General features: G+C 70.0%; 51 protein-coding genes and 1 pseudogene (2 of these 52 only partly in view). 27 read left to right on the top strand and 25 right to left on the bottom strand.

The window, feature by feature from the left end; all coding sequences use genetic code 11:
* Both EJC51_RS03805 and EJC51_RS03800 read right to left on the bottom strand, forming a co-directional pair.
* A protein-coding gene (locus EJC51_RS03805) for an alpha/beta hydrolase (protein ID WP_126269682.1) crosses the window boundary here: on the bottom strand, nt 1-368 show its start. 481 nt of this gene lie to the left of the window's left edge; 368 of the gene's 849 nt are visible here — the first part of the coding sequence; it begins with the start codon at nt 366-368; the stop codon falls past the left edge of the window.
* 84 nt (nt 369-452) lie between these two features.
* The gene (locus EJC51_RS03800) at nt 453-2759 is read right to left on the bottom strand and encodes an FdhF/YdeP family oxidoreductase (RefSeq protein WP_126269681.1); all 2307 of its coding nucleotides are present in this window, start codon (nt 2757-2759) and stop codon (nt 453-455) included.
* Nucleotides 2760-2920: 161 nt separating this feature from the next.
* Between EJC51_RS03800 and EJC51_RS03795 the strand changes: the two genes are divergently transcribed.
* A complete protein-coding gene (locus EJC51_RS03795) occupies nt 2921-3835 on the top strand; it encodes a LysR family transcriptional regulator (RefSeq protein ID WP_126269680.1) in 915 nt (304 codons plus the stop codon).
* Nucleotides 3836-3878: 43 nt separating this feature from the next.
* Here the strand turns inward: EJC51_RS03795 and vanX are convergent, their stop codons facing one another.
* Genes vanX through EJC51_RS03780 form a run of 3 tightly spaced genes read right to left on the bottom strand, consistent with a single transcriptional unit; the run spans nt 3879 to nt 6551 of the window.
* Entirely contained in the window at nt 3879-4487 is a 609-nt protein-coding gene (gene vanX / locus EJC51_RS03790) for a D-Ala-D-Ala dipeptidase VanX (protein WP_126276796.1), read from the bottom strand.
* 41 nt (nt 4488-4528) lie between these two features.
* Nucleotides 4529-5569 (bottom strand): D-alanine--(R)-lactate ligase, encoded by a 1041-nt coding sequence (vanA, locus tag EJC51_RS03785; RefSeq protein ID WP_126269679.1) that lies wholly within the window; start codon nt 5567-5569, stop codon nt 4529-4531.
* Nucleotides 5562-6551: a D-isomer specific 2-hydroxyacid dehydrogenase family protein gene (locus EJC51_RS03780; RefSeq protein WP_126276795.1), complete on the bottom strand. Its 990-nt coding sequence runs from the start codon at nt 6549-6551 to the stop codon at nt 5562-5564. Before EJC51_RS03780 ends, vanA begins: the two co-directional genes overlap by 8 nt.
* 127 nt (nt 6552-6678) lie before the next feature.
* Here EJC51_RS03780 and EJC51_RS03775 point away from each other — a divergent pair, with 127 nt between their 5' ends.
* Nucleotides 6679-8019, top strand: coding sequence for a UDP-N-acetylmuramoyl-tripeptide--D-alanyl-D-alanine ligase (locus tag EJC51_RS03775; protein WP_126269678.1), 1341 nt, complete (start codon nt 6679-6681; stop codon nt 8017-8019).
* A gap of 1 nt (nt 8020) precedes the next feature.
* Here the strand turns inward: EJC51_RS03775 and EJC51_RS03770 are convergent, their stop codons facing one another.
* Nucleotides 8021-9178, bottom strand: coding sequence for a lipid II:glycine glycyltransferase FemX (locus EJC51_RS03770; protein WP_126269677.1), 1158 nt, complete (start codon nt 9176-9178; stop codon nt 8021-8023).
* Nucleotides 9179-9336: 158 nt separating this feature from the next.
* Here EJC51_RS03770 and EJC51_RS03765 point away from each other — a divergent pair, with 158 nt between their 5' ends.
* Nucleotides 9337-10467, top strand: a complete 1131-nt coding sequence (locus EJC51_RS03765) for a sensor histidine kinase (RefSeq protein WP_126269676.1) — start codon at nt 9337-9339, stop codon at nt 10465-10467.
* A 19-nt stretch (nt 10468-10486) separates the two neighbouring features.
* Here the strand turns inward: EJC51_RS03765 and EJC51_RS03760 are convergent, their stop codons facing one another.
* The 3 genes from EJC51_RS03760 to EJC51_RS03750 all read right to left on the bottom strand — a co-directional run bounded on the left by EJC51_RS03760 (nt 10487) and on the right by EJC51_RS03750 (nt 13458).
* Entirely contained in the window at nt 10487-11233 is a 747-nt protein-coding gene (locus EJC51_RS03760; protein ID WP_126269675.1) for an SDR family oxidoreductase, read from the bottom strand.
* A gap of 157 nt (nt 11234-11390) precedes the next feature.
* A complete protein-coding gene (locus EJC51_RS03755; RefSeq protein ID WP_126269674.1) occupies nt 11391-12554 on the bottom strand; it encodes a cytochrome P450 family protein in 1164 nt (387 codons plus the stop codon).
* Nucleotides 12555-12624: 70 nt separating this feature from the next.
* A complete protein-coding gene (locus tag EJC51_RS03750; RefSeq protein ID WP_126269673.1) occupies nt 12625-13458 on the bottom strand; it encodes a patatin-like phospholipase family protein in 834 nt (277 codons plus the stop codon).
* 100 nt (nt 13459-13558) lie between these two features.
* Between EJC51_RS03750 and EJC51_RS03745 the strand changes: the two genes are divergently transcribed.
* Nucleotides 13559-14206 (top strand): TetR/AcrR family transcriptional regulator, encoded by a 648-nt coding sequence (locus tag EJC51_RS03745; protein ID WP_126269672.1) that lies wholly within the window; start codon nt 13559-13561, stop codon nt 14204-14206.
* A 182-nt stretch (nt 14207-14388) separates the two neighbouring features.
* The gene (locus tag EJC51_RS03740) at nt 14389-15114 is read left to right on the top strand and encodes a serine hydrolase domain-containing protein (protein WP_244362465.1); all 726 of its coding nucleotides are present in this window, start codon (nt 14389-14391) and stop codon (nt 15112-15114) included.
* 23 nt (nt 15115-15137) lie between these two features.
* Here EJC51_RS03740 and EJC51_RS03735 read toward each other — a convergent pair whose 3' ends face one another.
* On the bottom strand, nt 15138-15986 hold the full coding sequence (locus EJC51_RS03735) for a class I SAM-dependent methyltransferase (protein WP_126269671.1): 849 nt from the start codon (nt 15984-15986) through the stop codon (nt 15138-15140).
* A 414-nt stretch (nt 15987-16400) separates the two neighbouring features.
* Between EJC51_RS03735 and EJC51_RS03730 the strand changes: the two genes are divergently transcribed.
* From EJC51_RS03730 to EJC51_RS03710, 5 genes are all read left to right on the top strand, one after another.
* Nucleotides 16401-16850 carry a nitroreductase family deazaflavin-dependent oxidoreductase gene (locus EJC51_RS03730; protein WP_126269670.1) on the top strand — a complete coding sequence of 150 codons (450 nt, stop codon included), beginning with the start codon at nt 16401-16403 and terminating at the stop codon, nt 16848-16850.
* Between the two features lie 57 nt (nt 16851-16907).
* Nucleotides 16908-17309, top strand: coding sequence for a nuclear transport factor 2 family protein (locus EJC51_RS03725; protein WP_126276794.1), 402 nt, complete (start codon nt 16908-16910; stop codon nt 17307-17309).
* A 25-nt stretch (nt 17310-17334) separates the two neighbouring features.
* Entirely contained in the window at nt 17335-17781 is a 447-nt protein-coding gene (locus EJC51_RS03720) for a GrpB family protein (RefSeq protein ID WP_126269669.1), read from the top strand.
* Between the two features lie 135 nt (nt 17782-17916).
* A complete protein-coding gene (locus EJC51_RS03715; RefSeq protein ID WP_126269668.1) occupies nt 17917-18807 on the top strand; it encodes an aminoglycoside phosphotransferase family protein in 891 nt (296 codons plus the stop codon).
* A 149-nt stretch (nt 18808-18956) separates the two neighbouring features.
* Complete coding sequence (locus EJC51_RS03710; RefSeq protein WP_126269667.1) at nt 18957-19232, top strand: hypothetical protein; 276 nt, start codon at nt 18957-18959, stop codon at nt 19230-19232.
* Between the two features lie 57 nt (nt 19233-19289).
* Here the strand turns inward: EJC51_RS03710 and EJC51_RS03705 are convergent, their stop codons facing one another.
* Nucleotides 19290-19952 (bottom strand): response regulator transcription factor, encoded by a 663-nt coding sequence (locus EJC51_RS03705; protein ID WP_126269666.1) that lies wholly within the window; start codon nt 19950-19952, stop codon nt 19290-19292.
* The gene (locus EJC51_RS03700; RefSeq protein ID WP_126269665.1) at nt 19949-21130 is read right to left on the bottom strand and encodes a sensor histidine kinase; all 1182 of its coding nucleotides are present in this window, start codon (nt 21128-21130) and stop codon (nt 19949-19951) included. The genes EJC51_RS03705 and EJC51_RS03700 overlap by 4 nt, the downstream gene beginning before the upstream one ends.
* Nucleotides 21131-21292: 162 nt before the next feature.
* Here EJC51_RS03700 and EJC51_RS03695 point away from each other — a divergent pair, with 162 nt between their 5' ends.
* From EJC51_RS03695 to EJC51_RS03680, 4 genes are all read left to right on the top strand, one after another.
* Nucleotides 21293-21856 carry a DUF308 domain-containing protein gene (locus EJC51_RS03695; RefSeq protein ID WP_244362463.1) on the top strand — a complete coding sequence of 188 codons (564 nt, stop codon included), beginning with the start codon at nt 21293-21295 and terminating at the stop codon, nt 21854-21856.
* A 62-nt stretch (nt 21857-21918) separates the two neighbouring features.
* Nucleotides 21919-22647, top strand: coding sequence for a DUF2625 domain-containing protein (locus EJC51_RS03690; RefSeq protein ID WP_126269663.1), 729 nt, complete (start codon nt 21919-21921; stop codon nt 22645-22647).
* A 111-nt stretch (nt 22648-22758) separates the two neighbouring features.
* Complete coding sequence (locus EJC51_RS03685) at nt 22759-24678, top strand: hypothetical protein (protein ID WP_126269662.1); 1920 nt, start codon at nt 22759-22761, stop codon at nt 24676-24678.
* A 126-nt stretch (nt 24679-24804) separates the two neighbouring features.
* Nucleotides 24805-26637, top strand: coding sequence for a TerD family protein (locus tag EJC51_RS03680; RefSeq protein ID WP_126269661.1), 1833 nt, complete (start codon nt 24805-24807; stop codon nt 26635-26637).
* A gap of 132 nt (nt 26638-26769) precedes the next feature.
* Here EJC51_RS03680 and EJC51_RS03675 read toward each other — a convergent pair whose 3' ends face one another.
* Nucleotides 26770-27300, bottom strand: a complete 531-nt coding sequence (locus EJC51_RS03675; protein WP_244362460.1) for a GNAT family N-acetyltransferase — start codon at nt 27298-27300, stop codon at nt 26770-26772.
* Between the two features lie 8 nt (nt 27301-27308).
* A complete protein-coding gene (locus tag EJC51_RS03670; RefSeq protein ID WP_126269659.1) occupies nt 27309-27659 on the bottom strand; it encodes a winged helix-turn-helix transcriptional regulator in 351 nt (116 codons plus the stop codon).
* A gap of 74 nt (nt 27660-27733) precedes the next feature.
* Between EJC51_RS03670 and EJC51_RS03665 the strand changes: the two genes are divergently transcribed.
* The 5 genes from EJC51_RS03665 (at nt 27734) to EJC51_RS03645 (ending at nt 31528) form a co-directional block, all read left to right on the top strand.
* Nucleotides 27734-28417, top strand: coding sequence for an NADPH-dependent F420 reductase (locus EJC51_RS03665; protein WP_126269658.1), 684 nt, complete (start codon nt 27734-27736; stop codon nt 28415-28417).
* Between the two features lie 101 nt (nt 28418-28518).
* A complete protein-coding gene (locus EJC51_RS03660) occupies nt 28519-29004 on the top strand; it encodes a hemerythrin domain-containing protein (protein ID WP_126269657.1) in 486 nt (161 codons plus the stop codon).
* Between the two features lie 106 nt (nt 29005-29110).
* Nucleotides 29111-30370, top strand: a complete 1260-nt coding sequence (locus tag EJC51_RS03655; RefSeq protein ID WP_126269656.1) for an arsenic transporter — start codon at nt 29111-29113, stop codon at nt 30368-30370.
* A gap of 9 nt (nt 30371-30379) precedes the next feature.
* On the top strand, nt 30380-30868 hold the full coding sequence (locus EJC51_RS03650) for a universal stress protein (protein ID WP_126276793.1): 489 nt from the start codon (nt 30380-30382) through the stop codon (nt 30866-30868).
* Nucleotides 30869-30940: 72 nt separating this feature from the next.
* A complete protein-coding gene (locus EJC51_RS03645; RefSeq protein ID WP_126269655.1) occupies nt 30941-31528 on the top strand; it encodes a 3'-5' exonuclease in 588 nt (195 codons plus the stop codon).
* Here EJC51_RS03645 and EJC51_RS03640 read toward each other — a convergent pair.
* Entirely contained in the window at nt 31509-32405 is an 897-nt protein-coding gene (locus tag EJC51_RS03640; RefSeq protein WP_126269654.1) for an aldo/keto reductase family oxidoreductase, read from the bottom strand. The two genes, EJC51_RS03645 and EJC51_RS03640, sit on opposite strands and share 20 nt — an antisense overlap.
* A 134-nt stretch (nt 32406-32539) precedes the next feature.
* Between EJC51_RS03640 and EJC51_RS03635 the strand changes: the two genes are divergently transcribed.
* Together EJC51_RS03635 and EJC51_RS03630 are read left to right on the top strand one after the other, a co-directional pair.
* Nucleotides 32540-32986: a winged helix-turn-helix transcriptional regulator gene (locus EJC51_RS03635; RefSeq protein WP_126269653.1), complete on the top strand. Its 447-nt coding sequence runs from the start codon at nt 32540-32542 to the stop codon at nt 32984-32986.
* Between the two features lie 41 nt (nt 32987-33027).
* Nucleotides 33028-33381, top strand: a complete 354-nt coding sequence (locus EJC51_RS03630) for a hypothetical protein (protein WP_126269652.1) — start codon at nt 33028-33030, stop codon at nt 33379-33381.
* Between the two features lie 101 nt (nt 33382-33482).
* Here EJC51_RS03630 and EJC51_RS03625 read toward each other — a convergent pair whose 3' ends face one another.
* Together EJC51_RS03625 and EJC51_RS03620 are read right to left on the bottom strand one after the other, a co-directional pair.
* Complete coding sequence (locus tag EJC51_RS03625; protein WP_166682997.1) at nt 33483-34730, bottom strand: CE1 family esterase; 1248 nt, start codon at nt 34728-34730, stop codon at nt 33483-33485.
* A gap of 70 nt (nt 34731-34800) precedes the next feature.
* Nucleotides 34801-36447 carry a glycoside hydrolase family 27 protein gene (locus EJC51_RS03620; RefSeq protein ID WP_126269650.1) on the bottom strand — a complete coding sequence of 549 codons (1647 nt, stop codon included), beginning with the start codon at nt 36445-36447 and terminating at the stop codon, nt 34801-34803.
* 342 nt (nt 36448-36789) lie between these two features.
* On the opposite strand from EJC51_RS03620, the gene EJC51_RS03615 reads away from it, so the two are divergent.
* Together EJC51_RS03615 and EJC51_RS03610 are read left to right on the top strand one after the other, a co-directional pair.
* Complete coding sequence (locus EJC51_RS03615) at nt 36790-38355, top strand: glycoside hydrolase family 43 protein (RefSeq protein ID WP_126269649.1); 1566 nt, start codon at nt 36790-36792, stop codon at nt 38353-38355.
* 53 nt (nt 38356-38408) lie between these two features.
* The gene (locus EJC51_RS03610) at nt 38409-40424 is read left to right on the top strand and encodes a glycoside hydrolase (protein WP_126269648.1); all 2016 of its coding nucleotides are present in this window, start codon (nt 38409-38411) and stop codon (nt 40422-40424) included.
* A 42-nt stretch (nt 40425-40466) separates the two neighbouring features.
* On the opposite strand, the gene EJC51_RS03605 is transcribed toward EJC51_RS03610, so the two are convergent.
* Nucleotides 40467-41480: a LacI family DNA-binding transcriptional regulator gene (locus tag EJC51_RS03605; RefSeq protein ID WP_165951321.1), complete on the bottom strand. Its 1014-nt coding sequence runs from the start codon at nt 41478-41480 to the stop codon at nt 40467-40469.
* Nucleotides 41481-41682: 202 nt separating this feature from the next.
* Between EJC51_RS03605 and EJC51_RS03600 the strand changes: the two genes are divergently transcribed.
* Nucleotides 41683-42648 carry a glycoside hydrolase family 6 protein gene (locus EJC51_RS03600; protein ID WP_126269647.1) on the top strand — a complete coding sequence of 322 codons (966 nt, stop codon included), beginning with the start codon at nt 41683-41685 and terminating at the stop codon, nt 42646-42648.
* A gap of 162 nt (nt 42649-42810) precedes the next feature.
* On the opposite strand, the pseudogene EJC51_RS48570 reads toward EJC51_RS03600, so the two are convergent.
* The 3 genes and pseudogenes from EJC51_RS48570 to EJC51_RS03585 all read right to left on the bottom strand — a co-directional run.
* A pseudogene (locus tag EJC51_RS48570) lies at nt 42811-42997 on the bottom strand (DNA-binding response regulator); the annotation flags it as partial.
* Nucleotides 42998-43048: 51 nt separating this feature from the next.
* Nucleotides 43049-44302 carry an SLC13 family permease gene (locus EJC51_RS03590; RefSeq protein WP_244362458.1) on the bottom strand — a complete coding sequence of 418 codons (1254 nt, stop codon included), beginning with the start codon at nt 44300-44302 and terminating at the stop codon, nt 43049-43051.
* Nucleotides 44303-44422: 120 nt separating this feature from the next.
* On the bottom strand, nt 44423-45541 hold the full coding sequence (locus EJC51_RS03585; RefSeq protein ID WP_126269646.1) for a PrpF domain-containing protein: 1119 nt from the start codon (nt 45539-45541) through the stop codon (nt 44423-44425).
* Between the two features lie 170 nt (nt 45542-45711).
* Between EJC51_RS03585 and EJC51_RS03580 the strand changes: the two genes are divergently transcribed.
* Nucleotides 45712-46665: a LysR family transcriptional regulator gene (locus EJC51_RS03580; protein WP_097259626.1), complete on the top strand. Its 954-nt coding sequence runs from the start codon at nt 45712-45714 to the stop codon at nt 46663-46665.
* Here EJC51_RS03580 and EJC51_RS03575 read toward each other — a convergent pair.
* Both EJC51_RS03575 and EJC51_RS03570 read right to left on the bottom strand, forming a co-directional pair.
* A complete protein-coding gene (locus tag EJC51_RS03575; protein WP_126269645.1) occupies nt 46613-47329 on the bottom strand; it encodes a class I SAM-dependent methyltransferase in 717 nt (238 codons plus the stop codon). The two genes, EJC51_RS03580 and EJC51_RS03575, sit on opposite strands and share 53 nt — an antisense overlap.
* A gap of 142 nt (nt 47330-47471) precedes the next feature.
* A complete protein-coding gene (locus tag EJC51_RS03570) occupies nt 47472-48938 on the bottom strand; it encodes a non-reducing end alpha-L-arabinofuranosidase family hydrolase (protein ID WP_126269644.1) in 1467 nt (488 codons plus the stop codon).
* A 606-nt stretch (nt 48939-49544) separates the two neighbouring features.
* Here EJC51_RS03570 and EJC51_RS03565 point away from each other — a divergent pair.
* On the top strand, nt 49545-50978 hold the full coding sequence (locus EJC51_RS03565) for an endo-1,4-beta-xylanase (RefSeq protein WP_126269643.1): 1434 nt from the start codon (nt 49545-49547) through the stop codon (nt 50976-50978).
* A 118-nt stretch (nt 50979-51096) separates the two neighbouring features.
* Here EJC51_RS03565 and EJC51_RS03560 read toward each other — a convergent pair whose 3' ends face one another.
* Complete coding sequence (locus tag EJC51_RS03560) at nt 51097-53556, bottom strand: SpoIIE family protein phosphatase (RefSeq protein WP_126269642.1); 2460 nt, start codon at nt 53554-53556, stop codon at nt 51097-51099.
* Nucleotides 53557-53728: 172 nt separating this feature from the next.
* Nucleotides 53729-55960 (bottom strand): alpha-L-fucosidase, encoded by a 2232-nt coding sequence (locus EJC51_RS03555; protein WP_126269641.1) that lies wholly within the window; start codon nt 55958-55960, stop codon nt 53729-53731.
* A gap of 454 nt (nt 55961-56414) precedes the next feature.
* Between EJC51_RS03555 and EJC51_RS03550 the strand changes: the two genes are divergently transcribed.
* On the top strand, nt 56415-56540 hold the 5' end (the start) of the coding sequence (locus EJC51_RS03550; RefSeq protein ID WP_126269640.1) for a sugar ABC transporter substrate-binding protein. The gene runs 936 nt beyond the window's last position; 126 of the gene's 1062 nt are visible here — the first part of the coding sequence; the start codon lies at nt 56415-56417; its stop codon lies off the right edge, out of view.

Here is a 56540-nt window from a genome sequence, read left to right as displayed (position 1 = left end):
CGGTTCTTCGGGTTCTCGCGGTCGGGGGCGACGCCGGGGTCGACGAACACGCCGATGGTGACCGGGATGTCGCCGCGGTCCACGAGGTTGTCCAGGACGATCCCGCCGCGGACCTCGCCCTCGGGGTCCAGGTACCACCAGCCGTCCTGGAACACCATCAGCGACGCCGGCTGTGCGGGGTCGTACGCGGCGGGCACGTGGACCCAGAACTTCCGGGAGGTGCCCGGGTAGATCGCGCTGTCGTTCCAGTCGAACCCGAGTGTCTCGCCGGCCGGTACGCCGGGCTGGACGGCCGAGTCGGGGCCGTGGGCGTAGCGGACGTCCGACTGGTCGACCGGAAGCGGCTGGAAGGGCACCTCGATGCTCACGCGGGCCAACGTAGGAGAGATCACGGGCTCTCTCAAACGGGTTGTTCGTCGTCGAGCGCCCCGCCGGACTCCGCGAGCGCGGGGTCAGGCCGGTGCCGTTGCCGCGGTGTGTTCCAGGCGGACGATGACGCTCTTCGACGTAGGTGTGTTGCTGATGTCGGCGACGCTGTCGAGCGGCACCAGGACGTTGGTCTCCGGGTAGTAGGCGGCGGCCGAGCCCGGGGGAGTGGGGTAGCCGACGGCCCGGAAGGCTTCCGCGCGGCGTTCGACGCCGTCGGACCAGACGCTGACCAGGTCGACGAGGCTGCCGTCCGCGAGGCCGAGGTCGGCGAGGTCGGCCGGGTTGACGAGGACCACGCGCCGGCCGCCCTTGATGCCGCGGTAGCGGTCGTCCATGGCGTAGGGGACGGTGTTCCACTGGTCGTGCGAGCGCAGGGTCTGGAGGACGAGGTGGCCCTCGGGCGCCCGCAGCAGGGTGAAGTCGTTGACGCTGAAGACGGCCTTGCCGCTGGGGGTGCGGAACTCCCGGGAGTTGACCGGGTTGGGCAGGCGGAATCCGCCGGGGCGGCGCACCCGCTCGTTGAAGTCCTCGAAGCCGTCGACGACCCGGGCGATGCGGTCGCGGACGAGGTCGTAGTCGGTCTCGAAGTCCGCCCAGGGGACGTCCGGCGAGGAGCCCAGCACCTTGCGGGCGAGGCGGGTGATGATAGAGACCTCGCTCAGCAGGTGCGCGGACGCGGGGGCGAGGCGGCCACGGGTGGCGTGGACCTCGCTCATGGAGTCCTCGACCGTCATGAACTGCTCGCCGCCCGCCTGGCGGTCGCGGTCGCTGCGGCCCAGCGTGGGCAGGATCAGCGCGGTGCGCCCGCACACCGCGTGCGAGCGGTTGAGCTTGGTCGAGATGTGCGCGGTCAACCGGCAGGTGCGCAGGGCCTGTTCGGTGACGTCGCTGTCCGGTGTGGCCCGGACGAAATTGCCCGCCACACCGAGGAAGACCTTCGCGTGTCCGTCGCGCATGGCCCGGATCGAGTCCACGGAGTCCAGGCCGTGGCGGGTGGGCGGAGTGAAGCCGAACTCGCGTTCCAGGGAGTCCAGGAAGGCCTGCGGCATCCGCTCCCAGATCCCCATCGTGCGGTCCCCCTGGACGTTGCTGTGCCCGCGCACCGGGCACACGCCCGCGCCCGGGCGGCCGATGTTGCCGCGCAGCAGAAGGAAGTTGACGACCTCGCGGATGGTGGGCACGCCGTGCTTGTGCTGGGTCAGGCCCATCGCCCAGCAGACGATGACGCTGCGGCTGGCCAGCACCCGCTCGTGGACCCGCTCGATCTCGTCCCGGGTCAGCCCGGTGGCCTCCAGCACGGCGTCCCAGGAGGTTTCCCGGATGTGCTCGGCGAAGGCGTCGTAGCCGGTGGTGTGGGCCTCGATGAACGCGCGGTCCAGGACGGTGCCCGGCTCCTTGTCCTCGGCCTCGACCAGCATCAGGTTCAGCGCCTGGAACAGGGCGAGGTCGCCGCCGGGCCGTATCTGAAGGAACTGGTCGGCGATGGCGGTGCCGCGGCCGATGACGCCGCGGGCCTTCTGGGGGTGCTTGAAGCGCAGCAGTCCGGCCTCGGGCAGCGGGTTGACGGCGACGATGTGGCCGCCGCGGCGCTTGGTCTCCTCCAGGGCGGACAGCATGCGCGGGTGGTTGGTGCCCGGGTTCTGGCCCACGACGAACACGAGATCCGAGTCGTGGAGGTCGTCGAGGCTGACACTGCCCTTGCCGATGCCCAGGGTCTCACCCAGGGCCGAACCGCTGGACTCGTGGCACATGTTGGAGCAGTCGGGGAGGTTGTTGGTGCCGAAGGCCCGCGCGAACAGCTGGAGCAGGAAGGCGGGTTCGTTGGCAAGGCGGCCGGAGGTGTAGAACAGCGCCTCGTCCGGGTGGTCCAGGGCGCGCAGTTCACCGGCGAGGAGGTCCAGCGCCTCGTCCCAGCCGATCGGCTCGTAGTGGGTCGCGCCCTCGCGCAGGACCATCGGTTCGGTGAGGCGGCCCTGCTGGTTGAGCCAGTGGTCGGACTTCCGGCTGAGCTCGTCCACGGAGTGCTGCCGGAAGAAGTCGGCGGTGACCCGGCGGGAGGTGGCCTCGTCGGCGATGTGCTTGGCGCCGTTCTCGCAGTACTCGTTGCGGTGGCGCTTCCCCGGGGCGGGTTCGGGCCAGGCGCAGCCAGGGCAGTCGAACCCCTTGGTCTGGTTGATGTTGAGCAGGGTCAGCGCGGTCCGCTTCGGCGAGGTCTGGCGGAGTGCGTACTGAAGGGCGTGCACGACGGCGGGGGCACCGGTGGCCCAGGTCTTGGGCGCCGACACCGACAGCCCGTCCTCGCCCGGTTCGTCCACGTCGAAGTCCCGCATCACGCCACGCCCTTTCCGCCCTGTCCTCCCGCCCACTCTTCGCCCACGCGTCGGCCCAGGTCAAAGCGTTAGTTCCGATCACGTGAGAGGCGTTGCCGATCAACCCGGTGAACCGGCGGGCCCCGATGCCGTCGCGCCGCGGGCCATGGATCATGGGGAGGGTGCTGCTGCGCCAACTCGAATACCTCGTCGCCCTCGCCCGCGCCCGCCACTTCGCGAAGGCGGCGCAGGCCTGCTACGTCTCCCAGCCGACCCTGTCCGAGGGCATCCGGAAACTGGAGGACGAACTCGGCGTGCCCCTCGTGCAGCGTGGTCGGCGGTTCGAGGGGTTCACACCGGAGGGCGAACGGGTCGTCATGTGGGCCCGGCGCATCCTCGCCGACCGGGACGCGATGCAGGGCGAGCTCCAGTCCCTGCGGGCCGGGCTGAGCGGGCGGCTGCGCATCGGCACCGTGCCCACCGCGGCCACGGCGGTCGCCCTGCTGACCCAGCCGTTCTGCGCCGCCAACCCCCTCGCCACCGTCCAGGTCTTCGCCGACCTGCGGTCCGAGGACATCGTCAACCGGCTCCGGACGTACGAACTCGACGCCGCCGTGACCTACGAGAGCACCGTCGCCGCACACGACTTCAAGTTCGTGCCGCTCTATCAGGAGCGGTACGTCCTGCTGACCCGGCGTACCGCCCCCGAGTCGGGCCCGGCCGAGATCGCCTGGGAGGAGGCCGCTCACTACCCGCTCTGCCTGCTGCACCCCGGGATGCAGGGACGTCAGGTCATCGACGCGGCATTCGACTCGGTGGGCGTCCGGGTCACCCCGCGAGTGGAGACCGACTCGATCGCCTCGATGTTCGCGCAGGTCAGGGCCGGGCACTGGGCAAGTGTCGTACCGCACGCCTGGCTGCACGTCTTCGGCGTCCCGCCCGGCATGCACGCTCTCCCGCTGGTGGACCCGGTGCGCACCGAGCGGATGGGCCTGGTGCTGCCCGCCCGTGAGCCGGTCTCCCCGATCGGCCAGGCACTGCTCGACGTCGCGGACCGGACCGTGATCGCGGCGACGCTGGAGGGGCTCCCGGACTGACGGCGCGGTCCGGTGGGCCTGTTCGGCTCGCCCCGCCGGCCTCCTATGCGACGGGGAAATCGAAATAGGTGTCCGGGTAGGGCTCGTCGGCGAGCGTGTAGTGCCACCATTCGCGCTCGTACGCCCTGAAACCGCAGGTCTCCATGAGGGAGCGCAGGTGCTCGCGGTTTCGCGTCTCGACGGGCTTGATGCCTGGTGCGCCGTGGTGCGAGAGGGGGTCCATCAGGTCGTGGTCGCCGCCCATGGGGACGAGTTCACCGGAGGCCAGGTCGTAGAGCGTGAGGTCGACGGTGCTGCCCCGGCTGTGGCCCGACCTGGTGGCCACGTATCCCTTCTCGAACATCTCGGCCCTGTCGATACGGGGATAGTGCCGATGCTTCGTCCGGCCGTCCTCCGGCTGCCGCGACCAGCGCAGAAAGCAGTCGACCGCGTGCTGCGGGCGGTAGCCGTCCCAGAGCAGCAGACCGAATCCCTGTGACGCGGCCTTCTCCTGCGCCTTCTTCAGGGCGGCGCAGAGAGCCGTCGTGCCGACGACTCGATTGACGAGGTAGCCGTCCACCGGTTTGCCGGTGAAGTTGTCCCAAGTGGCGTACTTGGCGTCCCAGCGTATTCCGGAGGCCACGTCGTCCACGAAGACGAAGTCGTCCCTCATCGGCTCCGTCGACTCCATCGGCGCTGTCGACTCCATCGGCTTCATCGGAGCTTTCCCGTCAGGGCGAGGGAGATCGTCCGGTCGATCACCTCGGACAGGGGCAGTCCGGCGGCCGCCATCATCCTCGGATAGCGGCTGTAGGAGGTCATGCCGGGGAAGGTGTTGACCTCGTTGAGGACTACTTCTCCGTCCTCCTTGAGGAACATGTCCACGCGCGCGAGACCGCCGCACCCCAGGGCGCGGTACACGGCCTTGGCCGCTTCCTGCACGCGCTGGCGTGACGCCTCCGGGATGTCGGCGGGCACGATCGCCGTGGAGTTGTCGGAGCCGGTCTCCGGGGTCTCTTCCTGGTGGATCCTGAAGAACCCGTGCGAGAGCGCGATGCGGTCCACCTCGCCGGCCACGAGCTGCGACCCGCCGCCGAGGAGGGCGCAGCCGATCTCGCTGCCGACGACAGCCTCTTCGATCAGCACCTTCGCGTCGTACTGCCGTGCCGATTCCAGCGCGCCCGGAAGTTCATCTGCCCCCGACACCTTGGTGACGCCGAAGGACGATCCCGAGCGGGCCGGCTTCACGAAGACCGGATAGCTGAGTTCGGCGGGATCGATGGTGTCGTCGGCCGTGACGGTCCGGAATGCGGGCGTGGCGATTCCCGCGCTTCGGGCGACGAGGTAGGCGAGGGATTTGTCCATGCACAGGGCGGAGCTCTGGACGTCGCAGCCGATGTAAGGGATGCCGGAGAGTTCCAGCAGGCCCTGCATCGCGCCGTCCTCGCCGAGGGGGCCGTGCAGGACGGGCAGGACGACGTCCAGCCGGATCGTGTCGTAGCGGCCCTGCTCCAGCGTGAGCAGTCCGTGCACGTCGCTGTCCGGGGACAGCACGACGGGGCGGCACTCGGCGTTCTCCCATTCCGCGTCGGGCCCGTCGCACAGCTTCCAGGCGCCGCTCTTCGTGATCCCGATGTAGAAGGGTTCGTATTTCTCGGGATCGAGGTGGCGGGCCACCTCACGAGCGGACTTGACGGAGATGGGGTGCTCCTCGGAACGGCCCCCGAATATGACGCCGACCTTCAGCCTAGCCATGCTGGATCCTGCTTTCGAATGTCAGACAGTTGGTGAGGGAGTTCTCCACGGCGTCCCGCAGGGCGCGGTCCGTGTAGTAGGCGGTGTGCGGGCTGATGACGGCGTTCGGGAGTTCCTGGAGCCGCAACAGCGCTTTGCTTTCCAGGGGTTTGTCCCGGCAGTCGGCGTAGAAGACGCCTTCCTCGCCCTCGACGACATCCAGCGCCGCGCCGCCCAGCCTGCCGTTCTCCAGGTCCCGGACGAGGGCGTCGGTGTCGATGAGCGCACCACGTCCGGTGTTGACGATCAGCGCGTCGTCCTTCATCTGCGCCAGGCGCTGCCGGTTCAGCAGATGGTGGGTGGCCGCGGTGAGCGGGGCATGCAGCGTGACCAGGTCGCTGCGCCGCAACAATTCATCGAGCGGAACGTACTCGACGCCGGAACCGGGGCGGTTCACGGGGCGATTGTCGTGGGCCAGAATGCGGCAACCGAAACCGCGCAGCCGGTCCATGACGGCGGTGCCGATCCGGCCCGTTCCGATCACTCCGACCGTCAGATCGCGCAGCTCTCTTCCGCGCGCGTCGCTCAGTCGGTAGTCGTGCAGGTCGGTGCGGCGGACGATGGATTTCGCGTCCCGCAGCGCCATCAGCATGAGCATCAGTGTGTAGTCGGCCACGCTGTCCGGTGAGTAGGAGACGTTCTCGACGAGGATGCCGATACCGGCCGCGTATTCCGCGTCGATGTGGTTGCAGCCGATGCTCCGGGTGGATATGTATCTCACGCCGGCTCGGCCGAGTGCGCGCAATGCGGCTTGGGTGACGGGCGTTTTGTGGCTGACGCTGACGCACCGGCTGCCGGTGGCCATTTCGGCATTGGCTTCGGACACCGGTGCGGTGGTGAGGGACGGGTGGACGCCGAGGCCGGGGGCCAACTCGCGGAACAGAACAGCTTCGTCCGGGCCGCACCCGTACACGGTGATGCGGGTCGTTTCGCTGTGGGTCATGCCGTCAGTCAAGAGGGGCTGCTGTTGCCGGAACGTATGGGGATTTCGATATGCCCGCGATACCCCCAACTCCTTTGACTGGACGCATGACTTGCACAACATCGCGCCTGATCTCCGGGGAGTCGGAGTGATCCCGCTCGGCCTCGGCGAGATCGCCGAAATCGTCGGAGGAAAAGCCGAGGGCGACAGCTCCGTGACCGTGACCGCGCCGGCCGTGCTCGACAGTCGGCAGGCGGAGCCGGGCGGCCTCTTCGTCGCCTTCGACGGCGAGCGTGCCGACGGCCACGACTTCGCCGAACAGGCCGGGCGGGCCGGTGCGGTGGCCGTGCTCGGCTCCCGGCCGACACCGCTGCCCACCGTCGTCGTCGAGGACGTCCGCAGTGCGTTGCAGCTGCTCGCCGCGGCGGTCGTGGCCCGGCTGCGCGACCGGCTGACCGTCGTCGCGGTGACCGGCTCGCAGGGCAAGACCGGCACCAAGGACCTGCTGGCGGCCGTGTTCTCGGCCGCGGGGCCGACGGTCGCCACGGTCGGCTCGCTCAACAACGAGTGGGGTGTGCCGCTCACCATGCTGCGCGCCGGCCCGGCCACCCGGTTCCTCGTCCTGGAGATGGGAGCCCGCCATGTCGGCGACATCGCCGCGCTCACCGCCTTGGTCGCGCCCGACATCGCCGTCGTCCTCAACGTCGGGGTGGCCCACCTCGGCGAGTTCGGGTCGCGCGCCGCCATCGCGAGGACCAAGGGCGAACTGGTGCAGGGGCTCGCCCCCGGCGGGACCGCCGTCCTCAACGCCGACGATCCTCGGGTGGTCGCGATGCGTGCGCTCACCGACGCTCCGGTGCTCACCTTCGGCCGGGCGGCCCACGCCGACGTACAAGCACGCGACCTGACCCTCGACGGGCTCGGCCGGCCGTCCTTCACGCTGCGCACCGATGGCGCCTCGGCTCGGGTCACGCTGCCGCTCGTAGGCGCCCATCAGGCAGACAACGCGTCGGCCGCCGCGGCGGCGGCACGCGCCGCGGGAGTTCCCCTCGACCTGGCCACGGCGGCCCTGGCCACGGCGGCGCTGTCACCCTGGCGGCTGGAACCGCGCGACCTCGCCTGCGGGGCGATGCTGCTCGACGACTCCTACAACGCCAACCCCGACTCCACGCGCGCCGCCCTGGACGCGCTGGCGGCCGTCGAGGGCAAGCGCCGTGTCGCCGTGCTCGGCACCATGCTCGAACTCGGCGACGCCAGCGAGGCCGAGCACCGTGCCGTCGGGGTGTACGCCGCCGCGCGGGCTGACGTGGTGGCCGTCGTCGGCGAGGCCGCCCGGCCGATCGCCGTCGGCGCGGGGGAGCGGGCGGTGCTCCTCGACGGCAACGACGCGGCCGTCGACTGGCTGCGCGAGTACGTCACCTCGGGCGATGTGGTGCTGGTGAAGGCGTCGCGCGGGGCCCGCCTCGACGAAGTCGCCGCCGCGCTCTAGTTCAGCGTCCGCGTCGCCTCATGTAGAGGTCGAAGGCCCGGTAGACCATCGGCCGCAGCGGCAGGTCCCACTCGCCGACGTACCGCACCGCCTGGCCACCGGTGCCGACCTTGAACCGGACCAGACCGACGTGCGGGTCGTCGGCGTCGAGGGTCGGGGTGATGCCGCGCAGGTCGTAGACATCGCAGTCGGCCGCGAGCGCGTCGCGGATCATCGCCCACTGGCAGGCGTTCGAGCCACGCACCTCGCGCTTGTCGGTGGCGGAGGCGCCGTACGCGTACACCGCGTGGGTTCCGACGCGGACCAGGACGGTGGCGGCGACCAAGTCGCCCTGGTGGTGGGCCAGGTAGAGCTTGATCCGCTCGGGGGCCTCGGCGCTCAGCGCCGCGAACATGGTCTCGAAGTAGCGCAGCGGCCGGGGGGTGAAGCGGTCACGCTCGGCGGTGTGGACGTAGAGGTCGTGAAACGCCTTGAGGTCCGCCGCGCCCCCGTCGCCGACCGTGACCTCGACGCCCTCCCTGGCCGCCTTCTTGATGTTGCGGCGCCACTGCTGGCTCATGCCCCTGAGCAGCTCGTCCTCGGTCCGTCCCGCCAACGGGACCTGGTACTTGAACTGCGGATGCCCGACCCCGAACCCGTCCAGCGGGTTCTGCGGCAGCCACCCCGCGTCCTTGAGCCCGCCGCTCACACGGGCGCCCACCGGATCACCCCATTGCCCTGGCAGGTCGGTCAGCCGCCGGATGCCCGGGTCCGCGATGCCCTCCTTGACCTGGGCGGCGCTCCAGGCATCGGTGACCACCGGCGGGCCGAGCCGGATCGCGAACGCCCCGTGCTCCTTGAGATACGCCGCCAGCGGATCGAGCCACGCACCGATGTCGCCGCTCCAGTCGATGACCGGGCCCTCGGGCAGATACGCCAGCGTGAAGCGGTCCAGGCGCGGCACCGGACGGTGCAGGACGAGCCCGGCACCGACCATGCGGCGGCCTTCGAACCAGCCGAGGGACTCGCTGCGCCACTCGGTCTTGACGCGGCCCCACGCCGGGGTCTGGAGAAAGCTGACCGACCGCTGGGCCCGTACGAACGCCAAGTGATCGGCGGCGCTGATCGGCCTGACGACCGGGTTGCCGGATGCTGCTCGTACTGGTGCGCTGGAGGACATGCGCCTCAGCCAAGACGGCGGGGTGTTGCTCGCGCGTATGCGGTTCTCGATACGCGGACGATATACGCCCCCTCATAGCCTCGACGTATGTGTGTCTCCCCGCTCACCGCCACCGTTCCGGGCGCCGGCAGACGTCCCCAGGCACGGGGGTGGTGACCGTGGGCAGGCCGCCGGGGCTGAGCGTCCGCCTCAAGCTCACCCTCAGCTACGCCGGATTCCTCCTGCTCGCGGGTGCCCTGCTGCTCGTCGCCGTAGGAGTCTTCCTGCTGCGACAGGGGTGGTTGCAGACCAATGAGGCGGGAGCGGTGAGGGTGACTCCCGGCACCCTCTTCGTGCGCGGGTTCGCCCCGACGGCGGTCGCGGTCATGGTCTTCCTGTTGGTGTTCGGCCTCCTGGGCGGATGGGTTCTCGCCGGGCGCATGCTCGCCCCCCTGGCCCGGATCACCCACGCCACCCGCACGGCCGCCGCCGGATCGCTCTCCCACCGGATCCGGATGCCGGGCCGCAGGGACGAGTTCCGCGAACTCGCCGACGCCTTCGACATGATGTTCGCGCAGCTGGAGGCGCACGTCGCGGAACAGCGGAGGTTCGCCGCCAACGCCTCGCACGAGCTGCGTACCCCGCTGGCCATCTCCAAGACACTCATCGACGTCGCCCGCGCCGATCCGCACCACGACACCGGCGAACTCGTCGAGCGCCTCCACACCGTCAACACCCGGGCCATCGACCTCACCGAGGCACTGCTTCTGCTCAGCCGCGCCAACCAGCGGTCCTTCACCCGAGAACCGGTCGACCTGTCCCTCGTCGCGGAGGAAGCGACCGAGACACTGCATCCGCTGGCGGAGAAGCACGGCGTCACCCTCGAGACCAGCGGTGACATCGCCCCGACGAGTGGTTCCCCCGCGCTCCTGCTGCAACTCGCCACGAACCTCGTGCACAACGCGATCGTCCACAACCTGCCGGAACAAGGCACCGTCCGGGTCCATACGGCCATCCGCCCCCACTCCGCGGTGCTCACCGTCGAGAACACCGGCGAGCAGCTCACCCCCCACCTGGTCGCCACCTTCACCGAGCCCTTCCAACGCGGCACCGAGCGCATCCACACCGACCAGGCAGGCGTCGGCCTGGGCCTGGCCATCGTCAAGACCATCACCGAGGCTCACTCCGGAACCCTCACCCTGGCCCCACGCCCAGGCGGCGGGCTGCGCATCACCGTGGAACTGCCGGCGGCGTCCGGTTCCTTCGTGGGTGACCCGTCAGAACGCAGAAGCGGCCCCCGCCTTTTTTGACGGGAGCCGCTTTCAGTGCCTACTGCTGCTGGGCGAGCCAGTCGGCGAACCTGGTCTCCGCGATGTGCGCGCCGGGGCCCGGCAGGAGGGTGGACTCCTGGAGCTCGGCGCCCCAGTACGTGGCCTTCGGGTCCGTGACGATCCCGCGGGGGTCGTTCGTGGCGCTGAGCCCCATGCGGATGAACTCCTCCAGCTGGAACACGTCGGGTCCCGCGACCTCCACCACGCCGTTCGCCGGGGCGCCCGCGGAGGTGCGGCCGACCGCCGCCGCCACGTCGTCCGAGACCATGGGCTGGATCTTGGCGTCGGGCAGGTGGACGGTGTCGCCCTCGGTCATCCCGTCGGCGAGGCCCTTCGCGAACTCGAAGAACTGCGTCGCGTGGACGATGGAGTAGGGGATCCCCGAGTCCTTGATCAGGTCCTCCTGGACCTGCTTGGCGCGGAAGTAGCCGCTGCCCTGGAGGCGGTCGGTGCCGACCACCGACAGTGCCACGTGGTGGGTCACACCGGCGTCGGCCTCCGCCTTCAGCAGGTTGGTGGTGGAGGTGCGGAAGAACTCCATGACGTCCTCGTCCGCGAACGAGGGCGAGTTCGAGACGTCCACCACGACCTGGGCGCCCTGAAGAACCTCGGCCAGGCCCTCACCCGTCAGCGTGTTGACCCCGGTGTTGGGCGACGCCGCGACCGCCTCGTGTCCGTGCTCACCCAGCCTGGCGACCACCTTCGAGCCGATCAGCCCGGTTCCACCGATCACTACGACCTTCATAACGGATTCCTTTCGAGGGTTCTCAAGCGGTCTGCAACAGAAGAGACCGGGCAGCGGGGCGATGTGTGACAAGGTCATTCGGCACACCGACGTCCTTCATCCGCTTCTCGATCGTCGCCAGCTCCGCCAGTCCGGCGCGCAGTCCCGCCTCACTGACTCACCCCAGTCGCACCGGGAGTGCGGCCAACCCGCGCAACAGGGTGCTCGTGCGCCAGGTGAGCTCCGCCGGATCGGTCGCGAGGGCGAGCGCGGGGCGGTGGTGCAGGAGCAGACGTACGGCGACGGAGGCCTCCAGGCGGGCCAGCGGGGCGCCGAGGCAGTGATGCAGACCGTGGCCGAAGCCGAGATGGCCCTGGGGGCGGCGGGTGATGTCGAAGCGGTCGGGGTCGGGGAAGTGCAGGGGGTCGCGGGAGGCCGCGGCGAGCGAGACGAGGACGGCGTCGCCGGCGGCGATCGGCGTGCCCGCGAGATCCAGAGGTTCGGCGGCGAACCGGAACGTGGTGGTGTGCACCGGCGCGTTGTGGCGCAGTGTTTCCTCGACGGCGGCCTCGGTCAAGTCCGGTTTGCTGCACAGGAGTTGGAGCTGCTCGGGACGGGTGAGCAGGTTGTGGAGGACGGCCGAGACCAGGTTGACCGTGGTCTCGTGTCCGGCGACGAGCAGCAGGAAGGCCATGCCGAGGAGTTCGTCGCTGTCGGGTGCGTCGGGTCCGTCGGCGAGATCGCCGAGCAGGGTTCCCTCGCGGCCGGTGAGCTCGGTCAGGCAGCCGGTCAGCGCGGTCGCCGCCGCGGCCGCCGCTTCCTCCGAGGTGGGCATCACCAGCTCGTTCGACCAGGTGTGGAAGGCGGTGCGGTCCTCGGCCGGGACGGCCAGAAGGTCGCAGATGACGGTGACCGGCAACGGCAGCGCGTACCGGGCGACCAGGTCCGCCGTGCCCCGGCGCGGGAGTATGGCGATCAGCTCCTCGGCGATCTCCTCGATCCGCGGCCGCAGCCCGGCGACGCGCCGCGGGGTGAAGTGTCCGGCGACCAGTTCGCGGAGCCGGGTGTGCTGGGGCGGGTCGCTCTGCAGCATGTTCCGCCCCAGGGCGTGGCCGCCGTCGCTGCGCCAGGAGCTGGAGTGCCGGATGTCGTTGCGCAGCCGCGGATCGGTGAGAGCGGCGCGGGCGACGTCCCGGCTCACGACCAGCCATGCCTCACCGCTGCCGGGTATGCGGACGCGGTGTACGGGGCCCTGGTCGCGCAGGGCCGCGTAGACGGGGTACGGATCGGCCGCGAAATCATGGCCGGCGGGGGAGAGGTCCTCAAGTGTCGGGACGGACACGGGCACCTTCCGTTCGTCGTGGCCGCACAGGGCAGGCCGGTGGTGCGTGTGTGTTGCTCCCGCGGGCCTCTCAGCCCTGCCACGCCGCCCCCACCGTCGCCGCGGCCTTGGTCGCCTGCGCGTGGCCCGCGAGCGCCGCGGCCACCCGGTGGGCGTCGGAGGTCAGATCACGGCCCATGGCCCGGCGGGATGCGGCGTCCGGGACCAACAGGTTGACCGCGGCGCCCTCGGCGGTGAGGTGCATCGCCTGCCGGGAGGCGCTGGGGTGTGGTCCCACGGCCTTGTCGACCGGGGCGACGGCCAGTGCGCGGTCGTAGCCGCGGGCCAGGTGGAGGTTGGCGGTGGAGCGGGTGCCGCCGTCCATCCAGTGCTGTCCGGCGGCCGCGACGGGCGCGAGGACCAGGGGGACCGCGCAGCTGGCGGCGACCGCGTCGACCATCGTGAGGCCGGAGTCGGCGCCATGGACGGCCACGACGCCTGTACGGGCGTTGACGGCGGTCAGGCGCAGATCACGGGCGGGCCAGTCCTCCGCCCCGCGCAGCACCTGTCGTACGAGAGTGCGCGCGTCGGCACCGGAGGGTGCTCCGAGCGCGGCGCGCCCCAGGCGCCGTATCGACCGCTCGGGGTCGCGGGAGCCCAGCGCGGCCCACAGGAAGCGGAGTGTCTGTGCCGTCGTGACGTGCAGCAACAGGCGGTCGGTTCCGGTGAGTTGGCGTTCGTACAGTTCGCGAGGCGGCTCACCGTGCGCGAGCCGGGTGCCGAAGACGGACCCGGCGGAGGTGCCGATGACGACGTCGGCACGGGCGAGGTCGACACCCGCGTCGGCGAGCCCGGCCAGCACCCCCGTGAGCCACGCACCGCCGACCGGACCTCCGCCGCCGAGCACCAGTGCCGACCTGCCCATGCACGCCCCCTCAGCAGAAGTGGGGAGTGATCCCCATTTCGAGATCCGACGATAGCATGAGGACCGGGGAGCACTCCCCACTTGGGGCTGGAGGACGACGATGAGCGCACTGCGACGCGACGCGCGGCGCAACCGGGAGCTGCTGATGGAAGCGGCCCACGAGGTCTTCGCCGAACAGGGTCTCCAGGCGCCGCTGGACGTCATCGCCCGCCGGGCCGGAGTGGGCAACGCGACCCTCTACCGGCACTTCCCCACCCGGGCCGCCCTCATCGACGCCGTCTTCCACGACCAGCTGACCGGGACGATGACCGCCGGAGCGCAGGCCCGGAGCGCACCGGACGCCTGGACGGGCCTGACCGCGTACCTGGAGGCGGTCTTCACGACCTTGGCCGCCGACCGCGGCACCAACGACCTCATGACCACCCGACTCGACGGCGTCGACACCCTTCAGGAGGTGCACGCCCACAACCGCGAGACGGTGGAACTCCTGCTGCGGCGAGGTCAGGAGGAGGGCACGGTCCGCGACGACGTCACCGTCGAGGACGTGCTGTTCACGCTGGCCGCCCTGGGCCGCGCGGTCCCGTCCCTGACCGGCGCGGCCACCCCCGACGCCTGGCGCCGGCCCCTTTGCCTGTTCCTCTCCGGCCTGCACACCGCGCGGACGGTGCAGCCCCTGCCCGGGCAAGCACTGACCTCCGCCGAACTGGCCGACGTGCTCCAGGACTTGGGGCCGCATCGCATGGGATGAGGAAGGGAGGGCAAGCCCTCGCGATCGGGCCGACCCGCTACCTATCCTGAGCCTTGTGACTGCCCTGGGGGACGGTGTCGATGCGCTGGCACGCGAGAGCGGGTTCAGCGGGGTCGTGTCGGTGGATCGGGGCGGCATGCCGGTTCTCGCCAAGGCATACGGGCTCGCCGACCGGCGTCACCGTGGAACATCTGCTCGGCCACCGCTCCGGCATCGGCGACTACTTCGACGAGGACGCCGGGCAGGAGATCACTGACTATCAACTGACCGTCCCCGTGCACGAGTTGTCGACCACCGAGGCGTATCTGGCGGTACTGGACGGCTATCCGGCCAAGTTCCCGCCCGGCGAGCGGTTCTCGTACTGCAACTCCGGGTACGTGGTGCTCGCGCTGATCGCCGAACGCGTGGCGGGCCGGCCGTTTCACGAACTGGTGCGTGACCGGGTCTGCACACCCGCGGACATGCGTGGCACCGAGTTCCTGCGCTCCGACGAACTGCCGCCGGGCACGGCCACCGGCTATCTCCCCATCGAGGGGGTGAGTCGGACCAACGTGTTCCATCTCCCGGTGCGCGGCAGCGGTGACGGCGGGATCTACTCCTCCGCCGATGACATCAGTGCATTGTGGCGTGCCCTGTTCGCGGGGAAGATCGTGTCGCGTGACTGGGTCGCCGAGATGACGCGCCCGCACAGTGACGTGCCCTCGGAAGGCAGACGGTACGGCCTGGGCTTCTGGCTGCACGCCACACGCGACACGGTGATGCTGACGGGATACGACGCCGGAGTCTCGTTCCGCAGCGTGCACGATCCCCGGGCCGGCCTGACCCACACAGTGCTCTCCAACACCTCGTACGGCGCCTGGAAGATCACCCGGTACCTTGACCGCAAGCTCGTCCCCGAACCGGAGTAACCCCCGACTCCCCGCACCACGTTCTATCGGCGGACCGCCGAGATCAGCCCGCCGGGCCCTTCCTCGCGCTGCGGCGGAGTGCTGAACGGGCGGCCGTACGCGGCAGCGCGCTCGCGCAGGGTGTGACCGGCGGCGTCCCAGCCGTGTCCGGCCAGCCAGCCCACCGGGTCGTCGGGCATCTCCGAGACCCACATGGACGCCGCCGACCCCGGCACCGCGTCCGCACCGAAACGCTCGATCACACCGCGCGAGCCCAACGTCAGCCCCATCCGACTGCCCGCCGCGGAAAGCGCGCTGATCCGGTCCAGCAGCAACTCCACCGCGTCCTCGGGCAGATAGATCAGCAGCCCTTCGGCGATCCACACGGTCGGCGCCGCCGGATCGTGCCCCGCGGCGGCCAGCGCGCCGGGCCAGTCCTCCCGCAGATCCACCGGGACCGTGATGCGTTCACAGCGGGCGACGGCCCGCTCCTGGCGCAGCACGGAAGCCTTGAAGTCCAGTGGCGCGGAAGTGTCGACCTCGTACAGCCGAGTGCCCTCGGGCCAGTCCATCCGAAAGGCCCGACCGTCCATGCCGGCCCCGAGCAGCACCACCTGCCGCACCCCGGACGCCGACGCCTGCTGCAACAGGTCGTCGAGAAACTTCGTCCTGATGACGATGGAGGACGCCACGGCCAGCCGTCGCCGCCGCGCGGCCTCGTCATCGGGCGGCGACGAGGAAGGCCACAGCCCGCCCGCGGCGGCGAAGGCCCGCGCCAGCGGATCACGGAACAAGGCGTCCCGCCGCTCGCTCTCCAACGCGCGCACCCGGGCAACCCCCACCGCCGTCGCCCATACTCCCGACGGCTGGACCCGCTCCCGTTCATCAGCCACCGAACCAGCCTAGAGGTCGATTCGAGGGGGAAGAGGCGGTTCGAGGTCGCGCAGCCCACTTCGGCTCGGACCATCTCGCTCGCCGAGCCATTGTGGACCCCTGGGGGCGGGGCATTCCCGGTGTGTGCCAGAAGCGCGCCGGCATCGTGCCCGTTGTGGGAGCTGCTACGGGCCCTGCCGCCCCCCGCGTGCACCGTCGGCGCTCTCCTGATGCCGCCCCGGGCCTCAAGAGCAGGTCTCCCCCCTGGCCGGCTCCTTGCCGTGTCAGCCGGCGGCGGTCGTTCGGTCGCAGGTCAGTCATGGCGTGTTCGGGCGAGCCCGTTCTCGCTCTGGCCGAAACGACGGGCTCTCCGCCGCGCACGTCCTGTGTTGGACTGTGCATCACAGTCCGTACCCGACGACGGGGTGAACGTGATGCCGCTTGAGGGCGAGTACGAGCCGAGTCCGGTGCAGTGGATTCGTGAACAGGTGGAGCTGTACGAGAGTTCGGGCGGCACGCAGGGCACGACGCTCTGGGACACGGGCCTGCCCGTCGTCATCGTCACGATGCGCGGCGCGAAGAGCGGCAAGATCCGCAAGATCCCGCTGATGCGCGTGGAGCACGAGGGGCGGTATGCGGCGGTGGCCTCGAAGGGCGGCTTCCCGCGTCATCCGGTCTGGTACTTCAACTTCACCGCGGACCCGCATGTGGAGCTCCAGGACGGGCCCGTACGCCAGGACATGACGGCCCGTGAGGTGGGCGGCGACGAGAAGGCCGAGTGGTGGAAGCGCGCGGTCGCCGCGTACCCGGCCTACGCCGAATACCAGGAGAAGACCGACCGTGAGATCCCCGTCTTCGTGCTGGAACCCGCATCCGCGGCGTAGCCGGCGTGCGACCCCGTCGCGCACTCGCCCACACCCAAGGAGTCCCTCGTGTCGCGAATGCCGCAGGAGATCTTCGAGAGGTATGTCTACGCCGGCACCATGACCCGGAATGCCGATGCACTTGCCGAGACCTTCACCGTGGACGGCGTCTTCGAGGCGCCGCTCATGCCCGCCGGCGCCGCGTTTCCCCGGAAGCTGACGGGGCGTGAGGAGATCCGTAGCGCTATGGCGGCCTATTACGAACACCAGGCGAAAACGGACGGCTCGCCGAATCCCGAGAAGTCCGGGTACGTGCTGCACACCACCACCGATCCCGACGTGTTCATCGCCGAGATCGATGCCGTCTTCGACAAGGAGGGCGAGGACGACGTGACCGTCTCACTGGTGCAGATCTTCCGTATCCGGGACGGGAAGATCGCACGACTGCGTGACTACTTCGCGCCAGAGTTGATGAACTGAGCCTTCTCCCACCTCACTTGCTGCCGTGACAGAGCCCAGAGGCATCCACATCGCCGACGACGACCCGAGCTGGCCCGGCCAGGCCGCTGCCGCCATCGAGGCCCTTCGGGCAGCGGTACCAGGGCTGTTCGTGGAGATCGAACACATCGGCTCGACCGCCGTCCCGGGACTGGCCGCCAAGCCCGTCATCGACCTGATGGCCGCCGTCCATGACCTCACGCACGCCGCACGTCACCAGGGAGCGCTCGCAGATCTCGGCTTTCGCCCGCACGACAACCGGATGACCGACCGGCTGTTGTACGTCCCTGAGGCTGACGGAGTCCGCTACGCGCAGCTCAAACGGACGATCGTCGCCGCCGGAACCGGACCAGGTGAGTATGCGCGAGCCAAGACGGCACTGGTGCGGGAACTCACCGACCGCGCTCGCTCACAACTCGGCCTTCCACCGGTACCCGTGTGGGAGAAACCGTGACGCTGCACTACTGCGACACCCGCGAGCCGAAAACTCGGTTGATCTGAACCCTGGCCCATGAAGACTGGCTGTCGTGCCGGTTGATCTGGTCCGCGTGCGGCGTTTCGGGCCGGACCAGGGGGAGGACTTGCGGGAATGACCATGCACGTTGACCAAGTGGACGTGACCACCGACGTCGTGGAGACCTTGATCGGAGACCAGTTCCCGCAGTGGAGAGGCAAGGAGATCCGCCTCCTGTCGTCGACCGGGACGGTCAACGCCATCTTCCGCATCGGGGACGACCTCTGTGCGCGATTCCCCCTGCGTCCGACCGATGCCGGCGAGGCGCTCGCGGTTCTGGAACAGGAGGCCCGGGCGAGCGCGGAGCTGGCACAGGTGTCCCCGTTCCCCGTCCCGGAACCCCTCGCCTTGGGCAAGCCGGGAGCGGGTTACCCCATGCCGTGGTCGGTCCAGACATGGTTGCCGGGAACGGTCGCCTCCGATGCCGACCCCAGTGGATCGCACGCTTTCGCCGAGGACCTCGCGGCCTTCATCGCGGCCCTGCGGGACGCCGAGACGAGGGGACGCCGCTTCACCGGCGAAGGACGCGGCGGCGTTCTCGCTCATCACGACGCCTGGATGGCGAAGTGCTTCGCGGAGAGCGAGTCGCTGCTCGACGTGCCCCGGCTGCGTCAGCTGTGGAGCCGCTTCCGGGAGTTGCCACGCACGAGCGCCGACGTGATGAGCCATGGCGACCTGATTCCCGGCAACGTCCTGGTCGCCGGGGACCGCCTCACCGGCGTACTGGACACCGGCGGCTTCGGCCCGGCCGACCCCGCGCTGGATCTCGTCAGTGCCTGGCACCTGTTGCGGCCGGGCCCGCGGGACGTACTGCGGCGGACACTGGCCTGCGACGACGTGGAATGGGAGCGCGGCAAGGCATGGGCGTTCCAGCAGGCGATGGGCCTTGTCTGGTACTACGCCGAGAGCAATCCGTCGATGAGCAGCCTGGGGCGCAGGACACTCGACCGCATCCTGGAGTCGTGACACCGATCGTCGTCCGATTCGCGATCCGGTGCGCCAGTTGCGGACTTGGCGCGCCGGTCGGCCGTCGTGGGTGTCACAGTGGGACGCGGGGCCGAGGCTCGGCCCCTGCACTGCGGCAGCTGGACACACTGATGCACTGAGGGGCAGCGATGATCGCACGCGTGGCCGTATGGGAACCGATGCCGACCGACGATCGTGACTGGGTACTGGAAGCCGCCGCCGGCGTTCCCGGCGTGCACGGCAGCTATCACCTCATCGACCCCGTCACCGGAAACGGACTGAGCATCGCCTTCTTCGAGGATGAGGCCGCCGCCCAAGCCGCGCGAAAGGCGATCGAGAAGCGCGCGGAAGAGATCGGCTGGAACAACGTTCCGCATCCGGCGCCCGCTTCCGCGACCATGTACGAGGTCATCCGCCACACCTGACGGCAACCCGGCCCACCTCGCCTCAGCCCTCCACCTGGGGCGCCCCGTCGGGCAGCATCAGGGACAGAGGCCGGCCCGGAAGGTGAACGACACCAGTTGTGCTCGATCGCGTGCGCCGACCTTCGTCATGGCCCGTACCGCATGTGTCTTCACGGTGAACGGCGACACGGACATCTGGGCCGCGATCTCGTCATTGCCCAGACCGCTCGCGACGAGAAGGACCACGTCCCGCTCCCGCGGTGTGAGAGCGTCGAAGCGCCGCAGCAGTTCCTTGTCGATCACCGGGGGCGGGTTGTCGGTCATGTGGCCGATGAGCGCGGCCGTCGCGGCGGCGGACAGCGCACCGCCACCACCGACGACCTCGGTGATCCCGGCGACGAGTTCGGCCGGGCTCACGGTCTTGCTCAGGAAACCGTTGGCGCCCGCGCGCAGCGCGGCGAGAACGATGTCGTCCTGGTCGAAGGTGGTCAGCACGATCACCCGCAGCTCTTCGGGTGGATGCTCCTTGCGGATGCGGCGAGTGGCTTCGACACCGTCGATGCCGGGCATCCGGATGTCCATCAGGACCAGGTCGACAGGGTGGTCCCGGAGGTAGGGGGCGACCTGGAGCCCGTCGGAGAGGTCACCGACGACCACGAGGCCGGGGTCGAGCCGGAGCATCGCCCGGATCCCGGCCCGGATCTCGTCCTGGTCGTCGACGATCAGAATCCGCGTCGTCATACGGCCGCTCCCAGGGGGCTGAACTCCGCATGAACCCGGAATCGCCCGTCGTCAGTGTCGATGGTCAGCCGCCCGCTGGAGGACTCGACGCGTTCGCGCATCCCCACGAGTCCCAGCCCGCCCTCTGAACCGGAACCGTGCGGCGCCTCACTGACGCGGTTCTCGACGGTCACGCAGATCCTGCCGTCGCGCTCGCGCACCTCCACCGTGGCCGGCCCCTCACCATGCCGGTAGGCATTCGTGAGCGCTTCCTGAACGACCCGGTAGACCGTCACGCCGACGCTGGGCTCCACGAAACCGGCGGGGAGGACGAGGACGGACCGGACGTCGAGGCCGACGCTCTGGAAAGAGGCGACCAGGCCTTCCAGGCCGCTGAGCGCCGGGGTCGGCCGGAGCGCCTCGTCCGGCGGGACGTCGTCGCCGATGCGGAGGAGCGCGAGGATCCGCTGCGTCTCCACGACCACGGTACGGGCGCTGGACCTGGCCGATACGAGGGCCTGCCGGGCGGGCTCGGCGTCCTCCGGCAGCCCGATCTCCGCGGCACCGAGATGCATGCTCAGCATCGCGACCTGGTGGCCGATGACGTCGTGGAGGTCCCGGGCGATACGCAGCCGCTCCTCGGTCACCCGCCGCGTGGCCTCGATCTCGCGGGTGGCGATGGCGCTCTCGGCCCGCTCCTCCAGCGTCCGCCAGTGCGCTCGATGGATGCGCAGCGCGGCCCCTGTCGCGCCTCCGGCCACGGCCGAGAAGAGGGCGGCGGCGCCCACGACCGCGCCGCCACGGAATCCTCCCACCGTCATGAACGCCCCCAGGAAGAACGCCGCCACGACGGCGGTCCCCGCCAGCGGCTGCTTTCCCCTGAGAGTGGTCGAGAACAGGACGAGCACGGCCATCATCCATACCGACAGCGGATCGTGGCCCACCGCCGTGACGGCGAAGGACGCCGCGCTCGCCACGATCAGTCCTGCCCACGGACGCCACCAGGACAGGGCGACCCCGCCACCGGCGAGGAGCACGGAGAGGGCCGTCGGCCAGTCCGATCCTCGGAGGATCACCGCCACGATCTGGCCGGTGAACACCAGCGCGGCCACCGCGTAGGCCACGAGGTGCAGCGCCTCGGGCCGTCGCACCCACAGAGGTGCCACGGGACCGTCGTGATGGTTCTGCGCCTTGCCCATGACCTGATTCTCGTGCACAGGTGCTGCGGCCATGTACTTCGTTCGAAGTACGCGGCCGGTCCCGATGCCTCCGAGACTCCTCATCGAGACGACCGTCTCACACCATCACGATCACCAACGGGACACCCGATGACTCAGACCACAGTGCCTTCGCGTACGACCATGACCACGACGAGGTCCTCCGGACTCCGATCGCTCCACCTCATCCGAGTCGCCTTCTCCCTGATCTGGGTGGCACTCGTCGGCACGACCTCCGCCTCCCTCGTGTCCACGGACCGGCCCACAGCGATCGCGGCCGTGTTGCTCGTCGTCTACCCCCTGTGGGACGTCATCGCCACGCTCCTGGAGCGTCGCCTGGCCGGCCCCGGCTCCGAGGACCGCGCCCGCACCGCCAACATGGCTCTCGGCCTCGCCGCCACCGCCGGGATGATCATCGCCGTCTTCTCCACCATCGGGACGACCCTCCTCGTGTTCGGCGTCTGGGCCCTGCTGTCCGGAGCGATCCAGCTCGTCGTGGCGATCCGGCGCCGACACGCCGTCGGCGCCCAGTGGCCCATGGTCATCAGCGGCGGACTGTCCGTCCTCGCCGGGATCTCCTTCGCCGCGATGTCCGCCTCGGCGACGAGCGGCCTGTCCTCCGTCGCCGGATACTCGGCCTTCGGCGCCTTCTGGTTCCTCGTCTCCGCCGTCGCTCTGACCATCCGCAGCCGCCGCGCAATGCAGTGACCGCACCCCACCGAGCCCGCACTGCCGGTCGGCAGTCACAGCGCAGGTGCGAGGATGCCGGCATGCGTGAGTTGAGCCAGCTGATCGACGTCGAGGAACCGGCCTGGCCGGAGCTCAAGGAGACACTCGAGGCAAGCCCGGTGTGCGTCGAGGTGCTCCCGGCCGACAGCGATCTGGGTACGGCGTCGATCCTTCAACTCCAGGTCACGGCAAGGTCGTACCTGGGGGCGGTGGTCCTGCACTGCGGCGGTCTGCTGGTGGATGACGGATGGCTGCGGGTCTTCGGCAGCCCGTACGGTGGGCCTGCGCCCGAGACACCGTCCCTTGCTCGCGTGAATCTGTTCCCCGAGGCGTTCGACCCGGCGTGGCGCCCTGAGCCCGGTTTGGTGGTGGCACACGACGTCCTGGGCGGTGTCTTCGCTCTCAACGGCGCTGCTCCTGCCCGCGCCGGCCGTCCCGGCGCCCCTGGCGAGGTTGTCTACTTCGCCCCGGATTCCCTTCGCTGGGAGGCGCTGGGGGTCGGCCACTCGACGTGGCTGGCGTGGCTGGTGTCCGGGGCACTCGATGACTTCTACGCCGGCCTGCGCTGGCCCGGCTGGCGGGAGGAGGTCCGGGCGCTGACCGGCGATCAGGGGCTGTCGCTGTTCCCGCCGTTGTGGTCTGCCGAGGGGCGCCAGGACCTCTCCGCCACCAGCCGTCGCGCCGTGCCCATGAAGGAGCTGCTCGGCGTCGCCCGGGACTCGTGCCGACAGTTCGATGGGGCTGACCCGGGCTTTCTCGGCACCGTGTGAGCCGGCCGCCCCGCCCAGCCGGTGGTAGCGGATCGGAGTGGCGGCGACCGCGGCGAAGGCGGGGACATGCTCGGCCTTGTCCCACCGAGAGGCGGCGGAGATCATGACCGCGTGCGACGCCGAGAGAATCTCCACGACCTACTGACACGCGCCGGCCTCACGGTCGTCGAGGACACACGCCCGGGCAGCCTGTTCCCGCCGGAGGCCGGCTGGCGGATCGCGCGTGGTGTCGCGGCGCCGGTCGGGGCGGCCCGCGAAGCGCTCGACGCCGCGTGGTGGCGCCGCCTTCGCGATGCCGACGGCGAGTTCCTGGTGGCCGTTCTCGGCTACCGGATCGGCGGCAACGACTCCTTGTGGACCCGGGTCCGGCACACCGGGAGCGGCGTACCGGGGTTTACCGGCGACCCCGGGTTCGTGGCGCTCTCCCTCGACGGGCAGGTGCTGCTGGCGGAGCTGCCCGTCGCGGACGGCACTCGGGTGACGGTCCTCGACCGACTGCCGGAGCGGTTGGAGGAGGCGGCCGAGGCCGCCGGGTGCGAGACGGAGGCCGAGCGCGCCGAGGTGTGGTCGGCGGTGCCTGGCCGGCCCGCGTGGCCTCTGCACTGGGCGGAGGGGATCGGGTCCAATCCTGCGGCGACGGACGAACTGCTGATCCGGCTGCTGGACGTGGAGGTCGGCTTCCTGCATGGCTGCGACCGGCCCGCCGTCCTCGACGCCGCCGTGGCACACCCGGACCCGCAGGTGCGGGCGAGGCCCGCCGACACGTTCCGGCCCAAGCTCACGTCCGATCAGTGGGTACGACTGGTGCGCGCCGAGCCGTCGCCGGAGCGACGCGTGTTCTGGGCGGAGCGCGCCCGCGTCTGGGGCGCCGAACTCCCCGAGGACCTGTACGACGACCTCCTCGCCGGCCCCTCCCGAGCACAAGCCGCCGCACTTCCGGACCTCCCCGCACAGCACCTTCCTGATCTCGCGACCGACACGGATGCCCGCGTACGGAAGGCTGCGTGTGCCCGGTGGCAGGAGCTCGCCGAGCCGCTGCGGGAGCGGCTGCTGACGGACGCCGACCACGCGGTACGAACCGCTGCCCTGCTCGCCCACCACACCCGCGTACCGATGCCCCGCGCAGTCTTCGGCGCCCTGCTCGACCCGCAGCAGGCGCTCGAACGGTGCCGCCTCGAACCCGAGTTGGAGGCGGAGCTGGTCAAGAACGGGGACACGGAGGCGCGTCAGGCGCTGGCCGCCAACCCCACACTGAGCGCGCCCGGAGTCGCCGCGCTGGCACAGGATCCGCAGGGCGACATCCGCTCCACGGTGGCGCTGCGCCCCGACCTCAGCGAGGAGCAACGTGCCGCGGTGCGCCACGACTTCGACCCGACGTCGATGTCGTACACCCTTGCCTGGGTCGAGGCCCTGCACGCCGACGCCGACGCGATGCGCCGTCTCGCCGCGTCGTCCCACCCGCTCATCCGCCGCAGCGTGGCCCGAGCCCCCCATCTCCCGCCGGATGTCGTGACGCACCTGGCGCGCGACGAGGACCGGGTGGTCCGTCTGTTCCTCGCCGAGTCGTGCGAGGACGCGCCGGGGGACCTGCTGCTGGACGTCTGGCGCTGGTGGGACGGCAGCTTCAGCCACCCCGGCCGGCCCCGGAGCCACCCCAACTTCCCGCGTACGGGCCTGCTGCACCACATCACCGACCCCAGCGGCCGGATGCGCCGTCTGGCACTGGACGACCCGGAGTCCACACCGGTCGACGTCGCCCACCTGGCGCGGGACCCCGAAGCGGAGGTGCGCCGCCGCGCGGCTGAGGACCCCCGGCTGTCACCGGCCGACGCGGTACGGCTGCTCAACGACCCGGCGGCTCACGTCCGCGACACCGTGACACGCAATCCGCGCCTGCCGGCCCGCGTCCTTGCGGGACTGCTGCACGACCGCGACACGGCACACACGGCGGTCACCAACCCGGCGATCCCCGTCCCCGTCCTGGACCGCATCCTGGCCGCGGCGGCGACAGCCGTGACGGAGCTGCCATGACCCTTGCGCGTTGCTGTCCGTCACAGGTCCACCACGAACGGCGCTCGGCATATGCAAAAATGCCCAGGCCGATCATCATCGTGGAGAGGGCCTGTCGCCCGCCGCGCCAGGGGAGGGGAGCCCCATATGGCCCTGCTGTCGTCGAGCCCGAAGTGGCCCACCCTGCCTGACTACTTCCACGACTGGGCGCTGGTGGACGTGGAGACGTCCGGGCTGCGACCGGGTCGCGACCGTGTCCTCTCGCTGGCGATCCTCACGTTGGACGCACAGGGCAACCAGACAGGGGAGTTCTCGACCCTTCTCAACCCGGGCTGTGATCCAGGCCCGGTACACGTCCACGGCCTCACCGCGGACCGTCTCGCCGGCGCGCCCACGTTCGAGGACATCGCACCGCAGGTGGGGACGCTGCTCAGCAGCCGCGTCCTGGTCGCCCACAACGCGCAGTTCGACTACGACTTCCTGGCCCACGAGTTCGCCCACGTCCGTTCCTGGGTCCCGGTGAGCAGGCGGCTGTGCACGCTGGCCCTCAACCGCCTGGTCGGGCCGGCGACGCCCGACCTCAAGCTGGGCACGCTCGCCGCGCACTACGGCGTGCACCAGGAGAAGGCCCACGACGCGCAGGACGACGTACGGGTGCTGTCCGGCATCCTGCGCGGCTCGCTGAGCGCTGCCGAGCGACTGGGCCTGGCCTTGCCGCTCCTGGAGTGTCCGCCGCGCCAGGACTACCGGCCGTACGTGCCCAAGACGCCCTGCGCGTACCGCAATCCGGGTCGACTCCAGTCGGGTGGGCCGTTGGTGCAGGGGATGAAGGTGGCCATCACCGGGGACACCCGGGTCGCTCGTGAGGAACTCGTCGCCCGCTCGGTGGCGGCCGGGCTCAACATGATGACGTCCGTCAGCGGCCAGACCAGCGTCGTCGTCAGCAACGACCCCGGCGCCGGTTCCGCCAAGCTGAAGCGTGCGGCGAACGAGGGTGTTCCCCTCGTGGACGAGCCGACCTACCTGCGACTGCTGGAGGCGGTCGAGCCGGGCCAGGCCAAGGGCGCCGCCCGGCCGGGCACCGCAGCACGGACGCCCGCCGCACCGCCTGCGTCGGCACCCGCTGTTCCGGCACAGCGGACCGCCACACCGACAGCGTCCGCCGACCGGGTGGATCAGCCGCTCGCGGGGCGCAGGGTCCTGGTCCTGGGCGGCACCCACGACGAGGCCGTCGAGGCACGCGCGCGTGCCGTCGCCCTGGGAGCCTCCGCGGCGGTCAACCTCTCTGCCAGCGTGTCCGACGTCGTGGTGCTGCCCGGCGGGGAGGCGGACCGGCGCATGAGCCGTATCGCCACGCTCGGCCTGCGCGTGCATGACGCCGACTGGCTGGTCGCGCCCACGACGCCTGCGATGTCCTCGTCGGCGCGGAACGCGGCCGGAAGCAGGCCGGACCCGGCGGCGGTCCTGGTCCGCGGTGCCGTCCTGGACCTGACCGACACCGGCACGGCCTGGACGGTGGCCGCCGTGTGGCGCCAGCAGGCCATGTGTGACGTGGACGTCGTCGCTTTCGCGGTCGACGCGCGCGAACAGGTGGCAGGAGACGAGGACTTCGTCTTCTACGGCGCGCCCGAGCACCCCGACGGCACCGTGCGGCTCACCGTGGACGGTCCGACGGAGCAGGCCGTCACCGCCGACCTGGAGCGGCTGCCCCTGGAGGTTCACCGGGTCGTCGTCGCCGCCGCGATCGACGGTGCCGCGACCTTCGCCGACGTCGGTGCCATCGAGATCACCGCCACCTGCGGAATCGGTGCGGCCCCGACCGCCCGCGCCACCCTCGACGCGGCCACCACGGAACGCACCATGATCCTCGCCGAGCTCTACCGCCGAGGCGACGGTTGGCGGCTGCGCGCCGTGGGACAGGGCTACGACCACGGCCTCGCCGACCTCGCTCGCGGTTACGGCGTCGACGTCGCCGAATAGCGGAGGCCGTTGGTGCGGTTCAGACCCGGACGGGAACGTCCGGTGCGGCCCTGACGGGGCCGAGCCTGACTGCGACGTTCAGGTCGAAGCAGGGCTTGCGCGCGGTCTTGTTGCCGGCGTTTGTCCAAACGGTCAGCCGACACCAGCAACCCGGCGGGTCCTCTCGGCCCATTCATCCTCGAGGATGCTGAACATCTCTGAATCGCGCCAACCGTCACGGATCAGCGCGGTGTGGCGATGACGTCCTTCCCATGTCATGCCGAGCTTGCGGAGAACCCGTGCCGACCCGGTATTGCGCGGGTCGCAGGTCGCATGGACGCGGTGCAGCTGGAGGTCATGGAACCCTCGCGCGAGCAGCTCCTCGCCTATCAGCGTTCCGATGCCCCGCCCCCACAGCCGAGGATGCACGACGTAGGTGATCTCGCCCTGCCGTTGCCCTCGGCTCCGGACGTGCAGTTCGCCCATGCCGACCACGTCGTCCTCCATGCACGCCGCGTAGGCGAACCGCTGCTGGGGCGACTGTTCCCAGGCCTCGACCGCGGTCGCCACGAACGCGCGGGTCTCGTCTTCGGTGTTCGGTCCCCAGGCCTGGAAACGGCAGACCTGGGCGCGTGAGGCCCAGGAGTGGACAGCCGGCCAGTCCGCGAGCTCGATCTGTCTCAAGGCAACACCTATTCGCATGCTGCCTCCTGTGCGGCCATGACCTCGTCGCCGTGCTCGAAGGCCCAGGCGCCGAAGGCGTCGATGGGTGCCAGCAAGGTCCGGCCCAGAGGGGTGAGTTGGTACTCGACCCGTGATGGTGTGTCAGGGGCTGTCTGCCGGTCGACCAGGCCGTTGAACTGCAGTCGCCGCAGCGTCTCCGTGAGGACTTTGGAGCTGATGCCCCCGATCCGCTCCCGTAGGTCGACCGGGCGGCTCGGGCCGTCGCGCAGTGCCCAGAGGACCACGGCGTTCCAGGTGTTGGAGAGCAGGTCGAAGGCGAGGCGGGCGCGGCAGTCGGCGAGGAAGGCGTCGGTGGGCACGTACCAAATGGTGCCCGAACGGCCTTCTAGCTTCGGTGTGAACGGTCGAAGCAGGCGAGGAGAGGGACCGCGTGATGAGAATCGGCGTACTGGGCACGGGCAACATGGCCGACGCGCTGGCCACCCACTGGGTGCGGGCCGGGCACGAGGTGGTGATCGGGGGCCGGGACGCGCGGAGGGCGCAGCGGCTCGCGACGCGTATCGGAGGCGGTGCGAGGTCCGCCGGTCTGCGCGCGGCCGCCGACTCGGCGGAGGTGGTGCTGGCCGCGCTGCCTTTCGGGGCGGGAGCGGACGTGGTACGAGGCGTGCACGGGGCCCTGGAGGGCAAGGTGCTGCTGGACTGCTCCAACCCGGTGGGACCGGGGTTCCGGCTCCTGACGGACGGCGGCCCTTCAGCCGCGCAGCAACTGGCCGCGGCGGCACCGGGTGCCCACGTGGTCAAGGCCTTCAACCTCTGCCACGAGGACGTGTGGCGCATGCGGCCACCGGTTTTCGACGGCCGTCCGCTGGCCGTCCCGGTCTGCGGAGACGACGAGACGGCCCTCGCGCGCGTGCGTGAGTTGGTACGGGACGTGGGCTGTGAGGCCGTGGCCGGCGGGGGGCTCGAACGTGCGGGACTTCTGGAAGCGACCGCCGCGCTGTTCATCGCTCTGTGGGTCGGAGAGGGCGCGGACGCCCAGGCGATCGCCCCTCCGCTGGCATTCGCGGCCGGACCGCCGAGCCGCCGGGCAACGGAGGGCAGTGGAGGGCAGCCGTGATTGCTCTTCCACGGCGTCGCGTGATCGAATACCGGGAGCATCGCGTGTCGGTGACGGGTCGCGTCAGGCATGGAGGTGTGGAACCGAAGGGGCCGCCATCCATGGCTTCCCGTGACGGCGACCGTGCGGTCGCCTTGAGTCAGCAGCTCGCCCAAGCACATCAGGAACTGCGTCGCCAGATCAGCGAGATCAGGACGAGCATCGGTCAGGGCCGGCTGAGCGACGACGTACTTCTCACCCATTGCCTGGCCTTTTGTGCCGCGTTGACTTCGCACCACCAGGGTGAGGACGACGGCATGTTCTCCGAACTGCTACGGCAACGCCCGGATCTCGCTCCGACGGTCGCGAAGCTTGTCGAGGACCACGGACTGATCTCCTCGATCCTGTCCCGGGTGAGGGAACTCGCCGACAGGGCTGCCGAATCGCGTGGCCCGGCTCTGGAGCCGATCGGGCGCGAACTCGATGGACTGGCGGCGATCATGGAATCCCACTTCAGGTACGAAGAGCGGACGATCAGCGAGGCACTCGACGACGGCGAACCCGGCACCGACTGGTCCGACATGGTGTTCGGGTTCGGCAGGGCATGAAGTGGCACGGGTTCGGCAGATGCGGAGCGCGTGTCCGCTTGCGTGAGGGATATCTTCCGGTGTGACGTGAGGCGATTGGTCTGCACCTGATCGGAAGGACCCGATTCTGAACACCCAGCTCGCGGAGACACTGTCCGCGGTCCTGCTCGTACTGGTGCTGGTCTGCGCGGTCGTCCGCCCCTTCGGCTGGCCGGAGGCGGTCGTCGCCGTACCCGCCGCCGGGCTGCTGATCGCCACGGGGGCGATCCCGCTGGACGACGCGCTGGACGAGGTCGAACGGCTGGGGCCGGTGGTCGGCTTTCTGGCGGCGGTGCTGGTACTGGCTCAACTCTGCGATGACGAAGGACTGTTCCAGGCGTGCGGGGCCTGGATGGCGCGGACGGCGGCGGGCCGGCCGCGGCGGCTGCTGGCGCTGGTGTTCATGGCGGCGTCGGCGATCACGGCGGTGCTCAGCCTGGACGCCACGGTCGTGCTGCTGACGCCCGTGGTCTTCGCCACCGCGGCCCGGCTCGGCGCCCGCCCCAGACCGCACGTCTACGCCTGCACCCACCTGTCGAACACGGCCTCCCTGCTGCTGCCGGTCTCCAATCTGACCAACCTGCTGGCGTTCACGGCGAGCGGGCTCAGCTTCACCCGGTTCGCCGCGTTGATGGTCCTTCCCTGGGTGGCCGCCATCGCCGTCGAGTACGTCGTCTTCCGCCGCTTCTTCGCCTCGGACCTGGACGCCGGAGCGCAGGCTCCTGTCGACGCGGAGCCACCACGGCTGCCCATGTTCGCCCTGGTGACCGTGGCGTGCACCCTGGCCGGGTTCGTGCTGACCTCAGTGGTCGGTGTCGATCCGGCTTGGGCGGCCCTGGGCGGTGCCCTCACCCTCGCCGTCAGGGGCCTGCTGCGGCGCCGTACCACGCCACGGGCGCTGCTGGCCGCGACCTCGGTGCCGTTCCTCGCCTTCGTACTGGCCCTCGGTGTGGTGGTCCAGGCGGTCGTCGACAACGGGCTCGACGAGGCTCTGGGCCACCTGGTGCCCGAGGGCAGCGGGCTGCTGGAGCTGCTCGCGCTGGCCGGACTGGCCGCCGTCCTCGCCAACGTCATCAACAACCTGCCCGCCGTGCTGGTGCTGCTGCCGCTGACGGCCCCGTCGGGGCCGGGTGCCGTCCTCGCCGTGCTGCTCGGGGTGAACATCGGCCCCAACCTCACCTACGCGGGTTCGCTGGCCACCCTGCTGTGGCGGCGTATCGTCCACGCCCACGAGGGCGAAGTGGAGCTGAAGGAGTTCACCCGGCTCGGCGTGTACGCGGTGCCCGCGAGCCTGGGCGCCGCCGTGCTGGCACTGTGGGGCTCGCTGGCCGTCATCGGAGGAGGCTGACCCATGCCCATGTCCGTGGTCGTCTGGATCGTCGAGGGCACCTGGCCCGCTTGCGTGGACGCCGCCCGCGCCCACACCTCGGCGGATGCCGACGTCGCCCTGCTGCACGTCACACCGGCCGACGTCCCGGGCGCGGCCCACGGCGCCTTCGCCGGTCTGCTCGGCCGCGGGCACCGCGAGCGCGATCCCGGCACGCGCCTGGAGCACCTCGCCGCCGCGTCCGCACAGGACTTGCTGCGGTCCGCGGCCGACCGGCTGGGGCGCCCCTGTACGCGTACCGAACGCACCGGCCGCGTCGAGCGGGAGGTCGTTGCGGCGGCCGAGGGCCGCGACCTGCTGATCCTGGCCCGCGACGGCGACCGTACGCACCTGGGTCCGCACAGTCTCGGCCCGGCCAGCCGTTTCGTCGTCGACCACGCCCCCTGCCCGGTGCTCCTGGTCTGGCCCGAGGCGTCGCCGGGCCTGTCCACCATGCCGCCCCCGCCGCCCCGTCCCTGACGGTGCAGCGCAGCGCCCGGGTGGAGAAAAATCGGGATGCCAGAACCGGGCGGGCCTCCCTACCCTCGGCCCATGCGCGCCGAATCCTCCCTGCTGAACGTCATCGATGTGGAAGCCACCTGTTGGGACGGGCAGCCTCCGCCCGGCTCGGTGAGCGAGATCATCGAGATCGGCCTGACGGTCGTGGACGTGTCGGCCCGGCGCCGCGTGTCCCGGCACCGTGTCCTGGTTCGTCCTGTCCGTTCGGCGGTGAGCAGCTTCTGCACGGACCTGACCGGCCTGACCCAGTCCGAGGTGGACCGCGGTGTCACGTTCGCCGAGGCGTGCCGGATCCTCGTCGAGGAACACGGGGCCGGGGAGCGCCGCTGGGCGAGCTGGGGCGAGTACGACCGCCGGCAGTTCGCTCGGCAGAGTCAGGCCGACGGGGTGGCCTACCCGTTCGGCTATCCGACGGAACGCACCCACACCAACGCCAAGGCCGTGTTCACCACGGCGTACGGGCTGCGCAGGAAGCCCGGCATGAGCCAGGCTCTGCAGATCGCCGGACTGCCGCTGGAGGGACGTCATCACCGCGGCGAGGACGACGCGTGGAACATCGCGGCGCTCGTCCTCGACCTGTTGCATCGCGGGGCGTGGCCCGTCACGGCTGACGTGCAGTGAGTGTTCCGGTCCCGATCTCGTCCAGCGCGGTCAAGTCCTCGTCGGACAGGGGGAGTCCTGCGCCGGCGATGTTCTCGCGCAGGTGCGCGAGCGACGACGTGCCGGGGATGAGCAGGATGTTCGGTGACCGTCGCAGCAGCCAGGCCAGTGCGACCGACATCGGTGTCGCCTTCGACCGGGCGGCGACCGCCGAGAGCGCCGAGGACTGGAGCGGGGTGAAGCCGCCGAGCGGGAAGTAGGGCACGTACGCGATGCCGTCGGTGGCGAGCCGATCGACGAGTTGGTCGTCGTGGCGGTGGGCGAGGTTGTACATGTTCTGCACGCACACGATCGGCGCGATGCTCCGCGCTTCCCTGACCTGCTCCTCGGTGGCGTTGCTGACCCCGAGGTGGCGGATCAGGCCCTGCTGCTGGAGTTCGACGAGTGTCTCGAACGGCTCGGCGAGGGAGCCGGGTCGGGGGCCTTCGGCGTTGCCGAGTCGGAGGTTGACCAGGTCGAGTACGTCGAGGCCGAGCGAGGTGAGGTTGTCGTGGACCTGGCGGCGCAGGTCTTCGGGGCGCCGCGCGACGGGCCACCCGCCCTGCGCGTCCCGCGTCGCGCCCACCTTGGTCGCGATGTGCAGCGACGCGGGATAGGGGTGCAGTGCCTCGCGGATCAACTCGTTGGTGACGCGCGGCCCGTAGGCGTCGCTGGTGTCGATGTGGGTGACACCGAGGTCGACGGCCTCCCGCAGCACGGCAACGGCTCCCTCGCGATCGGCCGGCGGCCCCATCACCCAGGGGCCGGCCAGTTGCATGGCACCGTAGCCGAACCGGGTGACGGTCATGTCCCCCAGAGTCCAGGTGCCGCCGGGCAGGGGGAGGGAGGGCGTGCTCATCGAGGTGCCTTTCGTCAGGTGATGGAGGGGGTGGCGCCTGTCGGCTGCCTGTACCAGCATTGGGGAGTAACTTCCTGTCGGGAAGTAGGCACTTGAGAGTGCGTAACCCGCCGATCGGTGAGAGGTGCGATCAGTTGACGACGACGAAGGCGGCCGAGAAGAGGGCTCAGGCCAAGGTGGAGTTCAACGCGTTCCTCGCGGAGTGCCCCAGTCGGCAGCTGCTCGACCGGATCTCGGACAAGTGGGTGGTCCTGATCCTGTGCGCGCTGGGCGGCGACGACAAACCGGGACCCGCCGGTGCCGCGCACGCGGATGCGCCGAGAGCGCTGCGTTACTCCGAACTCTCTCGTCTTCTGGCCGGGGTCAGTCAGAAGATGCTGACCCAGACGCTACGGTCGCTGGAGCACGATGGTCTGCTCACCCGCACCGTGACGCCGACCGTGCCGGTCACCGTCACCTACGAGTTGACCGACCTCGGCCTCTCGCTCCACCACATGACGCGCGGGCTCAGGGACTGGGCGCAGACACACATGGCCGAGGTCCTCGCACACCGGGAGAGCGACGCTGCGCACACGTCCTGATCGGCCCGTCCGACGGGTGGCGGGCGACTAGGCTCGCATCCATGGATGCGTTCATGCCGTACCTGATCCTGATCGGTGGCCTTGCCGCCGTCCTGGGGTTCTTCACGTGGCTGGCATCACGCATCCGCCGACGGGGCCTTGCGGGTGGCGCCATGAGCGCGGCTCTGGCTTCCTACGAGGAGGCGTTCCGCATCACGGCGCACGAATCGCACGTCGAGATCGTGGCTCAGGCAGAACGCAGGGCGCCGCTCCTGTCGCCGGACGATCACTGGGGGCGGAACCCCGGGGAGGCCGGAGAGGCGGGAGGCGAAGGCCGTCGACCGATGCGGCCGCGGCCGCGCCGGTCGCGGCGGAGCCTTGGCCGCTGGGTCGATCGTCTGAGGGGCGGTCGCTGAGGGGGCGGGTTGACAGAACGCAGATCCCCGCGTCCCTTACGTCTGCCAGCATCCCGCCGGAGCGACGGCTCCGGCGGGATGCGGCGTTGCGTGAGGTGGGGTCAGACGACCGTGCAGGCGGCGCCGTTGAGCGTGTACGTAGTCGGCGCCGCCGTGTTGCCGGTGTGGACGGCCTGGAAACCGATGGTTGTGGACGCGCCCGGCGCGATGGTCGCGTTGTGGGAGACGTTCTTGGCGGTGACCTGGCCGGAGGCGGGCGAGTAGTCGGCGTTCCAGCCGGAGGTGATGGTCTGGCCGGCGGGCAGGGTGAACGTCAGCGACCAGCCGTCGACCGCTGTGGTGCCGGTGTTGGTGATGGTGATGTTCGAGGTCAGACCACTGTTCCAGGCGCTGATGGTGTCGGAGACGCGGCAGGAGGCGGTTCCCGGTGACGGGTCGGAGGTCTGGAACTGTGAGAAGAACTTCCACACCTCGCCCGGCACCCAGCTCCTGCCGCTGTCACCGGGGGCTCCGTCCTGCGGGGCGGCGATGTGTCCTTCGTCGAACGCCGCCCAGGCGACCGGGTGTCCGGCCGAGCATCCCGAGTAAGTGGTGACCCGGTGGGTCAGGCTGCCCTGCGCGGGCTCGGGCGGGTTCTGGGGCGTGCAGCCGTTGTTCTGGACGAACTTGTCCCGCAGCGCCCGTCCGCCGGCGATGCCGAGGACGTTGTCCCTGAGTCCGTGCACGCCGAGGTAGGCGATGGGCTGGGTGCCGCCGCTGCAACCGCTGAGCTGTCCGCCGCTCTGGACCGCGACGGCGCGGAAGACGGTGGCCCGGGAGCAGGCCAGGGAGTACGACATGGCGGCGCCGTAGCTGAAGCCGAGGGCGAAGCGCTGGGTGGTGTCGACGCACAGGTCCGCCTCGATGCGGCGGATCATGTCGTCGACGAAGGTGATGTCCTCCCCGCCGGAGTTGGCCCAGCCGTTGTTGAGGCCTTGCGGTGCGACGAAGATGGCGCTGTTGTTGGCCAGCCGCTGGAGTCCGTAGTAGGCCCAGGTGCCCGTCTCCACGGTGCGGCCCGTGGACACGTCCGTGGAGGTGCCGCCCAGCCAGTGGAACCCGAAGATCAGCCGGTAGCCGTGGTCGCGGTCGTAACCGTCCGGGACGCGCAGGATGAAGGTGCGGCTCTTGCCGCCGCTCTGGATCGTGTACGTGCCGCTCGTCAGGGTGGGAGTCTTGCCGCAGCCCGCGCTCGCGCTCGCGGCCGCGGCGCGCTGGGGTGCGGTGTCCGTGGCGGTGGTGGCGGGGTGGGTGGTCTGGGTCTGGCCGCGGCCCAGTGCGGTGCCGCCCAGGCTCAGGACGACCAGCACCGCGACCACGGCGGACCGTAAGAAGGTTCCTGTCCTTGTCATGAAAGTCCTTCACTCGGGACGTGGTTGCTCACGCGCGCGACCACTTCTGGTTGGCCTGGCCGTTGCAGGTCCACAGGACCAGCGGGGTCCCGTTGGCGGTGGCGGCTCCGTTCGCGTCGAGGCACAGTCCGGACTGGGCGTTGCGGATCGTTCCGTCGGAGCCGACGGTCCACTTCTGGTTGTTCTGGCCGTTGCAGGGCCAGGTGATGACGCGGGTGCCGTTGGTGGTGCCCTGGTTGTAGGCGTCGAGGCACTTGTCGCCGTAGACGCGGATCTCACCGCCGGCCCAGGTGGTCCACAGCTGGTTGGCGGCGGTGTGGCAGTCCCAGAGCAGCGCCGTGGCCCCGGCGGCGGTGGAGGCGTTGTCGACGTCCACGCAGCGGCCGGAGGCGGTGCCGCGCAGGCGTGAGGTGGTGGCGGTCAGCGGGCTGCCGCCGGTCACCCGGAACACGGCGACACCGTGCGCGGGGACGCTCGCCGAGATCTGGCCGGAGGTGCTGGACGTGCCGCCGGTCCACAGGTCGGTGAGGGTGAACGATGTGCCGGACAGGCCGACTTGGGCGGGCGTCGTGCTGATGCTCGCGGTGCTGTCGCCGCGGTTGAACAGGCCCACGGCGACCGAGCCGTCGGCGAGCGGCTTGGCGAAGACCTCGGTGGCGCCGTCGTCGCGCACCCGGCGTCCGCCCGCGCCCAGCGAGTCCTGGTTCACCGCCAGCAGGCGCGGGTTGCGCAGGATGGCGCTGACGTCGGCGGACATGGTGCGGATGTCGTTGCCGGCCATGAGCGGGGCGCTCATGAGTGCCCACAGCGCGAAGTGGGAGCGGGACTCGGTCAGCGACAGCCCGGGTCGGCCGACGACCAGCATGTCGGGGTCGTTCCAGTGGCCCGGGCCGGACTGCGCGGCCAGTGGCGCGGTGACGTCCAGGACGTTGCCGACGCCCATCGGGTAGCTGTTGGTGTTGCCGTTCTGCCAGATGTCGAGCAGGTCCTCGGTCGTCCGCCACAGGTCGGCGACCTCACCCCAGTTGTACTTGTCCCCGGTGATGGCGTGGAAGCTGTTGGGGTTGATGCTGTAGACGATCGGCCGCCCGGTGGCCCGCAGGGCGTCGCGCATCAGCGTGAACCGCGCGACCTGCTCGTCACGGGTGCCGCTGGAGGAGCACCAGTCGTACTTGAGGTAGTCGACGCCCCACGAGGCGAACGTGGCGGCGTCCTGGGCCTCGTGGCCCTGGCTGCCCGTCGACCCGGGATAGGCGCCGGTGCCCTGCGCACAGGTGCGCTCGCCGGGTACCTGGTAGATGCCGAACTTCAGGCCCTTGCTGTGGATGTAGTCCCCGAGGGCCTTCATGCCGCTGGGGAACTTGGTCGGGTTGCCGCGCAGGTTGCCGGCCGCGTCGCGCTGCGGGTCGAACCAGCAGTCGTCGACCACCACATAGCGGTAGCCGGCGTCCCGCATGCCCGAGGACACCATCGCGTCGGCGGCCTGGCGGACCTGGGTCTCGGTGATCCCGCATCCGAAGCTGTTCCAGCTGTTCCACCCCAGCGGCGGCGTGAGGGCCGGGCTGCCCGGCGCGGCCGAGGCGGGGGAGTGGGCGGAGGCTGTCACGGACGCGGTGATGGTCAGGGCGGCGGCTGCGAGGAGGCGGAGCAGTCGTCCGCGTGAGCGTCTGGGCACCAGGGGCTCCTTGGGAGGAGGTTCGAAATTTCGAGCCTCGTTCGGAAACTCACGGTGTCAGGGATGTTACAGAGGCGCGTGAACATGTCAACGCGCCTGACGTAATTGGCTCTGACCTGCGAGAACCGTACACCCATGGGATCGAATGTTTCGATGATGCTTGCGATCGTGCGCTAAGTCTTGACGCCCAACACTGGCCTTCTATCATCCAGGTTGCTCGACTCGCCGATCTGTGTTCGACATGCCGAATGGCGTGAGCCGCTTCCTCCGGACGAAGTGCGAGGAGAACACCCCCACATGGATCTGTCATGGACTCATTAAGATCTTTCCCGTCGTCGTGCACTGGCGGCCGCCACCGGCCTCGCCGCGGGCGCCCTCCTCCCCACGGCCCGGGCCTCCGCCCGGGCGGGGACCTTCACCAACCCGGTGATCTGGCAGGACTTCGCCGACATCGACGTCATCCGCGTCGGCGACACCTACTACGCCTCCGCCTCGACGATGCACTACTCGCCGGGCGCGCCCGTCCTGCGCTCCTACGACCTGGTGAACTGGGAGATCGCCGGACACTCGGTCCCCACGCTCGACTTCGGCGCCAAGTACGACCTGAACGGTGCGCGCGGCTACGTCCGCGGCATCTGGGCGTCGTCACTTGCCTACCGGCCGAGCAACAGGACCTTCTACTGGCTGGGCCAGATCGACTTCGCCCGGACCTACGTCTACACCGCCACCGCCGCCGAAGGGCCATGGAGCAGGCTGACGACGATCAGCACGCCCTACTACGACGCGGGACTGCTCGTCGACAGCGACGACACCCTCTACGTGGCCTACGGCAACACGACCATCAGCGTGGCCCAGCTCTCGCCCGACGGCCGCAGCCAGGTGCGTACCCAGCAGGTCTTCACGACACCGTCGAGCGTCGGCACCCTGGAAGGCTCCCGCTTCTACAAGATCAACGGGCAGTACTACATCTTCCTGACCCGCCCCGCCAACGGCCAGTACATCCTCAAGTCCTCGGGCGGCCCCTTCGGCCCCTACACCTTGCGGCAGGTCCTGCTCAACCTGCCCGGGCCGATCCCCGGCGGCGGTGTCCCGCACCAGGGCGGACTGGTGCAGACACAGAGCGGCGCCTGGTACTACCTGGCCTTCGTCGACGCCTACCCCGGTGGACGGGTGCCCGCCCTGGCACCCGTCACCTGGACCTCGGACGGCTGGCCCGTCGTCCAAACGGTCGGGGGCGCATGGGGCACCTCGTACCCGAGCCCGGCCGTGCCCACGCCACCCCGCCAGGTCACCCCCATGACCGGCGTCGACACCTTCGACGGCACCACCCTCAAACCGAGATGGGAGTGGAACCACAACCCGGACAACACCAAGTGGGCGGTCGGCAACGGCCTGACCCTGCGCACCGCGACCGTCACCAACGACCTCTACTGGGCCCGCAACACCCTCACCCACCGCATCCAGGGCCCCACCTCCACCGCCACGGTCCTCCTCGACCACTCCGGGATGCGGGACGGCGACCGGGCCGGACTCGCGCTGCTGCGTGACTCCTCCGCCTGGATCGGCCTCAAGCGCGACGGCGGCACCACACGCCTGGTGATGGTCAACGGCCTGACCATGGACGGCAACTGGAACACCACCGGCACCGGAACCGAGGCCGCGAGCGCACCCGTCCAGGGCACCCGCGTCTGGCTGCGCGCGAGCGCGGACATCCGCCCCGGCTCGGCACGCCCCGGCACCTTCTCCTACAGCACCGACGGCACCACCTTCACCCGCCTCGGCCCCACCTTCTCGATGGGCAACGACTGGCGGTTCTTCATGGGCTACCGCTTCGCCCTCTTCAACCACGCCACCCAGGCACTCGGCGGCGCCGTCCGCATCACACGGTTCGACCTGTCCACCCCCTGAACGACCGGAGTGCGCACCACCCCACCCCCCACCGCCTCCGTACGAGGAGCACCATGAACCCGCTGAAACGACTCGGCCGGCGTCGAGCCACCGTGTTATCCCTTCTGGCCGCGGCCGCTCTGGTGACGCCCGGGACCGCCACCGGCGCACCGGACGCCGTCAAGGCCTCCACGCTCGGCGCCCAAGCCGCCCAGTCCGGACGCTACTTCGGCACCGCCGTGGCCGCGGGACGACTCGGTGACAGCACGTACAGCACGCTCCTGAACCGCGAGTTCAACTCCGTCACACCCGAGAACGAGATGAAGTGGGACACGACCGAGCCGTCCCGCGGCTCGTTCAACTTCGGCCCCGGCGACCAAATCGCCAACCGTGCCCAGTCGCGCGGCCAGCGCCTGCGCGGCCACACCCTCGTCTGGCACTCCCAACTGCCCGGCTGGGTCAGCTCCATCAGGGACGCGAACACCCTGCGCGGCGTGATGAACAACCACATCACCAGCGTGATGAACCACTACAAGGGCAAGGTCTTCGCCTGGGACGTGGTCAACGAGGCCTTCGCCGACGGCGGCAGCGGCCAGCACCGGGCCTCGGTGTTCCAGAACCTGCTGGGCGACGGCTTCATCGAGCAGGCCTTCCGCACCGCACGGTCGGCCGACCCGGCGGCCAAGCTCTGCTACAACGACTACAGCATCGAGAACTGGAGCGACGCCAAGACCCAGGGCGTCTACCGCATGGTGCGCGACTTCAAGGCGCGCGGCGTGCCCATCGACTGCGTCGGCTTCCAGGCCCACTTCGGCACCGGCGGCCCGCCCGCCAGTTTCCAGACCACCCTGTCGAACTTCGCCGCCCTCGGCGTGGACGTCCAGATCACCGAACTCGACATCGCGCAGGCGTCGCCGACCGCCTACGCGAACACGGTCAGGGCCTGCCTGAACGTGGCACGCTGCAACGGCATCACCGTCTGGGGCATCCGCGACAGCGACTCATGGCGAGCCTCGGAGAACCCGCTGCTGTTCGACCGCAGCGGCAACAAGAAGCCCGCGTACAACGCGGCACTGACGGCCATGGGCGGCACACCCGCCGCCACCCGCGACAGGACCGCCACCGACGCGGCCGCCCTGCCCGGCAGTTACGCGTGGAGTTCCAGCGGCCCCCTGATCGCCCCGAAGCCGGACGCGACCCACGACATCGCCGGGATCAAGGACCCGACGGTCGTCCAGTACAACGGCAAGTACCACGTGTTCGCCAGCGTCGCGAGTTCCTCCGGATACAACCTGGTGTACCTCAACTTCAGCGACTGGTCCCAGGCCGGCTCGGCCACCCACCACTACCTGGACCGCACCGCCATAGGCTCCGGCTACCGGGCCGCCCCGCAGGTCTTCTACTACGCGCCCCAACGCCTGTGGTACCTCGTGTACCAGACCGGCAACGCCTCGTACTCCACCAACCCCGACATCGGCAACCCGAACGGGTGGAGCGCACCGCGCAACTTCTACGCGTCGATGCCGGACATCATCCGGCAGAACATCGGCGGCGGCTACTGGGTCGACATGTGGGTGATCTGCGACAGCGCCAACTGCTATCTGTTCTCCTCCGACGACAACGGCCACCTGTACCGCTCGCGGACGACCGTCGGCCAGTTCCCGAACGGCTTCACCAACACGGTCATCGCGGCCCAGGACTCCAACAAGTACGCCCTGTTCGAAGCGAGCAACGTGTACAAGGTGCAGGGCAGCAACCAGTATCTGCTGCTCGTCGAGGCCGTCGGATCCGACGGGCGACGCTACTTCCGCTCCTGGACCTCGGGCAGCCTCGCTGGTTCCTGGACACCACTGGCCGCGTCCGAGAGCAACCCGTTCGCACGGGCGGGCAACGTCTCCTTCCCCTCGGGCGCCTGGACCCGGGACATCAGTCACGGCGAGATGATCCGCGCCGGGTACGACCAGACGCTGACCATTCCCGCCTGCCGGCTCCAGTACCTCTACCAGGGCATGAACCCCAACGCCGGCGGTGACTACAACCTCCTGCCGTGGCGGCTCGGCCTGCTGACCCAGACCAACTCGACCTGCTGACGGACGCCGGGCCCCGGCTCCGGCCGGGGTCCGGCGCGGTGGTCAGGCACTGGAGCGGACGACCAGGCGGGTCGGCAGGATCAGCGGCGTGGGGTCCTGGCCGTTGACGAGCGAGACCAGCATGCGCGCCATCTCCCGTCCCAGCGCCTGGATGGGCTGGTGGACGGTGGTGAGCGGCGGGTCGGCGATCTGCGCGACGGCCAGGTCGTCGAAGCCGACCACGGCGACGTCGTCGGGAACCAGCCGGCCCGCCTTCCGCAGCGTGCGCAGCGCGCCCGCCGCCATGTTGTCGTTGGCGGCGAACACGCCGTCCACGTCAGGGTGGTTCGCCAGCAGCGCGGCCATGGCGGCGGCGCCGCTGGGCTCGGTGAAGTCGCCCTCCTGCGGCGGGAACGGATCGAGGCCCGCGGCCAACAAGGCGTCCCGGTAGCCGCGGTACCGGGCGCGACCGGCCTCGGTGTCCAGCCGTCCGCACAGCGCGGCCACCCGGGTCCGGCCGCGCGCGACCAGGTGCTCGGTCGCCTCGCGTGCCCCGCCGGCGTTGTCGACATCGACGTACCACCGGGGCGCCGCGCCGACCGGACGCCCGCCGAACACCACGGGCATCCGCGTCTCCTCGGCGAGGGGAAGCAGCGGATCGTCCTCGCGCAGCGCCATCAGCATGACGCCGTCGGCGCCCCTGGAGCGCAGCAGTTCGGCCACCCGCTTGCGGCCCCGGTCGGAAGCGGCCAGACACAGCATCAGGTGCAGGTCCGCGTCCTCCAGGGCGGTCGTGGCCCCGACGATGACCTGGGCGAAGAAGGGGTCGGCGAAGATCGACGGATTCTCTCCCGAGACGACCAGCGCGGCCGCTCCCGTCTGCTGCGTGGCCAGGGCGCGGGCCGTCGGGTTGGGGACGTAACCGAGCTGCCGGACGGCCCGCTCGACGGCCTCGCGTTTGGCGCGGCTGACGTGCGGGGCGTTGTTGAGGGCGCGGGAGGCCACGGAACGGGAGACGCCGGCGCGTTCGGCCACCTCGTCGAGCGTCGGCTGCCTGCGCGGCGGATCTTCTGCCATGGAGCGGGAGTCTGTCACAGGCGGGGAGATCGTCACGTCTGGGCACTGGTAGCGCTTCCAGTATTAGCCGCCGCATCACTCCGTTTCGTCCAACTCCGCCACAGCCATTGACAGTTGAACCAGCCGACTCCACGATTGGGACCGCTTCCAGTGGGAGCGCTCCCAGCCCCGACATTCCCTGCCAGGAAACCGAGGTCCTGAGATGAGCCGCAGACTCCGCACCCTGGCGGCAGCGCTCTGCGCCCTGCCGCTGGCGCTCGCCGCCGCACCGTCCGCTCAGGCGGCCGACCCCACCACCATGACGAGCGGGTTCCACGTGGACCCCAACTCCACGGCGAAGCGATGGGTGGCCGCCAACCCCGGCGACGGCCGGGCCCCCGCGATCAACTCGGCCATCGCCAACACCCCGATGGCCCGCTGGTTCGGCTCCTGGAGCGGCACCATCGGAACCGCCACCGGGGCCTACGTCGGAGCCGCGGACCAGGCCGACAAGCTGCCGATCCTCGTCGCCTACAACGTCTACAACCGCGACTACTGCGGCGGACACTCCGCCGGCGGCGCCTCCTCGCCGTCCGCCTACGCCAGCTGGATCGCCCAGTTCGCCGGAGGGATCGGCAGCCGCCCGGCCGTCGTCATCCTGGAACCGGACTCCCTCGGGGACTACGGCTGCATGAACCAGGCCCAGATCGACGAACGCGAGGCCATGCTCACCGGCGCCCTCGGCGAGTTCAGCCGCCAGGCCCCCAACACCTGGGTCTACATGGACGCCGGCAACCCCGCCTGGACCAACGCGGCGACCATGGCCCGGCGCCTCCACGAGGCCGGCCTCCGCCAGGCCCACGGCTTCTCGCTCAACGTCTCCAACTACTTCACGACCGCCGAGAACACCGCCTTCGGCGACGCCGTCAACCGTGAACTCAGCGCCCGCTACGGCTACACCAAGCCCTTCGTCGTGGACACCAGCCGCAACGCCAACGGCTCCAACGGCCAGTGGTGCAACCCCTCCGGCCGCCGCATCGGCACGCCCACCCGGATGGGCGGAGGCGCCGAGATGCTGCTGTGGATCAAGACCCCGGGGGAGTCGGACGGCAACTGCGGCATCGGCGCCGGCTCCAGGGCCGGGGACTTCCTCCCCGAGGCGGCCTACAAGATGATCTACGGTTACTGATCCCGCCGGAGCGACGCCGGCGCGCGCTTCCGGCCTCGCACCGCACCGCACAAACCCGCTCGGCCGCACCGCTGTTCACCGCGCCGCGCGACCCCGGCTCGTACCTTCCCCCCAGCGAGCCGGGGCCGCGCCCCCATCTCGTTCGCCGCGCCCCTCCCGGGGTCAGTCCGTGAGCCGACCGGGAGTGACCATGCCGTACTCGTAGGCCATGACGACGACTTGGGAGCGGTCCCGGGCGTCGAGGCGGCGGTCGGGCCGGCGCGTGTGGTCCGGGGCGGTCGGCGAACTCGGTGATCAGCCGCCGGGTGACGGAGGGGCTGATGAGCGCGTCGCCGCGCCGAGTTCGGCGGGGGCGCCGTACGTGGTGCGGCGCCCTCCGCATTGCCGGTCGGTACGTGAGCTACGACCAGGGCAGGACCAGCGCGCCCCAGGCGATGACGGGGCCGAAGGCGACGATGCCGCTCGTGTAGCCGATGACCTGGCGGTAGAAGCGGCGGGTGTCCACGCCGCGGGCGTTGCTGAGGACCAGCGCTCCGTTGGTAGAGAAGGGAGAGGTGTCGACGATCGTCGTGGAGACGGCGAGCGCGGCGATCAGGCCCGCGGCGCTGAGATGGCTGGACAGCAGCAGGGGAACGGCGAGCGGGATGATCGCGGTGAGGATCGCGGTGGAGGAGGCGAAGGCGGAGGTGATGGCCACGGTGAAGCACAGCAGCAGGGCGACGACGAGCGGGGCGCCCAGGTCGGCGGCGTGCTCGGAGATCTCCTCGATGATGCCGGCCTTCTCCAGCATCGCGATGTACGTCATCATGCCCGCGACCAGCAACAGGGTGGACCAGCTGACGCCGTCCACGGCCTTCTCCTGCCGCTTCATGTCCACCAGCGCCAGCAGAGAGCCCGCGGCCAGCGCCAGGAAACCGATCTCCAGGTGGAAGCCGAGCGCGCCGACGACGAGGGCCACCAGGGAGGCGAGGGTGAGCCACTGCCGCCAGTCGGGCCTGCCGGAGACGGCGAGGTCCTCGTCGTCGGCCGCTTCCGCGGCGCCTTCGGCCAGCGGGGCGGGACGCCTTGCGAGCAGGACGTACGTGAGGACCGCGAGCACCAGGTTGATCACGAAGCTGGCGCTGAACAGGGTCACCGCCGAGACGTGCACCTCGGTCTTGTCGACGAGACCGAGCACCAGCGCACCGGAGACGGCCAGCGGGGAGAACGCGCCCGCGTGCCCGCCGCTGATCACCATCATGCCGACGACGAGCGGGTTGAGCTTGTAGCGGTAGGCGAAGTTCATGCCGATCGGCGCGAGGATCGCGACCGCGGCCGGGGTGAACGTACCGAACGCCGTCAGCAGGGCGGCCACCAGGAACAGCACCCAGGGGATGAGCTCGACCTTGCCGCGCACCAGCCTGACCCCGGCGGCGACGAGCCAGTCGATGGTGCCGTTGCGGCGGGCGACGGAGAACAGGTAGGTGACGCCGACGATGGTGACGAAGAGCTTCGCCGGGAACCCCTCGAAGATCTCGTCCTCGGTGAGGCCGAGCGAGGCGGTCCCGACCGCGAAGGTGGCGACGAAGGCGAGGATGCCCAGGTTGATCGGCAGCGCGGTGCCGACCACGAACATCACCAACAGGGCGCCTATGGAGATCACTTCAACAGACATCTTTGTCCTTGGTGCGGTGGGGACGGGAGGCGCGCCCCGAGGGCGCGAGGGTATCGCGGTGCGGACGGCGGGGAGCCGGCGTGACCGTGGTGAGATGCGTCGCCTGAGCCGCGTCGCGGCTCAGGCGGCCTGCGGTTGGCCTCCCTCCGGTACGTAGATCCGGGCGTCGGCGAGCAGCCGGGCCGCGCGCTGCACGGTGACCCGGTGCGGCAGGCCGTCCCGCACGTCGGTGCAGCGGACCGCGACGACACCGGCGGGCGTGCCGAGGCGCAGCCACTCGTCCCTCGGGCCGCCCGTGATGAGGGCGACCACGGACCCCTCCAGCAGCCCGGCCGCCGCGACGGCTACGGCCGAGGTCAGTCCGATGGCGGGGTGCGGGGCGTTCATGGAGAGCATCCGCACCGACACGTCGTAGTCCTCGGCCGCCACCCGTTCCCCGAGAGGCGTGGTGTACGGCACCGGCGGGCCGACCAGGCCCACCTTGGGCACCGCGTCGCCCGGTTCCTCGCCCGGCCGGAGCAGCCCCATCAGCGGCGCGGCGGCATGACGGACGCCGCGCAGCCAGGGGACGTCCGCGCGCATCCGCTCCTCGGACTCGGCGCCGGTGCGCCCCGCACTGGCGGCGTCGACGAGGACGACCGGAGCGCCCGCGGCCACCATGCTCACGCGGAGCGGCTTGGCGGCGCCGACCCGCAGGTCCTGCGCGGCCCGGCCGGTGGGGAGCAGTCGGCCGGAGTCGCCGGCGGGGTCGCGGAAGGTGAGGCCGACCGCGACCCCGCCGGCCCGGGTGCCGGGTACCGTCTGGCGGCCGAAGTGGCGCACCACACCGCCCTGGGTGTCGACGATCCCTTCGAGGATCGCGCCGGTGTTGATGTTGCGCATCACCACGCGCGTCCGGTCGCCGGTGACCGGAACCAGCCCCTTGGCCACCGCGTACAGGGCGACACCGGTGGCGCAGTTGCCGCAGTTGCTCGTCCACTCCACCGAGCCTGTGCCGATGCCGACTTGGGCGAAGAGATAGTCGACGTCGATGCCGGGCCGGGGCGAGGCGCTGACGACGGCCGCCTTCGAGGTGGTGGGGGTCGCCCCGCCCACCCCGTCCAGCTCTACCGGATCGGTGGCGCCGTACGCGGCGACCAGCAGCCTTTCGAGGTCGCCGCGGTCGGCGGGGACATCGACCTGGTTGAACAGCCAGCACTTGCTGGTGCCGCCACGTACCAGGGTCGCGGGAATGTGCACGTCTGAGGCTCTTCCTGGATCAACGGAGGTAGGGAAGGGCCGAGGCGGTGGTTACGGGCGCATTGCGGGCCGGTGAACCGCTCGGCGATTGCGCAGACCTTCGCAGAGGTGTGACTTCGGAACAATCGCAGTTCGCTTCACCTGGGTTTAGCTCGGCTAAAGTCAGCGGCATGCTCAATGTGCGCCGTCTGCTGCTGCTCACCGAGGCCACCGAACGCGGGTCGCTCACGGCCGCGGCGGAGGCCCTCGGCATGACGACCTCCGCGGCCTCCCAGCAGATGTCCCTGCTGGAACAGGAGGCGGGGCAGCCCCTCATCGAGCGGCTGCCCCGTGGTATCCGCCCCACCCCGGCGGGCGCCGCGCTGGCCGAACGCGGTCAGGCCATCCGCCGTGAACTCCGGGCCGCCCAGGCCGACCTGGACTCCTTCACCGCCCTCGACCAGGGCAGCTTGCGCCTCGGTTCCTTCCCCACGGCGAGCGCCTCGCTGCTGCCGCTGGCGCTCACACGTTTCCGACGGCGCCACGCCGGCATCCGCATCGAGGTGCGTGCCGGAGTCCTCGCGGAGCTCAGGGAGATGCTGCACACCGGGGAGGTGGACCAAGGGCTGCTCTGGGACTACGAGTGGAACCGCCTCGACGATCCGGCGCTCGCCCTGACCCACCTGCTGGACGACCCCACGGTGCTGGTCGTCCCCGCCGACTCACCCCTGCGCACCCGTCCCTCCGTGCGGCTCGGCGACCTCGCCGACCAGGAGTGGATCATCCGTGCCGACAACCACCCCGTCGCCGACGTCCTGCGCCGCAGCTGCCGCCAGGCGGGGTTCGAACCACGCATCGCCTACTCCTCGCACGACTACCAGGAGGCGCAGGCCATGGTCGCCGCCGGACTCGGCATCGCGCTCGCACCCCGCCTGGCGCTCACCAGCCGACGCAGCGACGTACGCCTCCTGCCGTTCGCCTCCGACGTCCCGGCTCCCACCCGCCGCATCCTCCTCGCCCGCGCCGCGGCCCGCCCCGCCACCCCACCCGCCCAGGCGATGGCCCGCGTGCTGCGCACGGTGGCCCAGCGCTTCACCGCCCCGGACCTGCACCGGGCCCAGCTGGGCGCGGTCCGCCGGGGCTGACGGCACCGCGTTGCGGGCTCGCGGGCTTGCGGGCGAGGATCTGGATCCCGGTGGACTCGTGACCGTTCATGGTGGGCACCGTGATGGTCCGGGTGTCGAGGGTGCGGAACCTGGCAAGCAGGGTGGAGAACCACTCGCGGGGATGGTGGCGGCACACCGCACCGTCGCCGGTTTCGAACACGCCGTAGCTGCCGTATCGAGCGGCATGGCGGTGGTAACGGATGCGGTTGCGTTCATCGTCCTGCAGCAGAAGATCGCTGATGTAGAGGATCCCGCCGGGCTTGAGGACGCGGTTCAGCTCGGTGATCAGCCGGCGCTGGGCTTCATCGCCGGGGATGCATGTGAGTACGGCGAAGAGCAGAACGACGTCGAAGCCTGCGTCCGGACAGGGCGAAGCCGGGGGTGCGTTCAGGGTGGCGAAGCGCAGGGTGGGGTGCAGGGCGCGTGCCCGACTGGTCATTTCCGGTGAGGTGTCGACGCCCGTGAGGTCGCCGAAGCCGTGCCGTTCGAGCTCCTTCATGATGCGGCCGTATCCGCATCCGTAGTCGAGGATCGCGGCGTGCCTGCTGATCCCGTCGAGCCAGGGCAGGTGGAGCGGGTGGGTGAACGTCTTCGTGCGCGCGGCGGCATCCCAGTAGGGAACCTGGCTGTCGAGGTCGGACACGGCAAGCCTCCCTGCGAGCTTCGCTGAAGCCGCTCATGCTGCCACGGTGCCGCGTACAGCGCGCACGCATCAGGCCTGACCCTGGCGTCGGACCTGGGCGGGCTCGGTCTTCCGTCGAGCCCGCCCGGTCCTTGTCATGCCGTCAGCGCTGAAGGGTCAGCAGACCCGGACGGTAGGGGAGGAGGCCGTAGTCGCCGCCCGAGTTGGGGCTGCGCCCCTGGTAGAGGAGTTGGAGGTTGCAGGGGTCGACGGTCATGGTCTGGTCGGCGGTGGTGCGGATCAGTTCACCGTGGCTGATGTCGTTGGTCCAGGTGGCGCCGCTGTTGGCCTTGCCGGCGAAGGGGTTGCTCTCGGTGGCGGCCTGCGGCGTCCACGTGCCGTTGAGGCTCGTGGCCGTGAAGGAACGGAAGTAGCGGCCCTGGGAGCCGATCGCCTCGACGATCATGAGGTAGCGGTTCTGGCCCTGCAACTTGTAGACCTGCGGGGCTTCGAACAGGTTGTTCGTCGAGTCGCTCATGACCACCGTGGAGGTACTTCCGAAGCTGCCCGGGAAGTTCCCGATCGGCATGCTGGCGCGGTAGATCTTGCCGTTGTCGCCGGCGAAGAACAGGTACATGTTCGTGCCGTCACCGATGACCGTCTGGTCGATGGGGCCCGTTCCGGAGCCGGAGATGCTTCCGGAGAACAGCACCTGCGGCGATGACCAGCCGTTCGGGTTGGTGGGGTCGCTCGACGTCCGGTAGGAGAAGGCCGTCGCGCCCCACTGATAGGTGAGCACCCAGATGTTCTTCGGCGCGAAGTAGAAGAGCGTGGGTGCGACGGTGGCGGACGACATCGTGTTCTGGCTGGCCGAGGCCATGTCCGACCAGTTGGTGAACGGGCTGAAGTTCATCGAACCCCACTTCGTCCCCGTGTCGTGCGTCGTGGCGTAGACGAGTTGCTTCCCGTTGTACGGGGCGACGGTGAAGTCCTTGAGCGAGACCCACCCGGACTTGGGCTGCGCCAGCGCGCCCGTCGAGGACCAGCGGTAGGACGACGGAAGATCACACGCTCCGGGGGTGTCGGCGCCGACCTTCACGAGCTGCCACTGCTGGTTGGTGCCGCCCCAGTCGTCGTACTGGACGATGTTCGCGCTGTCGGCGGTGGAGGCGCCCTGCACTTCGAGGGCCTTGTTGGTGTGGCGCGAGATGAGCCGCACGTAGCCGTCCGAGCTGTCGGCCAGCCGCCACTGCTGGTTGGTGGCGTTCAGGTCGGTCCACTGGACGATCGAACCGCCGTTGACGGTGGACCAGTTGTAGAGGTCCAGCACCTTGCCCGAGAGACGGGACTTGATGCGGTAGTAGCCGTCCCCGGAGGCGACGAACTGCCACTGCTGCTGGCTCTGGTCGTTCCTGGTCCACTGGGTGATGCGGGCGCCGTCGTTGGTCGCCATGTTGTAGACGTCCAGGGCCTTGCCGCTGTTGCGGTTGACCAGCACATACGTGGCGTTGGGATCGACGGTCGCCGCGCTGGCGGGCTGCGCGCCGAGGAAGGTGGCCACCAGCAGAAGCGGCGAGAGGACGGCGAGTAAGCGTCTGAGCGGGACCGTGGACCGGTGGCGCAACCACATCTGAGGGCCTCCTTCGAGGGCGGGGCGAAGTGGTGTCGGCGAACCGCGGAGCGGTCGGACCGAAGAAGATGAACTCCTCGAAACTTTCGATGAGTTCCCGGATCTTTCGACGCCACAACATAGAAATGCGATGTCCCTCGGTCAAGGTCTCGCGCTGTTCTGTCTTCAAACAGTTCCGGCGCTTCGGGGTGTGGCGAGGTGTCGCGCCGGCTGGGAGCGCTAGGGGAGGGCGTGGTGCGGCTTTCCTCTTCAAGGGGGTTGACCAGGCATGCGAAGGTGAAATGGCGGCTTCGCGTGCCGACGTTGATCACGGTTTGGATCTTGCGGAATCCACCCACGCTCAAGTGTCAGGGCCTGATATCCGGCCTGATGCATGCTCGAATGTTTCGTAGAGAGCAAGGAAACTTTCTCGGTGCAATGTATTGACGATCCACCGTCAATGCCTCAATCATCCGTCACCGAGGGACGACCAAAGTTCGGAATATCGAACCGCAAGAGCCGTGCGACACCTTGGAGCACCCCCGAACCCGTGCCGAAACAGTGCGCGGTGTCCGGTCTTCCCCTGCGCGTCAGCCATTCCGTGATGTCTATCTTGGAGGCACAGCCATGGGCTTGAACGCCCTTCCCAGAGCCGGAGACCGCCGGAGGACCCGCAGCGCGCCGCTGGCGCTGCTCGCCATCGGCCTCAGCGCGGTGGTCGCCCTGGTGACGCCGCCGCCCGCGCACGCCGCCGAAAGCACACTCGGGGCCGCGGCGGCGCAGAGCGGCCGCTACTTCGGTACCGCCATCGCCTCGGGCAGGCTGGGCGACTCGGCGTACACCTCGATCGCGGGCCGTGAGTTCAACATGGTCACGCCCGAGAACGAGATGAAGATCGACGCCACCGAGCCGCAGCGGGGCCAGTTCAACTTCACCGCCGGTGACCGCGTCTACAACTGGGCCGTGCAGAACGGCAAGAAGGTCCGCGGACACACCCTGGCCTGGCACTCCCAGCAGCCCGGCTGGATGCAGAGCCTGAGCGGCAGCAGCCTGCGCCAGGCGATGATCGACCACATCAACGGCGTGATGGCCCACTACAAGGGCAAGATCGCCCAGTGGGACGTCGTGAACGAGGCCTTCGCCGACGGCAACTCGGGTGCCCGGCGCGACTCCAACCTTCAGCGCACCGGCAACGACTGGATCGAGGTCGCCTTCCGCACCGCGCGCGCCGCCGACCCGGCCGCCAAGCTCTGCTACAACGACTACAACACCGACAACTGGACCTGGGCCAAGACGCAGGCCGTGTACAACATGGTCAAGGACTTCAAGCAGCGCGGCGTACCGATCGACTGCGTCGGCTTCCAGTCGCACTTCAACAACGACAGCCCGTACAACAGCAACTACCGCACAACCCTGCAGAGTTTCGCCGCTCTCGGCGTCGACGTGGCCGTCACCGAACTCGACATCCAGGGCGCCTCGCCCACGACGTACGCCAACGTGGTGAACGACTGCCTGGCCGTCTCGCGCTGCCTCGGCATCACCGTCTGGGGTGTGCGCGACTCCGACTCCTGGCGTGCGGAGCAGACGCCGCTGCTGTTCAACGGCGACGGCAGCAAGAAGGCCGCCTACACCTCCGTTCTCAACGCTCTGAACGGCGGCACCACCACGCCGCCTCCGTCGGGCGGCGGACAGGTCAAGGGCGTCGGTTCGGGTCGCTGCCTGGACGTTCCCAACGCCAGCACGACCGACGGCACCCAGGTCCAGCTATGGGACTGCAACAACGCCACCAACCAGCAGTGGACGTCGACCAGCGCCGGTGAGCTCAGGGTCTACGGCAACAAGTGCCTGGACGCGGCCGGCACCGGAAACGGCGCCAAGGTCCAGATCTACAGCTGCTGGGGTGGCACCAACCAGCAGTGGCGCCTCAACTCCGACGGATCCATCGTCGGAGTCCAGTCCGGTCTGTGCCTCGACGCCGTCGGGAACGGTACCGCGAACGGCACCCAGATCCAGCTGTACAGCTGCTCGGGCGGCAGCAACCAGCGCTGGACCCGCACCTGATGACCCCCTGATGTGAAAGGCCGGCCGGCTGCCCACCGGCCGGCCTCGCCGCTGCGACATACGTGTCGAGTACGTGTGTCACAGAGGTGTGAGCACGTGCTCCTCGACGGAACGGGTGTCATAGCGGCGTGGGCGGGGTGAGGGTCTGGGCGCACCAGATGGTCTTGCCTTCGGTGGTGTGCCGCGTGCCCCACCCCTGGGTGAGCTGGGCGACGAGCAGCAGGCCCCGGCCGCCCTCGTCGAAGGCGCGGGCCCGGCGCAGGTGCGGGGCGGTGCTGCTGGCGTCGGAGACCTCGCAGATCAGGGAGGTGTCCCGGATCAGCCGGAGCCTGATCGGCGGTTCGCCGTAGCGGATGGCATTGGTGACCAGCTCGCTGACGACCAGTTCGGTGACGAACGCCGCTTCCTCCAGGCCCCAGGCGTCCACCTGGTCGACAGCGAGCTTCCTGACGCGCGGCACCTGCGCGGTGTCGGGCTCGACGGGCCAGTCGGCGACGTGATGGCGGGCCAGCGCGCGGGTGCGAACGAGCAGCAGGGCGGCGTCGTCGGTGCGGCGATCGGGGAGCATGGCGTCCATCACCGTGTCGCACAGCGGCTCCAACGGGGTGGTCGCGTCGGTGAGGGCGTGCTGGAGCTCGGTGATCCGCTGGTCGACGTCGCGCTCGCGGCTCTCCACCAGTCCGTCGGTGAAGAGAGCGAGCAGGGTGCCCTCGGGCAGTTCGAGCTCGGTGGCCTCGAACGGCAGACCACCGATGCCGAGCGGCGGTCCCGGGTGGGCGGGTACCGGGGTCCTGGTGCCGTCCGGGGAGATGACCAGTGGCAGGGGATGGCCGGCACTCGCCAGGGTGAAGCGCCGGGAGACGGGGTCGTAGACGGTGTACAGGCACGTGGCCCCGGACTCGCCGGTCGGCTGGAAGTGGTTGTCGGGGCGGAGGTCGCCGGCGAGGTGGAGGACCAGGTCGTCCAGGTGGGTCAGCAGCTCGTCCGGTGGCAGGTCGACGTCGGCGAGGGTGCGTACGGCCGTGCGCAGTCGGCCCATGCTGGCCGCGGCGTGCAGGCCGTGGCCGACCACGTCGCCGACGACCAGGGCGACCCGGGCCCCGGACAGCGGAATGACGTCGAACCAGTCACCGCCCACCTCCGTGCCGGTGCCTCCGGGCAGGTAGCGGGATGCCACCTCGACCGCCTCCTGGTTCGGCGGTCCCTGCGGCAGCAGGCTGCGTTGCAGGGTCAGTGCGGTCGTGCGCTCGCGCGAGTAGCGGCGGGCGTTGTCGATGGCGACGGCCGCCTTGGCGGCCAGCTCTTCGGCGAGGATCAGGTCGTCGGCGGTGAAGGCCTCCGGCCGGTCCAGGCGGGAGAAGGCGACGACGCCGAGCAGCGCGCCGCGCGCCCGGAGCGGCACGGTGATCCGGCCCGTCAGCCCGTCCCTGGCGAGGGACGCGTCGATCACCGGGTTGCCCGGTGGCCAGTGGGCGGGGTCGGCGGCGAGCCCGGGCCCGAAGGCCCACTCGCCGCCCTGGCCGGGGTCGGTGGCGAGCTCGACCGTGGATCTGCCGGTCGCCATGCAGCGGGCGGCGACAGAGCCGGGGCTGTGTGTGACCGGCGTCGGGGGCCCGGCATCCCGGTCGGTGCCGTCCTGCGCGCTGTGCTGGGCGGCACGGACGAGTCCGATCGCCTCGTGCGGATTGGCCGCGGACTCGGAGGGTGGTTCCTCTCCGCGCAGCACCTCGTCGAACAGGTCCACGCTGACCTGGTCGACGAATCGCGGCACCGGGGTCATGGCCAGTTCTCGGGCGGTGCCGATCACGTCGAGTGTCCGGCCGATGCCGCCGCTGGCGTTGTTGAGGATGAGCAGGCGTTGCCGAGCCCAGTACTCGGCGCTCATGTCGAATCCCCAGTTGGCGATCGCGCGGACGGTGCCTTCGGTATCTCGGACCGGCCAGATGCTCGTGGCCCAGGCATTGGCATAGTCACTGCCGCGAGGACGGAAGACCGTGATGAGACGCGTGGGCTCGCCCGTCCTCGCCACTTGGGCGAGCGCGTCGGTGTAGGGCTTGTCGTCCCTTTCGGGAAACAGTGTGCGGTCGAACTCGGGCAGCACCTCGCGGTACTTTCTGCCGATCACTTGGTCCTCGGAGTGCGCGATCACCCGCGCCGAGGAGGCGTTGATCCACAGAAACCGCAGCTCAGGGTCGTACACACCCAGAGCGAAGGGACACTGCTCGAAGGCTCGGTCGGCGATCACCGGGCGGCTTTCCCAGCGCTGGGCGGTCACCACGTGCCCGAGCCCCCGCCCGCCGGTGCCGGACAGGGGTTGAGCCGTCACCACGGCATCCACCGTGGAGCCGTCCCGATGACGCAGGGGGATGGGCCCGGCGGGGCCTCGGGCGCTCTCATGGCTCTCGGGGAACCCGGCGGGTGCGGGACCGGCCAGCAGCTCGGTCACGGGGCGCCCGACGACGTCCTCCGCCGACCAGCCCAGCAGGAGCCGTCCGCCCTCGCTCCAGCCGCTCACCGCGCCGTTCGGGTCGACGACGACGGCGGCAGTGGGGGCATCCTGCTCGCCGGCCCTGTCCACGAGCGACACCTCCGTCCGGGTGGCCGTGCCTGCCGGGGCACACTTCCAGCGGTTGCTTCCAGGCTAGATCCGCTGAAGCCACGCGGCAGGCGCAGGGCGCCTGGACAGGGCGTCCCTGGGCTCGGCGGCAGCCGCCGAGCCCAGGGACGCCCCCTAACCGTGGAGCCGCCGGTCACTGCGCGGTGAAGACCCATAGCAGGTTGCTGCTGCCGTCGTACGTCCACTGCTTGGTGACGGAGCCCGATGCGACGTCGCCGCCGCCGTCGAGGACCAGGCCGGTGGTGCGGTTGGCGATCGAGTAGCGGTTGCCGCCGCGGGCGACGATCTTCCACTGCTGATTGCTGCCGCCGTTCCAGGCTGCCTGGCGGGCCGGATCGCCGTTGGCGGTGGCGCCCCAGCCGTCCGCGACCATGCCGTTGGTCCGGTTGACCAGCCGGTAGTAGCCGCCGTCGAGCGCCTCCGCGCGCCACTGGAGGTTGGTGCTGCCGTCCCAGGTCCACTGCTTGAGGTTGGACCCGGAGGCGACGTTGCCGCCGCTGTCCAGGGCGAGCCCGTTGGTGGCGTTGGTGAGCCGGAAGTACGTCGCCGGGTTGAACTGGACCCGCAGGGAGGCGATCTGGTCGTTGTTGCCGGTGACGCGCAGGTCTGGGTTAGCGGCGGTGAAGGTCCAGGCGGTGCCACTGAAGTTGTCCCCGGAGTATCCGATCACCTGGTAGCCGGGGGCCGGCCGGAGGGAGGAGATGCTGCCCGCGCCGAGCCCGGCCGAGGTGAGGCCGGCCGTGGTGTAGTCGCCGAGGGGGAGCACCGCAGAGGTTCCGGTGTAGTTGACGTCCGCGAAGGCGACCGCTCCGCCGAGCGGCTGGAGCGCCGGGATCGTGCCGGAGAAGGTGAGCTTGAGGACGTACGCGTTCGCACTGTAGGGCGCCGAGGACGGCAGGGTGACCGTGAGGCCGGAGGAGCTCTGGGCCGGAGCGGGGAGGTCGATGTAGGTGCCGGCCGTGGTGCCGAGGAGCTTCACCGAGGACAGCGACGAGAGATTGATGCGGTCCGAGGAAAGGGTCTTGATCGTGAGGGAGCTGCCGGGCCAGCCCAGGACGGTGGCGTACAGGACGTTGCCGGCCTTGTTGCGGGTGAAGCGGATGTCCTGCGCGGTGCCGGCGTGCGGGGTGGTGAACGAGCCGCCGCCCATCTTCGTCGGACCCTCGCCGTACTCGGTCCAGGCGCGGGTCGCGTAGATCGACTCGCCGAAGCGCTTCAGATGGTCACCGATGCCCAGCAGGATGTCCTTCTGCGCCTGGGGGATGGTGCCGTCCGCCATGGGCGCGATGTTCAGCAGCATGTTGCCGTTCTTGCTGACCCGGTCGATGAACGAGTGCAGCATCTGCGGGATGCTGTAGTAGCCGATGCCCTGGGTGTAGCACCAACTGCTGCTGGAGATGCTGTCGTCGGTCAGCCAGTACGGGGTGGTGAGATCGGCCGGGCCGCCGCGCTCGTAGTCGAAGACCTCGCCCTTGCCGTTGAACCCGTCCTTGTAGGTGGCGACGACCTCACGGCCCCAGCTGTTGGCCTGGTTGTAGTAGTAGGACAGGAACTTCAGGCGCTGCGCTTCGTCGACGGCGCTCAGGTTGAAGTCCTGCCACAGGATGTCGGGTTGGGCGCGGTCGATGACCTCCTTGAGCTTGTCGTACCAGAGTTGGTTCTCCGCGGTCGCGCCGAGCTGCCCGTAGAGCTTCTTGAGGCTGGCGTCCGTCTGGGCGGGGGCGTACTGGTAGAAGCCGGTGAAGTTGTACGCGTGGTGCATGGCCACCAGCAGCTTGAGGTTCTTGGCGCGGATGGCGGTGGTGAAGAGTTGCAGGAGGTCGAGGCCGGGGCCCTTGTTCACCGAGTTCCACTCGTTGACCTGGCTGTTCCACATGGAGAAGCCGTCGTGGTGCTCGGCGACCGGCCCGGCGAACTTGGCGCCGGCGTCGACGAAGAGCTGCGCCCACTCGTCGGGGTCGAACTTGCCGCCGGCCGACTTCAGCTTCGGCGCGAACTTCACGAAGTTGCCCGCGAGGTCCTGGGCGCCGTTGATGAAGTTGTGGTACGGCCACGCCGCGGGCTGGCCGTAGGTCGCGATGTGGTGCTGGTTGGCGTTGCTGCCCGACTGGTACATGTTGCGCGGGTACCACTCGTTGTCGTAGGCCGGGACGCTGAAGACTCCCCAGTGGAAGTAGATCCCGAACTTCGCGTCCTGGAACCACTCCGGAGCCGGCGGGTGCTGGTCGACTGAGTTCCAGTCGGGCGTGTAGGTGCTGGGCGCCGCCTGAGCGGTGCCGGAGCCGAAGATCCCTCCGGCGACGGCAGCTGCGGCCACACCGGTGGCGCCGGCCAGGAAGTGGCGTCTGTTGAACGAACTCGGCATGGAGACATCCCTGTTGCAGAGGGGGGAGGGGGAGAGCTGAGAACACAAGGGGGCGTAACTCCTGTGCGCGGAGCGCCACTTGTTACGGACGAAGGTCCGCCATGTCTCCTGGGGATGTCAACCAGTGTGCAGGGATGAAAAGCGCTGGCGCTTCAGGGGTTTTAACCCTTTTGTGGGGCTTTGCTGTGATTCTCCAGGGCTTAAACATGGCATGTCTGCCAGGCTCCTCGTGGCTGGATCCGCTTGGCCAGCGATGATGATTGATGGGATGGATCTGGCCTGCACTTGTCCTTGTCGCGTGAAGTGAGCTGGCACTTCTCCATGAAGTGCCGCAAGGGTCTGGACAGTGCGGCAGAGGCAGGCCTATAAACATCCCATCTCTGCTGAACGGCGATACGCAGATGTCGTCGAGGCGAAACATCTCCCGCTACGGGACCGGCGCGAGGAAGCACCGATGAGACTCAGGACAGCCCTCTGTTCCGCAGTATCTACCCTGTCCGCACTGGCACTGCTCACTGCGTGCGGCAGCGGCTCCACCTCGTCCTCGTCGAGCGACAAGCCGCTGGTCGGCGTCGACTAC

Source organism: Streptomyces aquilus, assembly GCF_003955715.1.
GTDB classification, from domain to species: Bacteria; Actinomycetota; Actinomycetes; order Streptomycetales; family Streptomycetaceae; genus Streptomyces; species Streptomyces aquilus.
This window is presented reverse-complemented; position numbering and strand designations above follow the sequence as displayed.

Bases quoted from the DNA above. Each gene is read 5' to 3' on its own strand.
- EJC51_RS03800 (WP_126269681.1), bottom strand. From the start codon at position 2,759: ATGCGGGACTTCGACGTGGACGAACCGGGCGAGGACGGGCTGTCGGTG.
- vanX (WP_126276796.1), bottom strand. From the start codon at position 4,487: ATGAGGGACGACTTCGTCTTCGTGGACGACGTGGCCTCCGGAATACGC.
- vanA (WP_126269679.1), bottom strand. From the start codon at position 5,569: ATGGCTAGGCTGAAGGTCGGCGTCATATTCGGGGGCCGTTCCGAGGAG.
- EJC51_RS03780 (WP_126276795.1), bottom strand. From the start codon at position 6,551: ATGACCCACAGCGAAACGACCCGCATCACCGTGTACGGGTGCGGCCCG.
- EJC51_RS03770 (WP_126269677.1), bottom strand. From the start codon at position 9,178: ATGTCCTCCAGCGCACCAGTACGAGCAGCATCCGGCAACCCGGTCGTC.
- EJC51_RS03760 (WP_126269675.1), bottom strand. From the start codon at position 11,233: ATGAAGGTCGTAGTGATCGGTGGAACCGGGCTGATCGGCTCGAAGGTG.
- EJC51_RS03750 (WP_126269673.1), bottom strand. From the start codon at position 13,458: ATGGGCAGGTCGGCACTGGTGCTCGGCGGCGGAGGTCCGGTCGGCGGT.
- EJC51_RS03745 (WP_126269672.1), top strand. From the start codon at position 13,559: ATGAGCGCACTGCGACGCGACGCGCGGCGCAACCGGGAGCTGCTGATG.
- EJC51_RS03730 (WP_126269670.1), top strand. From the start codon at position 16,401: ATGCCGCTTGAGGGCGAGTACGAGCCGAGTCCGGTGCAGTGGATTCGT.
- EJC51_RS03725 (WP_126276794.1), top strand. From the start codon at position 16,908: ATGCCGCAGGAGATCTTCGAGAGGTATGTCTACGCCGGCACCATGACC.
- EJC51_RS03715 (WP_126269668.1), top strand. From the start codon at position 17,917: ATGACCATGCACGTTGACCAAGTGGACGTGACCACCGACGTCGTGGAG.
- EJC51_RS03710 (WP_126269667.1), top strand. From the start codon at position 18,957: ATGATCGCACGCGTGGCCGTATGGGAACCGATGCCGACCGACGATCGT.
- EJC51_RS03705 (WP_126269666.1), bottom strand. From the start codon at position 19,952: ATGACGACGCGGATTCTGATCGTCGACGACCAGGACGAGATCCGGGCC.
- EJC51_RS03700 (WP_126269665.1), bottom strand. From the start codon at position 21,130: ATGGGCAAGGCGCAGAACCATCACGACGGTCCCGTGGCACCTCTGTGG.
- EJC51_RS03695 (WP_244362463.1), top strand. From the start codon at position 21,293: ATGACCACGACGAGGTCCTCCGGACTCCGATCGCTCCACCTCATCCGA.
- EJC51_RS03690 (WP_126269663.1), top strand. From the start codon at position 21,919: ATGCGTGAGTTGAGCCAGCTGATCGACGTCGAGGAACCGGCCTGGCCG.
- EJC51_RS03680 (WP_126269661.1), top strand. From the start codon at position 24,805: ATGGCCCTGCTGTCGTCGAGCCCGAAGTGGCCCACCCTGCCTGACTAC.
- EJC51_RS03665 (WP_126269658.1), top strand. From the start codon at position 27,734: ATGAGAATCGGCGTACTGGGCACGGGCAACATGGCCGACGCGCTGGCC.
- EJC51_RS03660 (WP_126269657.1), top strand. From the start codon at position 28,519: ATGGCTTCCCGTGACGGCGACCGTGCGGTCGCCTTGAGTCAGCAGCTC.
- EJC51_RS03650 (WP_126276793.1), top strand. From the start codon at position 30,380: ATGTCCGTGGTCGTCTGGATCGTCGAGGGCACCTGGCCCGCTTGCGTG.
- EJC51_RS03645 (WP_126269655.1), top strand. From the start codon at position 30,941: ATGCGCGCCGAATCCTCCCTGCTGAACGTCATCGATGTGGAAGCCACC.
- EJC51_RS03640 (WP_126269654.1), bottom strand. From the start codon at position 32,405: ATGAGCACGCCCTCCCTCCCCCTGCCCGGCGGCACCTGGACTCTGGGG.
- EJC51_RS03630 (WP_126269652.1), top strand. From the start codon at position 33,028: ATGGATGCGTTCATGCCGTACCTGATCCTGATCGGTGGCCTTGCCGCC.
- EJC51_RS03610 (WP_126269648.1), top strand. From the start codon at position 38,409: ATGAACCCGCTGAAACGACTCGGCCGGCGTCGAGCCACCGTGTTATCC.
- EJC51_RS03605 (WP_165951321.1), bottom strand. From the start codon at position 41,480: ATGGCAGAAGATCCGCCGCGCAGGCAGCCGACGCTCGACGAGGTGGCC.
- EJC51_RS03600 (WP_126269647.1), top strand. From the start codon at position 41,683: ATGAGCCGCAGACTCCGCACCCTGGCGGCAGCGCTCTGCGCCCTGCCG.
- EJC51_RS03590 (WP_244362458.1), bottom strand. From the start codon at position 44,302: ATGTCTGTTGAAGTGATCTCCATAGGCGCCCTGTTGGTGATGTTCGTG.
- EJC51_RS03580 (WP_097259626.1), top strand. From the start codon at position 45,712: ATGCTCAATGTGCGCCGTCTGCTGCTGCTCACCGAGGCCACCGAACGC.
- EJC51_RS03570 (WP_126269644.1), bottom strand. From the start codon at position 48,938: ATGTGGTTGCGCCACCGGTCCACGGTCCCGCTCAGACGCTTACTCGCC.
- EJC51_RS03565 (WP_126269643.1), top strand. From the start codon at position 49,545: ATGGGCTTGAACGCCCTTCCCAGAGCCGGAGACCGCCGGAGGACCCGC.
- EJC51_RS03555 (WP_126269641.1), bottom strand. From the start codon at position 55,960: ATGCCGAGTTCGTTCAACAGACGCCACTTCCTGGCCGGCGCCACCGGT.